We start from the raw sequence: 57,671 nt of genomic DNA, 5'->3' as shown, positions 1-57,671 counted from the left end.
CACCACCGGGCGGACCTATCATAATACAATGATGATGTCCTGCAGCGCTAATGAGCATGGCCCGTTTACCAAGCTCTTGACCTTGTACATCGCCAAAATCTACATCATACGTAGTATTATGATCTTTATTATCCATCGTATCTGTTAATATCTCATCTTGATTTTTCCCTATTTTTACCTTTTTGGCAGTTGAAATAGATTTAGATTTAACCTGGTCTTCTAAGACGGTAATAATATTTTGTAATGAAGACTCGCCATATATAGTAAGATTAGGAATAGCTTTTAGATTATATCCATTTTCTACGCTTGTATATATAGTGGAGTAATCAGCTTCTAACCCTGCTAACGACATCGCCAAGGTTCCAAAGGTCGGTAGCAGTGAACCATCTAAGGCTAGCTCACCCATAAATAGACATCTATTCAATAAAGCTGAAATTTTCGCTTTACGCCCCTTTATCTGCCCTGATGCAATGAGAACCCCTAAAGCAATCGCTAAATCGAGTCCTGCGCTACTTTTACGAATTGTAGCAGGTGCTAGATTGACTACGATACGCCTCATAGGGAAGTCATAGCCACTATTTTTGATAGCTGCCCGTACACGTTCGCGAGCTTCCTTAACGGATTGATTAGGTAGACCTACGATATCAAAGACAGGCAAGCCTTGAGATATGTCTACCTCTACTGTAATAATGCAACCATCTATGCCATGTAAGGTGGCTCCATAAAGTTTTGCATACATAGGTAACCTCTCTAAAAGCACTGCGGCAAATAATGAATGGAACTTTGAAAGTCTTCATGCAAGTACACTTCGATTACATCAAAGGATAACTCTTTCCAACGCCGTCTTTTCTGATGTAGATCATACAAAAATAACATGGCTGCCCGTTTAATATGCTTTTGTTTCTTCTTTGTTACTGCCTCTCGAGCCAATCCATGCTGCATTCCACGACGAGCTTTAATTTCAATAAAGTGATACACTAAATCACGTTTAGCAATAATATCGATTTCACCTAATCTAGTTCGATAATTTGTATCTACTACAGTAAGACCTATTTTTTCAATATATTTAATGGCTACCCGTTCACCCCATTTCCCAAGTTCCTTGGAATCGAGTTCATTGAATGCTTTACCCGTACTAATCGTTTTCATATATACCTCCTATTTACGTGTAGTAACTACAATAACTTATAGAATAGTTATCACTCAATCTAGATCTAAACTTTCAACAGGTAACACTTACTTGTAGCGTAGAGTATGGAGACTATAAAAGTAAATACAAAAGAGGTTCCTAATAGTCACATCGGTGACCAATAGGAACCTCTTTACGGTTATGAACTATATGCAATTTATAATGATACAACTACTACAATTAATACAAATATTAAACTTAACTTAATAGTCGAATCATAGAATAAATTTATTACGAATTACTCTGGCTTAACCCAGCGAACGATAGATTTAATAGGTTCAAAGCTCTTGCGATGTAGTGGTGTTACCCCTTGTTGTTCAACAGCTTCTTTATGTAACTCCGTATAATAGCCTTTATGAATACCAAATCCGTAACCAGGGTATTCATCATCAAGGCTCTTCATATATCGATCTCGCGTAACCTTTGCAATGATAGATGCAGCCGCAATATTAGCGCTTTTACTATCGCCCTTAATTATGGACTCTACAGGAATCGTCAAATCAGGCAATTTCATAGCATCAGCCACTACGGCTTCAGCGGGTACGCTGAGAGTTCGAATCGCCTCATACATAGCTTGGCGTGTTGCTTCGTAGATATTGAGCTCATCAATCTTTTCTGGACCGTAGGAAATACAGCTTACTGCTACAGCCTCTTTCATAATGATATCGTAGAGGGCCTCACGCTTTTCTTCTGTTAGCTTTTTAGAGTCATTAAGACCTGGAATTAAAGTCATAGGCGGCAAGATAACGGCCGCTACCGTTACAGGTCCTGCAATAGGGCCACGACCTACCTCATCGACACCAGCTACATGATACATACCCTGATCGTAGAACATGCCTTCATAGTCATACATGCTCATGAGACGTTGCTGCTCTTTTAACTCTTTTTCTTGACGTTTAATGTAAGAAATCGCTAATTTTTGAACGGAACTTCGAGTATCCTCTTGAGCCAATGGCAAAATCTCTAAGGCTTGTTCAGTTTCAAAGATCGCCTTAATGTCTGCAACCTTTAATTTAGAAAAAACATCCTTATCCATTTTGTGTGTCCTCACCGTTTTCAGGATAGTATGGTTCTTCATCAACTTTATCGAGAGTAATTGTACCTAATTTAGTATTGCGGTAGTCTTGCAAGATAATACGACGTGCTTTATCAAAGTCTACTACGCCACCACTAACGAGACAACCACGACGACGACCGATGCTTTCAAGAATCGTATCCACATCTGTCATCTCTTCTTCTTTTAATTTATAACGTTCTACCAAAATATTTGGTGTATTCGTCAATAAATGATTTAATAGCTGTTTCATTACATGCTCTAAGTCGTACACATCATCAGAAACAGCACCAGTCATAGCAAGGCGAGCCGCTGCGCGTTGATCCTCTAATTTAGGCCATAATACGCCTGGTGTATCAAGTAGTTCAAGGTTTTTACCGATCTTAACCCATTGTTGACCACGTGTATGACCAGCTTTGTTAGCTGTACGCGTAGCTGCAGAGCCAGCTAAGGAGTTAATCAATGTAGATTTACCCACATTAGGAATACCTAAAATGATAGTACGTACAGAACGACTACGAATGCCTTTAGCTACCCAGCGATCGATGATAGGCTTGCTTAAACGCTCTACCGTAGATATTAACTTCTTATTACCCTTACCAGACTTAGAATCGATAGCCAATACTGTGATACCTTGTTTAGTAAAGAATTCGGTCCATTCCTTTGTGGCTTTAGGATCTGCTAAATCTACTTTATTTAACAATACGATATGAGGTTTTTGACCAACGAGTTCAGTGATTACAGGGTTCGCACTAGAGCGAGGAATACGCGCATCTAGTAACTCAATAACTACATCTACCTTTTTTATATACTCCGTAATCATACGTGTGGCTTTCGCCATATGCCCAGGGAACCAATGTACGATAGGTGAATCTGCCATAGTATCTCCTTTCATATCTAAATTTTAGCAAAAATAAAAGGCTGCCAACGGCAGCCTTTTATGAACATTAGCGTTTTTCGCGAATACGAGCAGCTTTACCAGTAAGGTTACGTAAGTAGTACAATTTAGCACGACGAACAACACCACGGCGCATAACTTCGATTTTAGCTAAGCGTGGGCTGTGAAGTGGGAATGTACGTTCTACACCTACACCGGATGCAATACGACGAACTGTGAAAGTTTCACGTACGCCACCGTTTTGACGTTTAATTACCAAACCTTCGAATACTTGGATACGTTCACGAGAACCTTCCACTACTTTTACGTGTACGCGAACTGTGTCACCAGCGCGGAAAGTAGGGATGTCTGTACGAAGTTGTTCTTGTTCAAGTACGTTAATAATGTTCATTGTTTCCTCCTGTTTGCAGACATTCAATACCTACACCTTATAGGCAGCGGACTGTCTCAAATTAACAGCAATATAGTATCATAAATCACGTACTGTTCGCAAGTATTTTCTATATAATTTTAAGAAACTAATTATTTACTTAAGATTGGGCGCTTTAACTTACCCAACAAGCGGTATAAATCATCTTTTTCATCATCAGAAAAATCAGAAAATAGTACATTAAGAAATTGGTCATATGAATGTAATAATGACTTACCTAATCGTTTCCCCTCTTCAGTGAGCCCTACTACGGAAATTCGTTTATCCATATAATCTATGTGCTTTGTGACATACCCTAATTCAATAAGAATATCGGTCTGCTCTGATACTGTAGCAGGACGAATATTAAGAGCATCTACTAATTGTTTTTGAGATGCCCCTTCAGATCGCATATATAATTCTATAATTATTTTATCACGAGACTTTTCTTTACCGTTTGGCACCTTACATAAGGCTTTATATAATTCATCATGATTCATGACAGTTATCTCCTCATACAACTTTGTATATTATAAGATATTCGCCATAGTCTCAAAAAATCCTGCATAAAATTTGTATATTCTTCGTAAAAGCAAAAAGAGGTACCAAATGGTACCTCTTCTTTCATATATTTCTGTAAAAATTTAATGTATCTAATACAAAATATATTATTTTAATGCACTAATATCGCCGATAATAGCCATTACACTATAAGCTAAACGAACAAGTTGTAACCGGTTCGATTTAATAGCTTCATCTTTGTCCATAACCATTACATCTTCAAAGAATTTGTTGATGGATGGAACTAAAGTAGCAGGAACAGCTACAACAGCAGTGTAATCATTTGCTTCCCCTGCAGCAAGGCTAGCTTCGGAAGCTTTAGAAGCAGCTTCGAACAATGCTTTTTCAGCATCTTCTTTCAACAGGTCGCTATTAACACCTGTATATTCCACATCTTTTACGAGATTGTACATACGAGTATAAGCTTGAACAAGCTCAACGTTTTCATCAATGCGGTTTGCTAACAATGCATTTACAAGACCTTCAGCATCAGCAACGGACAATTCATTGTTGGACAACAACAAGTCGATTACATGATGAGGAACTTCGCGATCAAGGAAGATATTTTTCAAACGAAGTGTGAAGAACTCTTCTACTTGGCCAAGTAATTCGTCTTGTTTTTCAGCTGGTACATTAAGCAATTCCATTGATGCTTTGAAAATTGGACGCAAGCTGATGTTCCACTCACTACCAAGTAAGATGTTCAAAATACCAATAGTTTGACGACGCAATGCATATGGATCTTGAGAACCTGTAGGGATTAAACCACGGCTGAAAGTAGCAACGATGTTATCTACTTTATCGATGATGGACAATACTTTACCTGCTTCAGTTTGAGGCAATACATCGCCTGCAAAACGTGGTAAATATTGTTCGAAAATAGCTTCTGCTACTTCTTCAGATTCACCATCAAGTAAAGCGTATTCTTTACCCATTACGCCTTGTAATTCAGTGAACTCTGTAACCATACCAGTCGTAAGGTCAGTTTTAGCAAGCTCTGTAGCGCGTTCCAATACAACAGCTGCATCTTCGTGCAGGCCACATTCTTCACCAAATACACGACCCAATTTAAGCAAGCGTTCAGTTTTATCTGCTAAGTTACCAAGACCTTCTTGGAATACGATTTTAGTCAAACCATCTTGACGGTCGATAAGAGGTTTCTTGCGGTCTTCATTGAAGAAGAATTTAGCATCATCAAGGCGAGCGCGCAATACGCGTTCATTACCAGCTTGAACTACTTCGATGGAATGATCGGAGCCGTTACGAACTGTTAAGAACATTGGCAATAATTTACTGTCTTGGTCAACCAATGGGAAGTAACGTTGATGGTCTTTCATAGGTGTAATGATAGCTGCATCTGGAAGTGCTAAGTAAGACTCTTCAAAACCGCCACATAATGCTGTAGGCCATTCAACAAGATAGTTGATTTCTTCTAATAAATCATCATCCCAAACGATAGATGCATTTTTAGAAGCTGCAATATCATGTAATTGTTTGGAGATCAATTCACGACGTGCGTCTTGATCAACCATAACGAAGTTTTCTTTTAATGTGTCTACATAGGATGCTGCATTTTTGATAGTAATTTCGTCAGCACCTAAGAAGCGATGACCACGTGTTACATTACCAGATTTTACAGTAGCAAATTCTACAGGAATTACTTCTTCATCAAGTAATGCTACAAGCCAACGTACAGGACGTACGAATTTAGCATCTAAATTGCCCCAATGCATGGATTTAGGGAAGTTAAGGCCTGTAATCAATTGTGGCAACATGTCTGTGACAATATCTTTTGCAGGTACGCCTGCCGTTTTAGTTTCAGCATAAATATAGCCGTCTTCTACAATGAGATCAGCTACATCAAGACCTTTACCACGAGCAAAGCCGATAGCTGCTTTTGTTGCATTGCCGTCAGCATCGTATGCGATAGATGCAGATGGACCTTTGTGACGTTCGCTGATTTCAGCAGATGTGTCAGCAAGACCTTTCACGATAAGAGCCAGACGACGTGGTGTACCGTATGTTGCGATGCTTTCAAAAGGAAGATGGGCATCATTTAATTTTGTTTCAGCCAATTGTTTCAATTGACCTAAGATATTTGGCATAAAGCCGGCAGGAATTTCTTCTGCACCGATTTCAAATAATAAATCCTTTGCCATCTTATTTATCTCCTTTCAAAAGTGGGAAACCTAATTCTTCGCGTTTAGCAAGGTATTGTTGTGCACAAATACGAGCTAATGCACGTACGCGGCCGATGAAAGCAGTACGTTCGCTGATAGAAATAGCGCCACGGGAATCAAGCAAGTTGAATGTGTGGGAACATTTCAATACATAGTCGTAAGCTGGTAATACATAACCGGCTTCGCAAACGCGTTTTGCTTCTGCTTCGTACATATCAAATAATTTGAAAAGCATATCTGTATCTGCTAATTCAAAGTTATATACGGATTGTTCAACTTCGTTGGCATGCCAAACGTCACCATATGTAACGTTTTCATTCCATTTAAGATCATATACGTTTTCTACGCCTTGAATGTACATAGCCAAACGTTCTAAACCGTATGTAATTTCTACGGAAACTGGTTTACAGTCGATGGAACCAACTTGTTGGAAATATGTGAACTGAGTTACTTCCATGCCGTCGAGCCATACTTCCCAACCAAGGCCCCAAGCGCCCAATGTTGGAGATTCCCAGTTATCCTCTACGAAACGGATATCGTGATCTTCAGCGTGAATACCAAGTGTTGCCAAGGATTGTAAGTACAATTCTTGGATGTTATCTGGAGATGGTTTCACGATAACTTGGAATTGATGATGTTGGAACAAACGGTTAGGGTTATCACCATAACGACCGTCTGCTGGACGACGAGAAGGCTCTACATAACATACCGCCCATGGTTCAGGACCAATAGCATGCAAGAATGTAGCAGGATTCATTGTACCTGCGCCTTTTTCGATGTCATATGGATTTTGAACGATACAACCTTGATCGCTCCAGAATTTTTGTAGATTTAAAATAATCTCTTGAAATGTCATTGCTGCCTCCACTTTACACAACCGACATAAAATCAACCATTTCGTTACAAACAAAAAAGTCCCTGTAACGAAAAACGTTACAGGGACGAGTATACCCGCGGTTCCACCCTATTTGGCTTGCGCCCTCTTTTTTCTATGTTGGCCTTTACTAACAGATACCTGCGTTCCTGCCAATGCTCTACAGCGCCTTCAACCAAATGTGAGCTTACACCATCCTCACTCGCTAGAGAGGTTTACTACTCTGCTTCATCGCATATATTATACACAATATTGTAGCAATACAGAGGGATTAATGTCAAATCCACTAAACAAAATAATTATTATAAAATTTCTAATTTATTTTCTTTGAGCATTTTTATTTAAATAGATTTATAAAGCCAATCATTTTTATCAAATCTCTTAGGTTGTTTATTTGTTATTTCATCTATAATTAATTGTTCATCTTCTGTAAAATCATCAATAGAGGAATAAATATATAGTTTATCACCATATACTTTTTGGAGGCTATATATACTGCTATCATCAATACTGTAAGCACCATCTATATGGGTAAAACCTTTATAATTCGGTAAAATCTTAATACTACCGTTAGGTAGAGTATTAATAATTAAAATTCCATAATCTCCATATGTATAAATATAAGGGTATTCAGCGGCAAAACCTTTAATATCTCGATTTAATCCTATTTTATATTTTTGATCAACAATAGAGTTTATAAACCACTGATACCTAAAAGAATAACTAATAATACCTAAAATTGATATTAATACTATAAAAGTAAGTACATAAAATAAATATTTTTTGCTCATTTTATAATCTTTCTCTAACAGATTTTCCACTAACTGAAAATGGAATATCATGAAACGTTTAAGACAATGAAAGCAAGTCTAAATATATATCCCATAAATATACTCCATAAATATAAATATTAAAGCGAATACTAATACAGCTAAGACAAATAATGCTAAGAAAGTACGAGTCAGAATCCATCCTCTTTTTTCATACTCCGTTAGTGTTCCAGCTTTATTTTTACGCCATAAGATATAAGTACCTACCATACCTATTCCAAGCATAAATAGTGCATTAAAGTCCTCAATGAATTTAGGTAACCCAAAATACGATTCTATTAAAATACTGATTAAGAAATAGTTGCCAATTAGTGTTAAAATTGTAACCTTCCGTGTACCACAAGATTTAATCATATAATAATTAAAACCTAAAAGTAAAAATATATTTACTATTTGTTTTTCCATTCGTCTGCTTTCTAAGAAGATATTACAACCATAAAATAAAAGTTTAATTTAATAACATTATTAAATTAATGAAATATAATCCATAAGATAAACATGATTCCAACTATGTATATATAATTTTCATTACGACCATCTTTATATGTACTAGATTCCTTTTTCTGGATATTTCTAATGAAATCTTTAAAAAAATGAATTACTAGGACTGCACCTAATGGATAAAAATAAGCATATCCAAAATTAAAGAACATATAGAATATTAAAAAAACAATTCCAGCCACTATACTTACTAAATTTGTAAATTTATATAAATGTGGGTATCGCATATTATTTACCCATTCTTGCTGCTTACGAGTTAAATTCCGTTGTAATACATTTTTATAATACGCACGAAGATCCCAAACCAAAATAAATAATACTACTCCAAAAGTATAATCAAACTTATTTATCATTTAGCAGACTTATCTCCTAACTAGCTTTAAATAACTCTTTTATAAAATAACAGTCATGTTAAATCATATTAAAATATAGAATATTCTATTCAAATAAATGGACAACGCCCTAACTATATAATGACTTTAGTATTTTATAAATAGATATGATCATAGAAATGCATAATATCCATATGGGAACATTATTTGAATACATCCATATAAAAGTGATAATAGAACCTATAACCCAAAATCCCAAAAATAACCAACCATAAATACTCTTTTTCGCAATAGGTATACCAACTAATTTATTGTGAAATCCTAAAATAAATAATATACATACAGTTAATCTCGAATTATACTGATTTATCCCTCTTCTATATATACGCTTAACAATACGACGACCACGAATTAATGGTGTTAATAGCACTCCACCCATAAGTAATATAGGGATAATAAACCTATAGTCTACATTCGGTGCAGTCGCCTCAATGGCATTACCTGTTATAGTAATTGCTAAAAAAATTGTTCCAATTATTCTAAACCTTATTAAATTTAATAACTTAACAATTTTTACATTCATATATGATTATCCAATTTCTTTAATTATAAAAGTCATACTAATGTCCTCATCATACAATCAATCTTATTATATTTTTAATATACACAATATATAAATACACTAATAACCCATGTTTGATTAATATAAAGTTAGATTGAGAATAAAATAGCCATTAAAAATAACAATATAGTAAATAGAGAAAATAAATAATAAGTCCATTTATTATCACTATTTTTAAAAATTAGTGAAAACAGGTATGTACTAAATGATAACAATAAAAACTCAATTAAGTACTTAAATTCTTTATTTATGGTATCTAAGAACTTTAAATCTGTAAAAAGCACAAATAAAAATATACCAAAACTAATCAGTCTATATTTTTCATTTATGTCCTTATTAGATCTTCGGATATATTGAATTACACTATAGGCAAATGCTAAAAACAAGGATATAGTAGCAAAATAATATATTAATTTCATTGATTCTATTACACCTCATTTTTACTTCTTCATCTGTTGTAATATTTTTTTAAAGGCTTACAGCTCAAAAACTAGTTTTAATAAAGCAAAAATAATAAGCCAGCATACAATAGTAAGGCCATAAGATCTATATTTTAACTTACGACCTTTAATACAGTCATATATTATTTTTTCCATAATAGAGAATAATAGAATCAAAAAGATCAAATAAAATGCTAGCTGTATCATTTAACCAAATCTCAAATTTTGAATTAATACTATTTATATATTTAAAATTGCCTTCAATATACCAAAGAATATTAACCAACAAACAAAAAATGCTCCATAGAAATCATAATGGATTTCGGCACCGGTCATATAATCATACCCCATACTGTATATAAGAGAAATTAAGTTAAATAATGCAAATGCATAGAAAAATAATTTTTTCATAATATTCACTTCAATAGTTCCCAGAGTAGAAAAACTATTCCAATAATACTAAAAGAAACAACTATAATAATAAACAAAGAATTATTTATATCAAAATATATTTTAGATATCCCTTCCAATGTTCCTTTTTTATAACGATAATAAAATATATATTCACCAGCTAAAATAAGAAGTAATGTGCATAATATATTGATTTTTTCAATACCATTAATATGCTCATACATAGAATAAAGATTTAATCCTCCCCATATATTACTAAATAAAAAAACAATGATAAATTTTTTGAGATTATTACGTTGATTTTTAATTAACATATAGTTAGATAGTAGTAAACCAATAACTATATACAGTGTCGCATCTGAATGGAATAAATTGCTATACATAAAGGTATACTTTCTATTAGTTAACAATTAGTAACTTTTTCAAAAACTGTTTAATAAAATTTTAAACCACCTACCAAAGATAATCAATGTATCTTCGATAGGTGGTTTATTTTATTCACCCTTAGCAATACGATCTAAGAGTTCAATATAGCTTTCTTTGTTTAATGCTGGTGTAAAGTTGTCTAATACATCCTCAGCACCTGCAGCATCATCGTATAGTAAGTCTACGATGGTCATAGCCAAGGCTTGTGCTGTTTTAATATACGCTACATCAGGTACAGAGACTTCATATTCTGCACTGTGTAGTACCCCACTAATGCAACCAACCCATGGATGGATGACTGGCATCAAGTGAGATACGTCCCCCATGTCTGTACTAGCTGTAATATGTGGACCTTGGTATACATTGGCTTCACCAAAGATAGGATTTGAATTTTCACGTAATAGAGCATTCATACGTTCATCATTACGCATCGGTAAATAGCCTGGTAGGTCATTGATAACGCATGTGGCGCCTACTGCATCGCCACCGGCTTTTAATGCTCTGTTAACACGATGATTGCCATCTACAATAGCTTGAATATTAGAAGCACGCACATAGCTTTCAACTTGAACATAATCAGGCACACAGTTTACCAATGTACCGCCTTGATTAATGATTGGATGGAATCTAAAATAGTCGCTTTCTTTGAAAGTTTCACGAATGGAGTTAACCCCCATAACACCCATTAAAGCAGCATTAAGAGCATTGATCCCTTCATGAGGTGCTTGAGCGGCATGAGCTACCTTGCCGTGATACTCAATTAACTTAGATACAAAACCATTAGAGGTACTGCCTAGCCCCATTTCACCAGCTGGAGTTTTGGCAGTCTCCACATGCATTTGCATAGCCATATCGATATCGTCAAAAGCACCTTCATAGATGAGTTGTTGCTTGCCGCGCATATATTTCAGTTTTCCTTGTTCACGCAATTTATTGCGGTAATCAATTTCAATCATTTCCTCTGCAGGGACAGCAAATAGTACAACATCGCCTGCCAATTCGTCCATCACTGCTTGTAGGCCTATAGCTACGGCAAACATATTAGTAATTTGTACATTATGACCACAGCAATGAGCAGCCCCTGTTAAATCATCGGCACGAGGATGGCGAGGGCAAAGAATGGCGTCTAATTCCCCAAACATGGCAACTGTATATTTACTATCTCGGCCTTTCATTCTACCTTTTACACCTGTTAATGCATGCCCTGTAGTATAAGAAATGCCAATTTCATCAAACATAGCTTGAACCTTTTTAGAGGTTTTTACCTCTTTAAAACCCAACTCAGGTTCAGCCATAATAGATTCAGCCAATTCTCGTAAACGCGGTTGTGCATCAACAATAGCTTTACAAACACGTTGTTTTACTTCTTCCTTTGTCATACGGCTCATACTATCTCCTTTATAAAATCGACCGTATAAAATACGGTCGATCATGTCATCATGATGAATAGATATCTTCTAAAATATAAATCTATAATTATATCTTAACATAATTTAGACATCTAACATTATGATTTAGTATTAAATTAAACCTTCTAAATGAAGTACTAATTGGGCTAATGCTGTTGCACAGATGAAAGTACCTGCTGTTACAGCTAGTGCAACAGGAATAATGCGCCAAGATAAGCGACGAAATGCACCAAGGTCTTTCCCTAAGGATAAACCTGCATAAGCAAGTACTGGTGTTGTAGTGGCAAGGAACGTAACTTGGCTAGTTTTAGCTATAATCCATTCTTGTCCAGGCATTCCTGGTAAGGATGCAACAACGCCAACTAAAGACACCCAGAATACCATAGGTAATTTATTAGCATATGGCAAGTAAGAAATTATAGCACCAATAGTAGCAAGGCCTGCTAAAATAGCAACGCCGATTAAGCTGTCCCCAAATAGATGTTTACCATCCATTACGTTACCTACTGCAGTAATGATAGCAGCAATACAGATAACGATAACAAATTGTGTAATTTTTTCGCTTTTACTCATGACGTGCTGCCTCCTCTGCTAAATCTTGTTCACGTGTACGACCAGTAAAGAAGTTGTAAGCTTTTTCCATAACTGGTAAGGAAATAAATAGACCAAAGTATACGCCTAATACTGTAGTCAACAAGTTTGCAGCCCCAGCAAGAGCCATAATTTGTTGTTCGTAATCTGGATATACTGCAATGATTGGAGCCGTAGCGGCAGCCATCATACTAGCACTACCTACACCAGCGCCCATAGCTAATGCCAATGGATGGAACCATCCAGATTGTGCCAACATACCAGCCAATACGGAGGACCACATAGCACCGATAAGAACGCCACAGATGTACATGCCCATAACACCACGGCCCTCAGGAGAGCTAAAGCCAAATTTGTCGATAATAATCGCTACGTTCGGCTCACGGTCTACAGAGTAACAAGCACCAACTGCTTCTCGACGCATACCAACTAATAATGCCACAGGTAAACCGAATACAATAGTACCAAAGAAATGACCAAGCTCTTGTAATAACAATGCCCAGCCAGCACTTGTAAGAATCCCAAGATTTGGACCGATACCTAAACCTACTTTTACCATCAAGATCATAACGGCAATACCGATATAATCTGCAGATTTTTCCATCTGTTTAATCGTAAGAATTTTAAACTTAGGAATAGAAATTAATAAACCTAGAACCAATGTATACAATAATGGCAATAATACAACAGGACCTAGTTTTTTTATACCTATAAATTCAGCGACTACGGTTAGCACGAGCGCTAGAAAATGTATTTTGAGATTTCCCAAAAGCTGCATAATGACCTCCTATAAAAACATATTATATAACATTGTTATATTATAAATAATTGTTATTAAAAGTGTCAAATACAGATGCACATATGTCTATCAGTATTATATTTTTTCATATGTGTCTTGAGATACAGAAAATATATACTAGTTATGCTTACTGGAAAATGATATCACCATTCAACATCTCATAACATATAAAAAAGCAGTTTGATTTCTCAAACTGCCTTTTACTATCATTAAATTATGGAATTTAAAAACTTAACGCTTTGTAATGGTTTACCAATTTCTTGCTCGCAGTATGCAAATAGTAATTTTTCAAGTTCCTTCCATATTGTTTTGGGAAGTTCTATAGGCGTGTCTTCGCCCCACTGATATCCGAGAATTTGTGGTAATCCAGCTTTTACAGAACGAGAAATACTAAGATTTGTTGTTTCTTTCAACTGTATCCAGAATGGCTCAATACCATCATGATGTGAAAAAGCATTAGCACTAGGCACAACCCCTGCAAGGGATAGTAATTGCCATCCTAGCATTATCGTTCCTAGCTGTACATTGCGGCGTCGTATTTGCTTGGAATAGTTTACAACGGTATCAAACACCTTGCGATCTACATCATACATAGCAAATAGCTCTTGAATAAGCTCGCTTGCAACGGCAGCATAAGCGATGTTATCTAGATTTACGTCTAACGATTCTACCACATAGGAACCATCGATTTGTGTAACATTTACGTATTCTCCATCAGGTACGACTGTAATATACATAGCGCTAAAAGGACGTAGATATGAACTGTTGCGCATAGTCATCATTCGCTTATGTGGTATTGATGCTCTAATAATCCCCAAACTAGGGGTAATAAACGTAAACACTGAGTATAACTTATACTTTTTTCGACTGATTACGATGGCCGGTGTATTGAAGCCACCATTAAGCTTCTTCATTTTCTTCTTCCGTTGGTTCCTCTTCAGGTAAAGGTGTTACTTTAATACGGGATACGCGATAGCCTTGCATTTGTGTTACTTCAAAGGTATATCCCAATGCATCCACAGTATCACCAACGATTGGTGTCCGTTCTAAGAGACCAAATACATAGCCCCCAATTGTATCAGAATCGGAATCGTCGATTTCAACGTCCATCATTTCTTCTACTTCGTCTACGAGGACCTTACCATCAAATTCGAAGGATCCATCTGCATAAGCAATCTTAGCTGGTAAGTGTGGTTCATGTTCGTCTTGAATATCCCCAACGAGCTCTTCGATAATATCTTCAAGACCTACAAGACCAACCATACCACCGTATTCATCTACAACAATAGCTTGATAGATACGACGAGTTCTCATGTATTGTAGCAGTGTAGATAACTTCATTACCTCTGGCACAGTTAAGATATCTCGTTTTACATTACGCAAATCCTTACGCGCTTGGTTAGGACGTTCCATGAGGTCCTTAATATGAACTAGACCAATGATATGATCCTTATCCTCCACACATAGAGGGTAACGTGTATGAGCTTTAGAGCGAATAAATTTCATCGCTTCATCGTAACCGTCTTCAACGAAAATACAGTCCACATCTTGACGCGGTACCATAACCTCTTTAGCTCTACGATCTACAAAGTTAAATACATTGTCAATCAACTCTGATTCCACTTGGTCTAGTTGACCTTCTTCATGGCTTCGAGAGATCATCATACGGATTTCTTCTTCAGAGTACACAAGGTCTAGCTCTGTTAAATATTTTGTTTTGTAAAAGTCCAAAATAACAGTGGAGATTTTGCTAGCAATCCAAATGAACGGATATACCAAACGACCAGCAGCTACTACGATACGGCTATAGGTATTTACATACTTTGTTGGAAACGATAAGCCCAATGCTTTAGGTACGATTTCACCAAAGATTAAAACAATTAAGCTAATTAATAACAATAAAAGTATATCTAGTACGAAGTGCATCCATGTACTATGCACATTAAATACTGCTACAAGTTGATCTACGATGTTATCAAATACATAGGTACCTGTACCAGCAAGAGCCAAAATAAAGAATAAAATCAAAAACTGCGTCGTATTTAAAAAATACTCAGGGTTTTGATAGAGTTTTAATAAAAACTCTCTATCCTTCTCTAAAAGGATATCCATATCCTCAACATGCTCTTTACGAAGACGAGCAAAGGAGAACTTTGCGACCACAAAAAAGTTAATTAAAAATATACATACAAGACCAAACCCTATGGGTAACAGGCCATCTACACTATCCATCTTAATTCCTTTCATACAATAGGGAAAACAAGTTAGTTTTTATTATAGCAAAAATTATTTTCTATAACCAAGTTCAGATAACATGCCGGATTTATTGCGCCAATCCTTTTTAACCTTAACCCAAAGGTCTAAGTACACCTTTGTAGCCAATAGTTTTTGAATATCTACACGGGCTTCAGCACCGAGTTGTTTCAACAAGGCACCTTTCTTACCGATAATAATGCCCTTTTGGGAATCTCGTTCACAGTAAATAGTAGCACGGATATAGGTTGTACCATCATCACGTGTTTTCATTTCATCTACGTCTACAGCGATAGCATGAGGGATTTCATCACGTGTAGCCAATAGGATTTTTTCACGAACAATATCAGAAATGATAAGACGTTCTGGTTGGTCTGTAATCATATCCTCTGGGAAGTATTGTGGACCTTCCGGTAATGTTTCTTCTAATACATTTAGAACTTCATTTAGGTTCTCTTTATCCTTTGCAGAAATAGGAATAACCCCTGCAAATGGATATGCATCTTGATAAGACACGATAGCTTCTAAAAGCTCCTCTTTTTTGAGGGTATCAATCTTGTTAACAACTAAGAAAACAGGCACTTTTACACGTTTTAATTGCTCTATAATAAAGTTATCACCAGGGCCGCGTTTTTCATTGCCTGCTACTACAAATAAAACAGCTTCCGTTTCTTTCAAGGACTCAATGGCAGCATCTACCATGAATTCACCTAATTTATGTTTTGGCTTATGTACACCTGGTGTATCCATGAAAACGATTTGTTTTGCTTCATCTGTATATACACAGATAATACGGTTACGCGTTGTTTGAGCCTTATCGGATACGATAGCGATTTTGTCGCCAATAAGGGCATTAATTAATGTAGATTTACCAACATTAGGGCGTCCTACAACGGCAACAAAGCCAGATTTAAAATGTTCGTTCTTATTCATTATATGGTGCATCCTCCCGCACATAACCGAGATTACCTAAGATAAATTCTTCTTCAGTACGCATCTCTTTTTTATCTTCATCGTTCATATGGTCATAGCCTAAGATATGTAAGCAACTGTGAGTCGTTAAATATGCTAATTCTCGTTCAAAGCTATGTCCATATTCGATAGCTTGTTCACGAGTGCGCTCTAAAGAAATAATCATATCACCAAGTAAATGATGTTCCTCTTCACTGCCTTCGTAGTCATCCCCTTCATTAAGGGCAAAGGACAATACATCAGTAGGTCTATCGATGCCGCGATATTCCTTATTGAGCTCGTGAATCTTAGCATTATCGCAGAGTAAAATACTCATTTCATCTTCTTCAAGACCATATACGCGACTCACTTCATCACAGACCTTGCGTATAACAACCTCAATATTGGAATCCTCTTGAATTCCTTCATCATAGCTAATATGTATATACATGCTTATCCTTTCGCTACATATTCTTTAGATGCTGCGTTAGTTTCCGCAGTCTCACCAGCTAATTTACGTTCATGATACTGATCGTAAGCTTTTACAATACGTCCTACTAAATCGTGACGAACAACGTCTTGATCGCTAAAGTAAACCATATTAATACCAGGTACATGACGCAATACCTTTTCAGCCTCGCCGAGACCAGACACAACACGTGGTGGCAAGTCAATTTGTGTCTTATCACCGTTGACTACCATTTTAGAGTTGTTACCTAAACGTGTTAAGAACATCTTCATCTGCTCAGCCGTCGTATTTTGAGCTTCGTCTAGAATAACGAAGGCATTTTCTAAGGTACGACCACGCATATATGCTAATGGTGCTACCTCGATAGTACCACGTTCCATAAAGCGTTGTACTTGCTCGATGCCAAACATTTCATGTAATGCATCATAAAGAGGTCGCAAATAAGGATCTACCTTGTCTTGTAATTCACCAGGTAGGAAGCCTAATCGTTCACCAGCCTCTACAGCAGGACGAGTCAAAATGATTTTATCTACATTGCGGTTTTTTAAATAGAATGCGGCTAACGCTACGGCTAGGAATGTTTTACCTGTACCGGCAGGGCCTATACCAAAGGTAATGGTATTTTTACGAATGCTATCTACATAGTATTTCTGACCTTCCGTTTTAGGCGTAATATTTTTACCGCGCATATTAACGGATAAAGTATCTTCAAACATAGTATGTACAGCATCAGCTTTACCGTTCGCTACGAGTTTTGCCGCAATACGAACTTGGGACTCAGTGATGGTACTGCCTTCACGATATAAAAATACCAGTTCCTCCAACGTACGATATAGGGCCTCTACTTGCTTTTCATCGCCCTTGATAACCACAGTATCCCCGCGTGCCACTACATCGACAGAGATGACTTCAAGCATCATATGCAAATATCGATTATGTTGACCTAGTATGGATTGTGCTAGGTCATATGTAGGAAATGTAAATACTTGTTCGCTCATACAACCTCCTAATCTATAAACTTACGAACGGCTTTGCCGTTTAAATAATCACAAAGATCACCTTGATGAGCATCTAGTTCGTCTAATTTATCATCAATTAAATCTTGAACTCGCCACCACCCCATGGACCAGTTCGTAAATAACGTATTATCTTCAGGTGCTCGTCCTACAAGACGTTGTAGGACAATGTCAGGATGCAAGTGACGAACAAAATTCACAACCCGATCAGCATATTCTTCAGCACTAATTAAGGTAAATTGCCCCTCTTGGTACCACTTAGCCATCAGTGTATTTTTCACAATGTATAAAGCATGTAGTTTAACTTGATCTACGCCAAGGGCTGACAAAATACGGGCCCCTTCGATGGTATCCTGCATTGTATCCCAAGGTAAATTGACAATCATATGAGTTGTGACATTAAATCCGTATCTCTTAATGCGCAATACAGCATCAATAAACTGTGCTAAATCATGGCCACGATTAATCTTCTCAAGGGTATCATAATTGACCGTTTGCAATCCTAATTCAATATAAATATCCTTATGAAAGCGATCTCTAATGTCAGCTAATATGTCTAAGTATTCATCGGCAATGCAATCTGGTCTTGTAGCAATAGCAATGCCTACCGCTTCGTTGATACAGCCTTGTTCCATATAGCTTTTAAAGTCAGCAAGTCCCAAATAGGTATTACTAAAGTTTTGATAATAGGGTATAAATTTTTTCGCCTTGTACTTAGGACCAATGTGAGCAATGTTTTCCTCTAATTGCATACGCACTGTCATCCAAGCAGGACGATTTTCATAGCCCGCACCAATTTCTCCGCAGAAGGTGCAGCCCCCTACGCCAGCTGAACCGTCTCTATTAGGACAAGTCAGAGGCAACGCCACAGGCAATTTATAAACCTTTTCCCCATAGGCTTCTTTATAATATTTAGATACCATGCGGTATCGTTTTGGTCTCGTTGTATCGGTCATAACACTCCTATTTAACTAACCAATCATCGCTTGTTATGTAATATCTCAACTATCAAAAATTAGATAAATTATTTTTATGTTACTAACAAGCCTCTATTTCAGGACGTATAAATGGTTTTACCTCTTTATTAACGTCGATAATTACTGTAAATGGTGTATTAGGTACATTCTCTATGCCTAATACATGTGCCGTATCTTCAGACATTGGCATTTCTACATATTGTTGGCGAATTTTACGCCATTCTTTAAATGTATAGTTTGGAATATACTGAGATGCAATCTCTTCGTTGCGCCAGAATGATTCCCCTTCTTGTAAAAGTTCCTTTGTCTGTTTCGGCAAGCCAACGGCTTCGCTCCGTACCTTACCTCGATAGCTAACAAGTGTATCGTACTGTAATAGTTCGGCTGCAACCTTATCGCCTTTAGACAAGAAGAAATTATACAAGAACTCAATTTGGTCGATATCTTTCAAATTAACCTTATTATTTCCAGCATCGAGCCAAGCCTGTGTCATTTCACAGAAATAGGTGAAAGCATCTTTTTTAGGCTCCACTTTAGAAGGATCATACTTTTTCATAGGTGGTACATGATTTGTTACTGTATCCTCACCAGTTATTGATGTATCAGTATGTTCCTTTATGAGCTTGCTACCAATATAGCCAAAGACAGTTCTAAAGCGCTCACTATTATAGAAGCGTTCAAATACATCTTCAAAATGCTTTAAGAAGCGTACATCTTTATAAGGTAATACATGGGTACTCAAAACCTCGTAAGGTGCTAAAGGATCACTAATATATTGGTATTCCTCCATGCGGCGTACACCAGAGCCTTTTAGTAATTTTAAGAAACCTATTTGTAGCGCATGAGGTTGTAAGCTGAAAAGATCATTAAAGGATAAACCAAATCGCGCTTTATTTTCATGAGGTAAACCTACAATTAGATCCATATGCACATGGGTACGACCGGCCTCAATAATAGGACGGATAGCTTTTTGAATGTACGGCCAATCGTTATATCGGTTAATAGCATCTAAAGTTTTCTTATGTGTACTTTGTACGCCCACTTCGATTTGAATACGGCCTGGTGGTGTTTCACAAAGAATATTGGTTTCCCACTCCGTCATGAGCTCAGGTTCCATTTCTAAATGGAAGTTCGTCTCTGTATTGGCATCTCGCATAAATTCCATCAACGGACGATGGTGATGTGGTGCACAGTTAAATGTTCTATCTACAAACTTAACTTGCTTTACCTTATGGTCGATAAACCATTGTAATTCTTTAAAAGTTCGCTCTTGTGGGAAGAATCGCACTGTATTCTTATTGCCAGATAAGCAATACTGACAAGAGAACGGACAACCACGAGAGGACTCATAGTAGATAATTTTATGTTCTAAATCAATCATATCCTCTTCTACATATGGGAATGGAATAGTGCTAAGATCTTTAACCTCTACGGCCTCAGTGGATCCCATAAGTAGACCTGTAATATGGCGGCCCCGTACACCAGGGATTTCTTCTTCTAATCCATCCTTACCATTTTGTAATGCACTAATGAGTTGGTAGAAAGCTTCTTCCCCTTCACCTTGTACAACATAGTCTACAGCATGGCAACGATTTAGAATTTCATCGGCAGTGAAAGATACCTCCGGACCGCCTAAGATAATTTTAATATCTGGTCGAACGGCTTTCACCATGTCCACCACATGTAAGGTCATTTCAATGTTCCAGATATAGCAAGCAAAGCCCAATACATCTATATTGCACTCTGTAATATCGCTAAGAATATGTAAAACAGGCATATTAATAGTATATTCTACTATATCGTATGCCTGTCCGTGAGCCTGCCCGTAGGCTTTGAGATACCGCAAAGCCAGGGAGGAATGTATAAATTTTGAGTTTAATGTGGATAAAACTACGTTCATAGGTCCCCTTTAAATCATCGAATGGCTCAGCCACCGTCTAGTCATAATATATATATTATACCATTAAAAGAGCCCAAAGATAAAGGAAACAATAGCACCCACTAAAATGACAACCCCTATTACAGAGAGGATAATGCCACCGAAGAATACAACAGCTGCTAAAACAACAGCTAATATGATAATCAAAATGATGCGACTAAGCCAGCTTGTACTATTAAAGCTATACACCTTAACATGTGGCCCATATTGATTGTACTCTTCACCGCGTTGATACTCTTCGTTCACATTACTAGGTGCAGAGTCTACATGAACAGAATCGCCTACCTCTTCAATGGTTACACCGTCAAACTCACGGCGTTCGTCATCAGATAATACCCGTGTATTAGGTTCTGCAGCACGTGTATTACTACTGTAGCTATCACTACGCTCACTACTTCTATATGTATTTTGATTGTTATTTATATTGTGTTGATCATTCATTGTTAAGTCCTTTATATGACCAAAATAATAATTAATTTTATACAACTTATTATACCATACTTTAATATAAAAAATGCAAATAAATATCCCCTACAGATATAAGTTCATATATCTATAGGGGATATTTTTATTTGTATTGCTTATACGACTTTAGGCTAACGCACAAATTAGTCTTTCAAGTATTTTTGAAGTAATTCATTTACCATACCAGGATTAGCACGGCCTTTAGATTCTTTCATAACTTGACCTACTAAGAAGCCAATAGCCTTACCATTGCCACCTTTGAAATCTGCCACTGGTTGTGGATTATTAGCAATAACTTGTTTAACGATTTCTTCGATAGCACCAGTATCTGTGATTTGAACAAGACCTTCTTCTTTTACGATAGTATCAGCATCCTTGCCGGATTCCCACATAGATACGATAACTTTTTTCGCAATTTTACCGGAAATTGTACCTTTATCGATAAGGGCAATCATACCAGCCAAGTTTTCTGGGCTTACTTTAGATTCAGCGAATGTTAAACCACTTTCATTAATCATCTTGGACAAGTCACCAAGCATCCAATTAGCCACAGTCTTAGCATCTGCACCTGCTTTTACAGTAGCATCTAAGAAATCTGCAGTTTTACGAGATACAGTAAGGATTGTCGCATCTTCACGAGACAAACCATATTCAGATACAAAGCGTTCAATCTTAGCATCTTGCAATTCAGGTAACACACGGCGTACTTCTTCAATTTTTTCGTCCGTAATTACAATTGGTACCAAGTCTGGTTCAGGGAAGTAACGGTAATCGTTTTCTTCATCTTTCTTACGCATACCAATAGTAATGCCTTGAGCATCATCCCAAGTACGTGTTTCTTGATCTACTTTACCGCCAGCTTCGATCAACTTAGCTTGACGCAAGGCTTCATATTCAACAACCTTTTGAATAGCTGTTAAGGAGTTAACGTTCTTTGTTTCTGTACGTGTACCAAACTCTTTAGTACCGCGCAAACGTACGGATACGTTACAGTCACCACGCAAGGAGCCTTCTTCCATACGACCGTCAGATACTTCTAAGTATTGCAAGATGGAACGTAGTTTTTCAACATATGCTCTTGCTTCTGCACCGGAGCGAATATCTGGTTCAGATACGATTTCAAGAAGAGGAACACCTGTACGGTTGTAGTCAACGTTAGAAGATTTAGAATCGGAAATAGTGTTACCACTGTGAACAAGTTTACCTGCATCTTCTTCCATGTGAATACGCGTAATACCAATGCGTTTAGTTTCACCATTTACTTCAATATCCAAATGACCATTTAAGCAAATTGGCAAATCATATTGAGATGTTTGATAGTTTTTAGGCAAATCAGGATAGTAGTAATTTTTGCGGTCAAATTTATTAAAGTTTAGAATTTCACAGTTCAATGCTAAACCAACTTTGATAGCAAATTCTACTACTTGTTTATTTAACACAGGCATAGCACCAGGCAAGCCAAGGCATACTGGGCATACATGTGTATTTTGATCGCCGCCGAATTCAGTGGTACAACCACAGAAGATTTTAGACTTAGTCTTAAGCTCTGTATGAACCTCTAAACCAACGACTGTTTCGTATTTACTACTCATAGAGAAACCTCCCCAGTTGGTGCTACTAATTGACAGTCCGGACGTGCTTGTTCAAATGTGAAAGCAGCACGTAATAATGTTTCTTCACCCATAGCAGGGCCAAGTAATTGTAAGCCAATTGGTAAATTACTGCTACTCATACCTGCTGGGATGCTAATACCTGGAATACCTGCAAGATTTGCTGGTACTGTACAGATATCTTCTAAGTACATTGCCAATGGATCATTTGCTTTTTCACCAAATTTGTAGGATGTATTAGGTGCAGTTGGTGTTAAAATCAAATCCACCTTGGAGAATGCTTCGTCAAATTCGTTTTTAATGAGGCGACGTACTTTCAATGCTTTCAAATAATAAGCATCATAGTAACCAGCACTCAATACATAGGTACCTAACAAGATACGGCGTTGCACTTCAGGACCAAAGCCTTCTGTACGAGTTTTAGTAGACATATCTACTAAGTTATCTGCAGGTACCCGCATACCATAGCTTACACCGTCATAACGAGCTAAGTTAGAGCTAGCTTCTGCCAATGCGATGATGTAATATGCAGACAACGCATATTTAGAATTAGGCAAGGAAACCTCAACGATTTCAGCACCTAATTTTTTATATGTTTCGATAGCCTCTTCCATAGCTTTTCGAACTTCGCTATTAAGACCATCACCAAAGAATTCTTTTGGTACACCAATTTTTAGATTTTTTACATCATTTACAAGGGCAGTAGTGTAATCTACACGAGCACCTGGAATGGATGTGGAATCTTTAGCATCGTGGCCAGAAATAGCATTTAATACTAAAGCAGCATCAGTTACATCTCGAGTAACAGGGCCAATTTGATCCAAAGAAGATGCGAAAGCAATTAAACCATAACGAGATACATTACCGTAAGTTGGCTTAAAACCTACAACACCACAGAAGGATGCTGGTTGACGAATAGACCCACCTGTATCAGAGCCAAGAGCCCAGATTGCAGAGCCACTAGATACAGCAGCTGCACTACCACCAGAAGAACCGCCTGGTACACAGTCAATATTCCAAGGATTAGTTGTTTTTGCTAATGCAGAGTTCTCTGTAGAACCACCCATAGCAAATTCGTCCATGTTAAGTTTACCAAGACTAATATAATGATTGTCTTGTAAACGTTCAATAACAGATGCATTGTATGGAGGCACAAAGTTTTCCAACATTTTAGATGCACATGTTGCAGGTTCATCTTTAATACAAATATTATCTTTAATGGCACCAGGAATACCTGCCAATGGGGAAATAGCTTCACCTTTAGCAATTGCTTCATCTACAAGCTTAGCTGTAGCCAAAGCACGATCATGAGAATCGGATAAGTACGCATGTACAGTCGGTTCCACTTTCGCTTTATGAGCAATAACAGCATTCGTCAATTCAACAGCGCTGATTTCTTTATTCACTAGTTTCTTGTGTAATTCATGAATTGTTGCCACAGCGAAACCTCCTATTCTTGTACAACGCGAGGTACTTTAAAGTACCCATCCTCTGCTTCTGGAGCATTGGACAAAGCTAAATCATGATCTAAGGATGGTTTAGTTTCATCCTCTCTAAATACATTGTTCAATGGTACTGCATGAGCCATTGGTTCTACATCATTAAGTTCTAATGCATCTAGTTCAGCAACATAAGTCAAGATGTCGGACAACTCTTTTTCTACATGTGCCATATGTTCTTCCTTAACTTCCAAGCGTGAAAGTAAGGCGATTTTTTTAATTTCCTCTTGGCTGATTTTCATCGAGACACATCCTTTCATAATTATTTATTATAAAGCAAATAATATATATTTTCAAAATATTGTAGAATGTATGTCTATTGGATTTCTCCAAGGTCCTTAAGTAGTTCTACGAATTCTTCTTCATTCATAACGCGAATACCCAATTCATTTGCTTTAGTAAGCTTACTACCACTGTCTTCGCCAGCAATAACAAGGGTTGTTTTCTTAGATACGGAACCTGTCACCTTAGCCCCATGAGCTTCAAGAATCTTACCCGCTTCACTGCGGCCCATAATTTCAAGCTTACCTGTGAGAACGACGATTTCGCCTTCCATTTGGTTGCCTGCTGCTTCAACAACATCTACAGTCATCTTAAGTCCTGCCGCTGTTAAACCTTCAATGATTTCTACATGAGCAGGATCTTGACGATATTCAACAATACTATCCGCCATTGTAGGACCAATCTCTTCTACTGCAACGAGTTCTTCCTTAGTAATAGTCATGAATCGTTCCATAGATTTCACAACACTTGCAATTGTTCCGGCTGCTTTAGATCCAATTAGTCGAATACCAAGACCATATAGTACACGGTCTAATCCGCGAGCTTTAGAATCTCCGATAGCTTTTACCAAATTCTCAGCAGATTTCTTACCCATTCGGTCCATTGTAACTAGTTGGTCCACCGTTAAATGATATAAATCAACAACATTGGTGATTAATTTGTTATTAATTAGGTTTTCTACAATGCTAGGTCCGAGACCATCGATATTCATAGCATCGCGAGAGGCAAAGTGAATGATTTGCTCTTTCTCAATAGCAGGACAATGTTTATTCGTACAACGTACAGCGGCTTCCCCTTCACGTCGGACTGCAGGAGATTCGCATACAGGACATGTATTAGGAATGGTGAAAGGCACTTCAGAACCAGTACGTTTTTCTGGAACTACGCGAATAACTTCTGGAATGATTTCTGCGGCCTTGTGAATGATGACATGGTCACCAATACGGATGTCCTTTTCATTGATAAAGTCTTGATTGTGTAATGTTACACGACTCACATTTGTACCAGATACGAATACAGATTCCAATTCACCAGTTGGAGTAAGAACCCCCGTACGCCCCACATTGATAGTAATATCCTTAAGAATAGTCTCTACCTCTTCTGGCGGATATTTGTAAGCTGTGGCCCACTTAGGATCCTTCGCAGTACTGCCAAGTACCTCTTGGTCATCGAAACTATTAACCTTAATTACCATACCGTCCGTATCGTATGGCAAGTCATGACGTTTTTCATCCCAATAATTTATAGTTTCAATAACTTCATCAATGGTTTGACACACGCGATAGTGAGGATTTACAGAGAACTTAAAGTTTTCTAAGCTTTTAAGTAATTCCTCTTGGCTATGAATATTAGCCCCCACTTCAGAACCGATTGCATAGGCAAAGAACGCTAAATTACGACTTGCTGTAATAGCAGGATCTTGTTGACGCAAGGAGCCAGCTGCTGCATTACGAGGATTTACAAAGGTAGGCAAGCCCTCTTCATCACGTTCTTCATTTATACGTTTAAATTCACTATGAGGCATATACGCTTCACCGCGAACCTCGATAAATTCTGGCGCATTCTCTAGGTATAAAGGAATGGATTTAATAGTACGTACATTGGCAGTTACATCCTCACCAACACGACCATCACCTCGCGTTACGGCACGTACAAACATGCCATTTTCATAATGCAAATTGACCGCCAATCCATCAATTTTTAACTCTACTACATACGCAGATGGCTTATGTCCTAATTCCTTTTCTACGCGACTAGCAAATGCTCGAACTTCATCAGCATTGAATACATTGGAAAGACTCAACATAGGGCGTCCATGAACGACCTTTTCAAAGGAGCCTTCCACCTTCATGCCTACACGTTGTGTTGGAGAAGATGGCACAATATATTCAGGATGAGCTGTTTCTAAATCCACAAGCTCACGATATTTTTTATCATATTCAAAGTCACTCATCGTAGGAGCATCTTTTACGTAGTATAAATACTGTGCATGAGTAAGCTCTTGTTGCAACTCTTTAATTCTATCTTTCGGATTCATATTATATCCCTTTTACTGTGCAGTAACACTCTATACTATTCCATACAAACAAGGTAAAGAGGTTAACTGCGATACACAAGTTTTATCCCTTTTTAACAGGTGCAAATTTAGCCATAACCACACGTACACCTTGGGTTGGGAATTCAATAGTTAATTTCATACCAGCCCCTTCACCAGCAACATTGATAACCTTACCATTGCCCCACTTACTATGAATAGCAGTATCGCCAACCTTCCAATCGGCAATTACTTCATTGCGAACGATAGGCTTCGTAACTGGTCGACTTGTAACACTCATATGTTGCGGCACATGACGCTTAATATCATCAGGTACTTTACGCTTAGCACGCAAACCATCTACCAACTCTTCTGGAATTTCATCGATAAAACGAGATGGTAAATAGCTGCTAGTGCGTCCAAATACGGTACGCGTAGTGGCATTAGAAATATATAATTCCTTTTCAGCACGAGTAATACCTACATAAGCAAGGCGGCGTTCCTCTTCAATTTCCTCAGGGTTCATCAAGGTGCGACTATGAGGGAATAAACCTTCCTCCAAGCCACCTAAGAATACAATAGGGAATTCCAAACCTTTCGCAGCATGTAATGTCATCAATGTAACTTTAGACTCTTCTTGCTCGAAAGAATCAACATCATTTACGAGTGCTACTTGTTCCAAGAAGTCTTCCACTGTACCAGTTGGATTTGTATCTTGGAAGTCTTTAGCTACAGATAAAAGTTCACCGATATTCTCAGCGCGAGCCTGATCTTGTGGATCTGTACTTTCTTCTAATTGTGCTAAGTAACCGGTTCTATCGAGAATAGATTCTAAGATATCAAGCACAGTTTTATCTTCCATTTCAGCTACAAGAGTAAAGATAAGGATACCAAATTCTTCTAACTTTTCCTTTGTCTTACCTTTAATCGTATCTACTAGATGCAACTGTGTTAATGTCATAAACAAGGACGTGCCATTTGCACGAGCATAATCTTGTAGTTTTGCCACTGTAGTAGCACCAATACTACGCTTAGGTACATTGATGATGCGCAATAAACTTAAATCATCGAAAGGATTATATAACACACGTAGATATGCCAAAACGTCCTTAATTTCTTTGCGATCGTAGAACTTTGTGCCCCCTACCATTGTATAAGGCAATGCTCTCTTAATCAGTGCTTCTTCAAGTACACGAGATTGAGCATTTGTACGGTACAAAATAGCCATATCACCATAAGGTACACCATGAATATCGTGCTTTTTAGCGATGGTATCGCCGATGAAAGCAGCTTCTTCATGTTCAGACTGAGCCGTAAAATGTTGAATTTTAGCCCCTTCTGTCTTATCTGTCCATAAATTTTTCTTAGGCCGACCTTCGTTATTTTCAATTACTGCATTGGCTGCATCAAGAATAATCTTTGTAGAACGGTAATTTTGTTCCAACTTGATAGATGTGCAGTTTGGATAATCCTTTTCAAAGTCCAAGATATTTTGAATATCTGCGCCACGCCATGCGTAAATACTTTGGTCAGCATCACCTACTACGGCGATATTCTTCCAATATGAAGCCAATAGTTTAGCCAATAAATATTGCGCATGGTTCGTATCTTGATATTCGTCGATCATAACATAACGAAAACGCTTGCTATATTTATCTAATACAGCCTCATTAGACTGCAATAATTTAACGGCTACCAATAAAAGATCATCAAAATCTAGAGCATTATTCTTACGCAATTCCCGTTCATAATACTCGTATACATCAGCAACCTTTTGTTGGTAAAAGTCTCTTGCCTGCTTTCTAAAATCAGAAGCGAAGAGCAATTTATTCTTTGCATCTGAAATAGCTGCTATCATAGCACCAACAGGATAGTATTTATCATCCAAGTTTAGTGCTTTCAATGCTGCCTTAATAACAGCTTGCGAGTCAGATGTATCGTAGATTGTAAAATTACTGTTATAACCTAAGAAGTTATCTAATTCAAAACGCAAGAATTTCGCACAGAAGCTATGAAAAGTGCTGAGCCAAATACGATTGGCTACATCACCTACTAAACCTTCTACACGGCTTTTCATCTCCTTAGCCGCTTTATTGGTAAAAGTAATGGCTAAAATTTCATAAGGATTAACACCTTGAGCCAATAAATGTGCAATACGAACGGTTAACACCTTTGTTTTACCAGATCCAGCACCAGCTAAAATCAATAAAGGGCCTTCCGTATGTTGAACGGCTTGTTGTTGCTCTTTATTTAAACCTGTTAGTAATGAATTCATCGGAACACCCCTATCGCCCTTACATATACTATAATTTGATAATCATATAAATAGAGAAGAAGAACGTTGCAAGCAACGTTCTTTTCCCTTTGTATACTACTATACTATTTCATAGCACCAAGAATTGGTGGTACGATTTGTTTTTTACGAGACATAGTATTTGGCAAGAATACGCCATTGTCTTTAACTTCTTTTTCAAATGCTTTTGTTACTACTGCTTCCACATCACCACTGAATAACAACGTAGTGCTTTCATCAAGAATATTTGTAACCATGATGTAAGATGCATCATAGTTATTAGCGCTCCGAAGAGCTTCTAATGCAGCTACAAGTTCAGCTTGTTTAGCCAATACATCTGTTGTATCCATAACAGAAATTTGACCGATAGAAATTGTTTTACCTGCTTCGGAGAATTCTTTCATATCTGTACGAACGATATCATCATTAGTCAAATCAGAAATATCTGCGCCAGCTTTTAACATATCAAGGCCATAGGACTCGATATCTACACCAGCGATTTCAGCCAATTTGTGAGCCATATCTTTATCTGTTTCAGTACATGTTGGAGAACGGAATAAAACAGTATCAGAAATGATAGCAGATAACATCAATCCTGCAATACCTTTAGGGATTTCTTGATTATTTTCCATATACAATTTAGTGATGATTGTATTGGAGCAACCTACTGGTTCTAAGCGCATGAATACAGGACCATCAGTTTCAAAATCACCAATGCGGTGATGATCCACAACACCACACATATTCATGGATTTATAACCATCAATGATTTGCTTAGATTCATTGTGGTCAGTTAGGTATAAGTTGCCACCTTCTGGAGCAAACTCTTCCCAGTTTTTAACGATTTGTGGATGTTCAAAACCAAAATGGTTCAAAATGTATGTTGTTTCTTTGTTTGCTTCACCTGCACATACTGGAGTAGCTGGTGTGCCCATTTGTGTTAAGAAATTAGCAAAGGAAATAGCAGAACAAATAGAATCTGTATCAGGGCTTTTATGACCTGCTACATATGTTTTTACATCACTCATAATATACCTCTTTTATATAAATTTCACACTTAATATCGACTTACGTCAATCCGATTTTTAACTATATTATTATATCATAAATTATATAAAAAAACACGCCACTACTAAGTAGTGACGTGTTTTTGTCATTCTACAAAATTATCTAATGTAAATGATTAGTCGTGATTTTTTTTGCGGTTTGTAAACAAACCAGGTCCAAGTTTTTCAATGATGATGAACAGCATTGGAATGATAAAGATACCAAACAATGTTGCTGTTGTCATCCCTGCTACTACAGTAATACCCATGGATGTACGAGCACCAGAACCAGCACCAGTAGATACTGCCAATGGCAATACACCAAGGATAAACGCAAAGGATGTCATCAAGATTGGACGCAAACGAATTTTTGCAGCCTCGATAGCGGCATCAACGACGTTCATACCACGTTCGTCAACACGAATCTTAGCATACTCGATGATCAAAATCGCATTTTTTGCGGCCAAACCAACAAGTGTTAAGAGACCAATCTGCATGTAAATATCATTAGCTAAGGAATATCTACCAGTAAAGTTCAACAAGAATGGCACTAAAGAAGCACCAATCATACCAGATGGTACGGAGAACAATACAGCAAATGGAACCTTCCAAGATTCATATAAGGCAGCCAAGATTAAGAATACAAAGACTAGGCCTAAACCAAGAATCATCATAGTTTGAGAACCAGCTTTCAACTCTTCACGAGATTGACCAGCCCAGTCATAGGTATAACCAGCAGGCAATGTTTTAGCTGCTGCCTCTTTTAATGCGTTAATAGCATCACCGGAGGAGTAACCACGTGCTTGGGAACCGCCGATTTGTACAGCCATCGCATTATCAAAACGAGTAATACTAGATGGTGTACCTGTTTGTTCCTTCGTAATATAGTTAGAAACTGGAACCATAAGGCCCTTGCTATTACGAACAGCTAACATATTAAGCTGATCCGCATTTTGACGATAAGCGTCTTCAGCTTGAACTACTACTTTGTAGTTTTTACCGTATGTAGTAAAGTCATTGACTTGAATACTACCGTAGAAACCTTGTAATGTAGTGAAAATATCAGCTAATGCCACACCATCTTGAGCCGCTTTTTCACGGTTCACATCAAATTGTAAGGATGGTGTAGATGTATCAAATGTAGTGTAAATGGATTGAATAGCTGGACTCTTACGAGCTTCTGCAATAAACTCATTGGCACGTTCAGCCATAACTTGTGGGCTGTCACCAGCTTTGTTAATGAGGTACATACTAAAGCCACCAGTAGTACCAAGGCCTGGGATAGATGGTGGATTCAAAGCAACTACAGTTGCTTCTGGTACACCTTGAGCTGCAAAGCCAAAGGTTTGACCAATCATTGCATTAATAGATGTAGCTTGTGTTGTACGATACTTCCAATCGGACATTGTGGCAAAGATTACACCAGCACTTGATTTTTGACCGCCACCTAAGAGGTCAAAGCCAGCTACAGTAAATACTTCTTGGAACAATTGTTCATCCTTAGGTTTTTCAGGATCATTTTTACCTTCTAAGAAGGAAGCAATTTTCTCAAGTGTTGCCATCGTACGCTCAGATGTAGCCCCTGGCGGCTCATTAACAGCAATCATATAATAACCGCTATCCTCTGCAGGTACAAAGGATGTTGGTAAGAAGTGAAATACTAAACCAGTACCACCTGCAAAGATTAACAATGCAATAACAGTTAAGCTCAAACGATGGCTTAAACGAGCCAATTGGATACCATACCAATTGCTAAAACGTTCTAAAGCCGCATTGAATTTGTTTAACTGACGATGTACCCAATCTTCACGCTCTTTAGGCGTATGCGGTTTTAACATCGTAGCACATAACGCTGGTGTTAACACAAGAGCGATAATTGCAGAGATAACAACAGACACAGCAATTGTTAATGCAAATTGTTTATATAAGATACCTGTCATACCACCCATGAATGCAACTGGTACGAATACTGCAACCAATACGAAAGCGATACCAATTACAGGACCTTGTACATTTTCCATCGCTTTAATAGCCGCCTCTTTCGGAGGTAAGCCATTATATTTTAATTCATATTCTACAGCCTCTACTACAACGATAGCATCGTCAACAACGAGGCCGATGGCCAATACCATGGCAAATAATGTCAACGTATTGATGGAGAAATCAAGTAATACGAAAGCACCAAATGTACCTAATAAGGATACAGGAACTGCAATCATAGGAATAATCGTAGATCTCCACGATTGTAGGAACACATATACTACGATAAGAACGAGTAACAATGCTTCTACAAAGGTATGCTCTACCTCATTGATAGATGCACTTACGAATTTAGTATTATCTACAACCACGTTATATTGCATATCTGGTGGGAAGGATTTAGATTGTTCATCTAGTACCTTCTTAACATTTGCAATAGTTTCTAATGCATTGGCATCATTTTGTAAGGAAATAGCAAAGCCTGCTACCTCTTTATGAGCGGACTTAGCAATAAAGTCATATCCTTTAGCACCAATTTGAATGCGAGCAACATCTTTAAGATGCAATACTTTACCATTAGAACTTTTAATAACAATATTACCAAATTGTTCAGGTGTCACAAGACGACCATCAACTTTAATAGGATATTGGAATGCTTGTTCCCCATTAGTAGGATTTTGGCCTACCGTACCTGCCGCAGCCTGTAAGTTTTGCCCCTTAATAGCTGCAGTCACTTCAGAAATAGTAACACCGAGGTTTTGCATTTTTGCAGGATCTAACCAAATGCGCATAGCATAGTCGGAACCGAACTCTTGTACAGAACCAACACCCTTAATGGCTTTAATAGCATCCATCATATAGTTGGTAGCATAGTTCTTTAAGAATGTAGAATCATAAGTACCATCAGGTGAGCTCAAGGAGAATACCATTGCCATATCACCAGATGATTTAGTAGTTGTAACACCAACTGCTTGTACCTCTGCAGGCAATTGTGCAAGTGCTGCTTGAACACGGTTTTGAGTATTAACCGTATCCATATCGGCATCTGTGCCTTGATTGAACTGAACAGTCAAAGAGTAGCTACCATTACTTGAGCTACTAGATGTCATATAGTCCATATCTTGTACGCCTACGATTTGTGTTTCAATAACACTGGCTACCGTATCATTAACAACTTGAGCCGTTGCACCAGTATAGGCAGTGTTTACACGAACTGTAGGTGGAGAAATTTGTGGATATCGAGCTACCGGGAGGTTCATCATGGAAATGAGACCTACCAAGGTAATAACAATGGCTATTACAATGGCAAAGATAGGTCGATTAATAAAGAATTTCGACACGATCTAGCCCCCTTCTATTTTGTAGCTTTCAACTGATCTTTTGAAAGTAATTTAGCATTTACTTTCACACCATTCTTAACCTTAGTTAAGCCATCTACGATAATTGTATCGCCTGCTGCTAAACCAGATTTAATGATAGTTTCACCACCAGTAGTGCCACCAATTTCAACAGTTTTTTGCTCTACAACACCATCAGCATTCACAACATAGACGAAGTTTTTATCCATAATTTGAAGAATCGCACGACTTGGTACAAGGATAGCATTTTTAAGTTTTTCGCCTGGAGAAATAACTGTTGCATACATATTTGGCAACAATAAATGATCAGGATTTGGGAAAGATGCTTTCAACACAAGCTTACCTGTTGATTGATCAAGACTTTTTGCTGCTTGAACAATAGAACCAGGTTGATTATACGTTTCGCCATCAGCAAGTTTTAATTGAATATTTGGACTATTGGAATCATCGCCAGTTGGATTTTTCATGAAGTCAAGATATTCTTGCTCTGTCATACTAAATTCAACAAAGATAGGATCGATAGAATCAATGGTTACTAATGTTGTAGAACCTGCTTGTACAAATGTACCCATATCGATATCATCCATACGTAATGTACCAGAATATGGTGCATATACCATTGTATCGCCATAGTTATCTTGAGCAATTTTTACGGATGCTTGGTATGCTTCATAAGCTGCCTTAGCTTGTTCTACAGTGCTGCGTTGTGTATCTACACGTTGTTGCGCAATAGCATCTTGTTGAGCCAATGTTTCATAACGATTGAGGTCTACTTCAGCATTTTTATAGTTTGCATTAGCTTGAGCAGCTTGTGCTTCAGCATTGGCAAGAGCAGCTTCGTATTGACGAGAGTCGATGCGATATAATGGCTGTCCAGCTACAACTTGCTCCCCGCCTTTAACAAATTTTTCCACCACATAACCAGTCACACGAGCATGTACAGCTACAGAGTTTTCTGCAACTACAGTACCAGCATAGGTTTGATTTACCTGTGCATCACTTGCAGTAATTTTGTATGCATTGACACTCACGTCGCCTGCTTGCTGTTGATTACTGCCACAACCAGCAACAATTACAGCGGATACAACGAGAGCCGCTAACATACGGGAATAACGGAACTTCATTATCTGTACTCCTTTACACGAAACTAATCATCTATGTGTCATAATTACATAAATATCTATATATATTTTACAGGATTCTATAGACAAAGTCAATTTTTTCGATACCCCTCTACCTTTATAAAACATAGATAAAATCTATATAAATTCATATTCATTGTGCAATCAAAGCGATAAAAATTATTGACATTTATTATTTAATGTGAACACAGATAGTTTTTAGAATTGTAAAAATATAAATCACAAGTTTGATTTAACAACTTTCATTATATATATTATAACCACTATCATTCACTAAAATTGCTTCATTATTGTTTATCGGCACTAATGCTATCTTATCTTGATAAGTATCTAATGTTTTCTGAGCAGTTTCTTCAAATGGATACTCTCCTATATGCGGCAGAACATAATGATCAAATACATTTAACCCTGCATAATCATCTAATTCAGAGGCTATACTTTTATCATCCATTATCTGATTATATTCAATATTTTCAGACATAATAATCGCTCCAGCAGACTCTCCAATATACAATAAGCCTTCTTTGATTCTCTTGAAAAGTACGTCTACTAGATTTTTCTTTTTTAACTCTTGTAGTAAATAAAAAGTATTCCCACCAGATATACAAATGCATTCTGTCTTTAAAAACCTATCCTTTAAATAATCTTCATCAAATTTAGAAATATCAATAATTTCTAATTCATACCCTAAAGATTTTAACATCTCAATTCCTTCATCAATAAATCCTGTATAGGGCTCGACATTTCCAGCCGTAGGAATAAAAATTATTTTATTAGAAACCATTTTTGAAAGATACTTTTTGGTTATACTTTTTGTTCCTGCCAAATAGGACGCGAGTAAAATCTCCATGACTTATCACCTTTGCAATTCGCTATATAAATTAATATTATATTTAATCTTATATATAAAAAAACTACCTAAGAATCCACCTAGGTAGTTTTTAAAACCACTAAATCGACTACTCTATATCTATTATAGCCGAAAAGTTACATATTTATTTGTAAGCATAGACTATTTTGATAAAAGTATGCTTATTATTTGGTGGAGATGAGGGGAGTCGAACCCCTGTCCAGAAGTGTTGCCATATAGACTTCTCCGAGCACAGTCTATGATTTAGATCTCAGGTTGCTACCGCTCACAGACAAGCTACACAACCCCAGTTCATATTGTCTCGCCTAATTCATATGAACAACTGAATTAAGCCAGCCTACGGTTTGACGTCCATTCACACTTGGTAGGCACAAGTATGAGGGACGTAGCTTATGCAGCTAATGCAAAATTTTCTTCTGCGTTTAAATATTTTCCCACCGTTTAACGGCCTCATGGAACGCCGACTCGCTATCTATACCACACGCACCCCTGTCGAAACCTTTACATCCCCGTGCGTCGGTCTCATAATTATAAGCCTATTTAATATTACTGTCAATTATATGAACCCTTTACAACTCAGATATATCCACTATTGTTAGACTACTCCACTTATCTAATATAGTCTACGTAACCAGTCAAATTTCGGATTCTTTTAATTCTCTCTTTATTAGATATATTATGTACCATCATAAGTCCAATTGTTTCATAGCATTTTGCAGTGATTGGCACACATAATCTATTTGTTCTTTATTATGCGCAGCCGTAACAGTGAGTCGAATTCTACTTTCACCAATAGGAACTGTAGGTGGTCGAATAGCAGTCCCAATAATTCCAGACTCATAAAGATATTGAGACACTGCTAATGTATCTTCATTACTACCTATAAGAATCGGAAAAATCGGTGTTTCATTGGTAGCATTAATTCCCATGGAAATCAATTGGTCTGCCATATAATTTACATTTTCATGTAAACGCTGTAAAACGGATACATCTGATTCAAGAACATGTAGTGCAGCTAAGGCAGCCCCTATATCAGCAGGAGATAATGCGGTAGAGAATATAAAACTGCGGCTCGTATTAACGAGATAATCTATGATAGTGCTATTGGCAGCGACATAGCCACCAACAGAGCCTAAAGATTTACTCAATGTACCAAGTTGTATGTCTACTTCTTTTTCAAGTCCAAAATAGGCCGCTGTACCATGACCATTACCAATAGTTCCAGTTGCATGGGCATCATCTACCATGAGCAGTGCATTATATTCACGGCTCAGTTCATATAGCTTATCTAATGGTGCAATATCCCCATCCATACTAAATACGCCATCTGTAACTATAAGCTTTCGAGTATTTCGATCCACCTGTTTTAACAGATACTTTAATTCGTCTATATCACAGTGGCTATATGTTTTTACAGTACCTCGACTTAATCTACAGCCATCAATAATACTAGCATGATTAAGAGCATCACTAAAAATAATAGTATTCTTATCTGCTACGGCAGAAATAGTTCCTACATTGGCCATATAACCAGTATTAAATACAAGGGCTTTTTCAGTATTCTTAAATTTAGCTAATGACCTTTCAAGCTCTGTAAATAATGGAAACGTACCAGATACAAGGCGCGATCCACCAGATCCTGTTCCATATTGTTGAGCCCCTTTTAGAGCCCCTTCTATTACACGAGGTTCAAAAGTTAAGCCCAAATAATTATTTGAAGCCATCATTAAATATTCTTTATCATCTCGTTTTACTCGCACTGCATCAATAGGACAGTATTCTCTTAAGGTTCGTAAATTATGGTTCTCTATCTTAGAGTCCAATTGTTCTTTAAAAAATTTATACATTCTATCTCCGTTGAACAAGTACTGGAGCACGCTCCAAATACTCAATTACACTTTTACTATCTATATCAGACCGTACAAAGAAAACACGGCCCCCTATATTTGAGCCCAATTCTTTCATATTAGGAATTCGATGGTATACACCATTACAAGCAACATAACCTACTGTATAGTCTGGATCATCAGACCAACATAATTCGCCAACAATACCATCTGCTGATTGAACCTTTGAAGCTAATACTAAAGCCTCTCTCATATGTTCATTATCACCTAATGCATGAGAGTCAAAGGAGTCCATATGACTAACACGTACTCCGCGGTCACCTGTATCTAAGCGCTCGCCAGTAATGGCATCCACTAACATAGCGCCGCGCATAGATTTATCTAAACTTTTTAACAAAAATATAGCTTTAAGAACAGCTGCCTTACTAATATTAGGACCTTGTAAAAGCTCAGTCGCCAATTGATGGGATTCAGAAATGCTACTAGTTTTATGTTCCTCTACCTTTAGACAATCAATATATGTAATCTTCTCCGGTGGGATTAAATCTACAGTAATATTGATAAAATCAGCTGTTCCTTTACTGTGATGCAGTGCGCGATCAGCTAACGATTGAGCTATAGCCCCTACTTCTTCTAATTTTACGATACGCTCTGCCCCAGAAATATGGTGGCCCCCTTTTTCATGGGGACCACCTTGAGCAGCACGCATGCGTACACTATATAATTCATTCATTATGATACCTTACCTTTTATAATATTGTTTTGATGTGCATGGCTGTGAATTTTACGGAATACTTTTACAAATACTGGAGCCATAATGACTGTAAAAATCATGCCAGGCACTGCCAAGGCAACCATAGGTAATGCAGCCTTACCGATATATACAGACAAGGTCAATCGCGCTAATGCAGATGCAATCGGTCCGGAAATCATAATACCTATCATATGATTATGGCACATCCAAAGAATTAGCCCTACGATAAGTCTAAATTGCATAGCAATCATAACATTCAAAATAGTTTGTGTACCTAGTGCTAAACCGATTAAACTAGATAGACATCCGCTAATAATATATTTCTTAAATCCGAATACGGCACATATGGCTACCGCCAATGGAGCTGACAGTTGAAACTCTATACCTGGAATGACATTAGGTATTTTAATAGCACCTAATACAGTAATCATAGCCGTTAAAATAGCAACCTCTGTAATGTACCGAATGTTCTGATTCATGATGTTTCTCCTCTACTTAGAAAATGTCAACCACAAACACAACTCTTTGTTTACATTATAATTTCAATATACATATTTATCAACTAAAAATACAAGATTAGTTGACAAATATCACAAAAAAAGACCGAGCCAAATGACTCGATCTTTTTATCTTAATATTTTTGTTGCTCTTTGAGACGCTTTGCAATATCTCGCTTAGCATCGCGTTCTGCCATATCTTGACGCTTATCATATAACTTTTTACCAGTTACAAGGCCAACGGTAACCTTTACATAACCATGGCTAAAATGGAAATTAAGCGGCACTAAAGAGAATCCTTTCTCCTTAACTTGAGCATGCAATTTATTGATTTCAGATTTATGCATCAACAATTTACGGGTCCGTTCAGGTTCATGATTAAAACGATTGCCCTGTTCGTATGGGCTGATATGAACACCATACAACAAAAGCTCGCCTTTATCAATGCGACAAAAGCTATCCTTTAAGTTCAGTTTACCTTGACGTATCGATTTAATTTCAGTACCTGTCAAAGCAATGCCTGCTTCATAGGTTTCATGAATATTAAAATCATGACGGGCCTTACGATTATCAGCAATAAGAGATGGACTAGATTGTTTTGCCATATGTACCTCTATCGTTTACGTTTACTTTTAGATTTCTTAGATTGACTGCGCTTAGTCATTTTATTAGACTTCTTACGACTTGATTTGCCTTTACTAGATTTTTTACTGAAAGCATCGTACCTAGAATGACTAGATTTATTACTATCACGTCGTGAAGATTTTTTACTGGATTTTCCTGAAGATTTACGACCTTTACGACTACCATAGCCATCGCGACTACTTGCATAGTCAGAACCATTTTGCAATTGTTCTTGTATAGCCATTAGGTTATTGACTTCACCAAGTACAAAGTCGATCTGTTTCTTTTCTACATCGGCTTTTACTAAAGTAACAGTTACCTTTTCACCTAAGTGATAGGTTTTACCTGTTCTTTTGCCTACAAGCACAAAATGTTCTTCATCAAAGAAATAGTAATCATCATTCATCATGCTCATATGCACAAGGCCATCGATACCGTTTTCTAATTCTACAAACATACCAAAGGATGTAATGCTAGAAATAGTTCCTTCAAAGACTTCCCCTACAAATGGAACCATGTATTGAGTCTTTTTAAGATCTACTGTATCTCGTTCAGCCTCAGTAGCTACTTGCTCCTGTATAGAAGAATGTTCAACAGCTCCAGCTAAGAATGCTTCCTCTACATCCCGTTTAGAATAACCATTTTTCCAATGCATATCAGCTTTTAAAAGGCGATGAACCATTAAGTCTGGATATCGTCTAATAGGAGATGTAAAATGCGTATAACATGCAGATGCTAAGCCAAAGTGTCCCACATTATTAATACTATATTTAGCTTGTTGCATAGAACGCAAGGTCATAATTTGAGCTACTTGCTCAATATCTTGACCCTTTACTACATCTAAGATTTTTTGGAAATCTCTTGGTGTTACACCATCAGCACTAAGAACGAGATTTTGCCCCAAGTAATTTAATACCTTTTGGAATAAATCTAACTTTTCTTCACTTGGGTTCTCGTGAATACGATATACCGATGTACGATGCGTATTCTTTAAGTGTGTAGCCACTGTTTCATTGGCAATGAGCATACATTCTTCGATAAGTCGTTCTGCCATGGTACGATCTCGTTTTACAATACGTAACGGTGTACCATCATGATCGAGTAATACTTTATATTCAGGAAAATCAAAATCTAAAGCACCTCTACGACGACGCATTCGATTCAAAATCTTAGAAATTTCTGCCAAATCATGCAGCATAGGCATAAAGTCTTGTAAGTCATGAGGAATAATATTTTCCTCTAATGCTTTATAGACCTCTTTATAGCTACAACGACGTCCTACATGGATAATAGATGGACGAATGCGATAATTTACAACCTTACCATCTTTATCTATTTCCATCATACACGTCATAGCATAACGGTCTTCATGAGCATTTAAACTACAAATGCCATTAGATAGGACCTCAGGTAACATCGGTACTACACGATCTACTAAATACACAGATGTACCGCGTTTATAGGCCTCATTATCAATAGCCTGTCCGGATACTACATAATGACTCACATCTGCAATATGTACACCTAACTCATAATTACCATTTGGTAATTTTCGGCCACTCACAGCATCGTCTAAATCTTTTGCATCTTCCCCATCGATAGTGACCATTTGTAAGTCACGAAGATTCCAACGGGCAGGGTCATCATGAATAAAGGTAACAATTTTCTTGCTCGCTTTGATAACATCATCGGGGAAATTAAATGGAATCTTATGATTAGCCATGATGCAGTTAATATCAAGACCTACATCGCCCTTATAACCAAGAATTTCAGTAATAATACCTTCTGGCTTTTTATCGCCTTCAGGCCATTTAGTAATTTTCACTAATACCTTTGCGCCACTACGAGCATCTAATGTATTTTTTAAATCTACAAAGATATCAGTCCCTATTCGCTCATCATCAGGAATAACAAAGCCAAAGTGTTGTTGTCGGTCATAAGTACCCACTATGGTTTCATTAGCTCGTTCAATAACATCAACGATAATGCCTTCTCGTTTATGCTTTGTATAATTAGAAGGTATGACGCGAACGCGAACCTTGTCATTATGCATAGCAGTACCTTTATTTTGTTCTGCTACATATATATCTTCATCTTCAGGCATAATAACAAAGCCAAAAGACTTACGATAGCCCTTATAAATACCTTCATATTCTTCATGTTGTTGCTCTGCATATTGATATACATCAGGTCGCGAAGATGTTAATACCCCTTCTCGAGCAAGCATTTTTGCAGAACGAATAAACATCTCAAGATCTTTACCACCACGGATATGGTTATCCATGGCCGCATCTTCAATATGATATGCATGTGGTTGTATAGATTTATAAAAGTCTAATACTTTCTTCTTCAAATTTTCACCTCCTCATTTGATAAAAAGAAAAAGCCTGCAAAGCAGGCTTTCATCATTAGAATTGATTAATCATTGCCCCTAACACTAAGCTCAACACAGCAAAGATAATCCCCAATATAATCGTACATTTAGATAAGAAAGCGTCTAAACCGCGTTGCTTACCACCAAAAGAAGAGTCTGCCGCACCAGATACAGCACCGCCCATGCCTGCGTTTTTGCTATTCTGTGCAACAACTACTACGATTAATAAAATAGATACGATTACTTCTACAATCATTAAAAAATTTGTCACGACTGTCATCCTTCCTGTGTGGCTCTTGGAGAATCCAAAATCCGATGTTCTAAATACTTCTCTAATTTACGTTTAACCCTTTGCAACGCATTGTCTATAGATTTGACACTGCGATCAGTGACCTCAGCCATTTCTTGGTAAGAACGTCCGTCTAGATATCCTTCCAAGACCTCCCACTCGAGTTCACTTAAAATATGACCAATATTGCGCTCAATATCATCCAATTCCTCTTGGCTGATAATAAGGTCCTCAGGATTGGTAACCTTTGCTGAAGATAGCATCTCGATCAATGTACGCTCTGATTCCTCTGTATAAACTGGCTTATTTAAAGATACATAGGAATTTAAAGGCGCATGTTTTTGTCTAGTCGCCGACTTAATAGCCGTAATAATCTGTCTAGTTATACAAAGCTCCGCAAAAGCTCTAAAGGACGCTAATTTATCATGTTTAAAATCCCGCGTAGCCTTATAAAGACCAATCATCCCTTCTTGAATGATGTCTTCACGATCTGCGCCTACTAAAAAGTAAGAACGCGCCTTTGCACGAACAAAGTTTTTATATTTATTAACAATATAATCGATTGCAAACTCATTTTGCTCTTCTTGAGCTATGACCACAACTTGCTCATCGGTCATTTCTTTGAAATTGTAATCGGGCTTGCGTGTATGAATTGTGTTCATATGCTCCTCCTTACAATTGAGCAGAAAAACCAATATATTCATTATACTGGAACTATATGTGATTTTCAACTATCAATGGCCACGCCGTAATTTCTCTAGCTTTTCAGCTACTTCAGGAGATAATAACCCTCCTACTTCATTACGTCGCAAGCTAAATTGATCTCGTCTATGTTCATGAGCGTATTGTAGTCGTTCCTCTTCCTTAGCTATGCGAATCATATTTTGTAATTCTCGAGCTGGAATGCGCAAGCCTCCAGATCCAAGAATTTGATTTTGTTCAGCTCCATCAGAGGTTACAACATATACATTGGTGTATTTACCTTTTCGCAAAAACACCTCTCGCTCAATAAAGGAATCCGCCGTTTCCCCATCTTCAGTATACACTTCGAGGAATCCACTCGTAATAGCCTCTACAGAGCCGCCAGATTTTGTATATTTACCATCAAATACAAGGATAACTTCATAACCCTTGAATTTTCCGTAATTCAACAATCTATCTCGAAGCTCCATACGGGCATGTTCTAATGATTCATGAGCGAGTTTCTTTAGATGAGTCCAGGCGAATATCACATTATATCCATCTACAATTAAAATATCTTTTAGCATAATTATTTCGCTTGGCGCTGACGCACAGCTTCATACATAAGAACAGCAGCAGCCACAGATGCATTCAAAGAATTTAAATTTCCATACATAGGAATGGTAACGAGGAAATCACATGCGTCTTTCACAACGCGGCTAATGCCCTTTCCTTCGTTACCAATGACGATAACAGTAGGAATTGTCATATCCGCCTCATATAAAGTGCGATCCCCTTCCATATGAGCGCCCATAACCCAAAAGCCTTGTTTTTGGAGTTGTTTAATGGTTTGAGCTACATTTCCAACCTGTACTAGTGGAATTTGTTCAATAGCACCGGCTGATGTTTTAGCCACTGTCGCATTAATAGGAGCATTATGACGCTTAGGAATGAGTACGGCCGTAGCCCCTACACATTCCGCAGTACGGATGATAGCGCCCATGTTATGTGGATCTTCAACACCATCTGTTAGGATAAGCAAAGGTACCTTATGATTCGTCTCTTGTAGCACTTCACCTAGTTCTTTAAATTGAACAGCAGAAACAAGGGCAATAACACCTTGGTGGGGTACCTCTAAATCATATTTATTCATTTGTTTAATAGGTGTTGGACGCACTTCAATGCCTTGAGATTTAGCAAGGCCAACAATATCAGCTAGACCAGTTTTAACCTTATCTTCACTGACCATAATGCGTTGAATAGAACGGCCACTTTTAAGGGCCTCTTTTACCGCATTGCGACCAACAATATAATTATCCATACTACATACCTCGTAGAGTTATTGAAAAGGCTTGCTTCATAACATCTTGTAATCGCTCATCTTGACGCGTTTCATAAAGAAATCCAAGTACGGCTTCAAAAGCTGTACTACTACGATACTCTTGAACAGAACTACTTTTAGGCACATTTACATTACTATTTCTAGCACGTCGTGCAATAGCTTGTTCTTGTTCTGTGAAAGTATCCTCTATTTCAAGCAATACCTTCGCTTGTGACTTAGCACAAATAAACTCAGTAACAATGGTGTGCAACACTTGTACCTTAGATATATTCATTTGTACTACTCGCTCACGAACATACATGGAATATACTGCATCGCCAATATAGGCAAGCATAACTGCATCTGCACTGAGGCACTCCTCTATAGTTCGTTTACGCAAACGAAGCGGCTCTTGTTCAAGAGCCGTCAACTTTTTTATTGCTTCATTCTTTAAGAATTGAAATTGTTTAAACTTCACGTTTTTTCCACCGTGCACCTTGAGGGGAATCCTCAATGGTAATACCGATTTCAGCCAAACGATCGCGGATACAATCAGCTAATGCCCATTGTTTTTGATCGCGACATGCTTGACGTACAGACAAGATAACTTGCATTAATTCTTCATATTCAGCAGCGTTAGCACCTGTGTTGCCTTCCCATGCTTTTTCAAGAATACCAATTACTTCTGTCATGAACTTAAAGATACGTTTTACTTCAGCAATAGCTTCTTGGCAAACAACACCTTCACGACCTGTTACAGCTTGATAGTAAATATTGATCTCTTTAGCAAGACCGAACATGCTAGATGTAGCTAACGCAGTATTGAAGTCATCGCTCATTGCTGCTTCGAATTCTTCTTCATACTCTTTAGCTTTTTCTAATAAGTGTTGCGCTTCATCACATGGACCTGGTTCACATTTTTCAAGATACAATAGATTTTCAATAGCAGTGCTTAAACGTTCTAAGGATTTATTTGCTTCCTCTAAACGTTCATCAGAGAAATCTAATGGACTACGATAATGTGTGCTCAACAAGAAGTAGCGCAATGCGTCTGGGCTATATTGTTCCAAAATATCTTTTACCAAGAAGAAGTTATTCAAGGATTTAGACATTTTTTCAGAATTAATGGTAATGAAACCATTGTGTAACCAATAGCGTACAGATGGATGTTGACCAGAACAACCTTCAGATTGGGCAATTTCGTTTTCATGATGAGGGAAGATCAAATCACTACCACCACCATGGAAGTCAAATTCTGTACCTAAATATTTTTGGCTCATAGCAGAACATTCAATATGCCAGCCTGGACGACCATTTCCCCAAGGGCTTTCCCAATATGGTTCACCTGGTTTTGCTGCTTTCCATAATGCAAAATCCATAGGGTTTTTCTTACGGCCATCAACTTCGATACGAGCACCTGCTTCCATATCATCTAATGTACGGCCAGATAACTCACCATAATGTTCAAATTTATCAACGCTATAATATACATCGCCATCGAGTTCATAAGCATAGCCTTTTTCAATCAATGTAGAAATCATAGCGATAATGTCTTCGATATGTGTAGAAACACGAGGATAAATATCAGCACGTTGTACACCAAGTGCATCCATTACTTCAAAATAGCTATCGATATAACGGTTTGCAATAGTATCCCAAGATACACCTTCACCATTAGATGTATTGATGATCTTATCATCTACATCAGTAAAGTTTTGTACATATGTTACTTTATAGCCTACATGTTTCATGTAGCGACGAATTACGTCCCATGTTACGAATGGACGTGCATTGCCAATATGAGGATGGTTATATGGTGTAACACCACATACGTACATCTTTGCCTCACCTGGTGTTACAGGATTAAACACCTCTTTTTGGCGCGTCATAGTATTATAAACTGTAATTTCTCTCATCGTTACCGATGCCTCCATGTTCGTAAAATAAAAAAGACCCCTCATCTCATACAGAGACGATGGTCCGCGGTTCCACTCTGTTAGGCACCAATATAGTACCCACTCATCGCATAACGGCGCGTCACCGGACAAACCTACCTATAATCGGAGTGTCAGCTCGTGAATGCATTTCGTCTACCTATCCTTGAACCCTCCCACCATCGGTTCTCGCTAAAAAGTTAGTTGTAGAGTACTTCTTTCAGTCTTAGCTATTAGTAATCATCTATATTCAGATATGTAAATATTGTATCAATTATCCTATAGAATGTCAATGAGAACAAGAAAATCCTCACCTTTCAACATATCCTGCTAGCCTATGATACATGCGTATTTCGACTATATAATTTGAAAGATGAGGACGAAGTATTACCTATTAAGCATTTTCTAATTTTTCTTGATCATCATGTTTACGGCAAATACCTGCAAAGATAGAGCCTGTAAAGTTATGGATGATAGAGAACACTGCACCCGCTACTGCTGCTTGAGGTGTAAAGTGTTTAAGCGCTAAAGATACGGATAACGCAGAGTTTTGCATTGCCACTTCAATTTGCATGGCACGACGGGAAGAAATATCGATACTAAGGGCCTTACAAATGAAGTAGGTTACTACGTAACCACTCACATTTTGTACCAAGCAAGCTACGAAGATAATGAAACCAGTTTCAGCAATTTGTTTTTGGTTTACTGCAGTTACAGCTGCTAAAATAAGCAATACTGCAATAGCCGCAATTGTAGGACAAACATCTTTAATAGGTTCAATCTTAGAACCGATGAAGTAATTCAATACGATACCTAAGATGATTGGTACCAATACGATTTTTACGATGGAAATAAACATCGGCATAAATTGAATTTCAATGGAAGATGTAGCACCTGCATAGAGTACAACGAATAAAGGTGTTAATACTGGAGCCAATAATGTAGAAACAGTCGTTGCAGATACAGATAAAGGAACATTACCATTAGCAAGGAATGTCATAACATTAGAAGCTGTACCACCAGGACATGCACCTAACAGGATGAAGCCGATACCAATTTCCGGAGGGAAATTGAAAATAATGGCTACCAAGAAACCTGCCAATGGCATCCATAAGAATTGAATAACAGATACAAGAATAACCTTCATTGGTTGCTTAAATACATCAAGGAAAACTTGAGCCGTTAATGTTAACCCCATGGCAAACATAACAAATTGAAGCATGTACGCAATGTACGGCGTCATCCAAGAAAATACAGTTGGTAATAAATACGCTAACACTGCCATCAATAGCACGATCCATGAAAGATAGCTATTGAATAAGTGATTAAGAGAACGAATAATACTCATAAAAGCACTCACTTTCATAATAAATAAAAATAAAAGACGCCGACTATTATAGCATTTCTATAGAATAATCTCAATATACATAAAAAAGCTCTCATAACCTCAGCTATGAGAGCTTTTAAATTAGCCTCTATTACTATTTTGTTAAAGCGCTAACATTGTCTAAGCGATGTAAGCATTTTTCTTTACCAAGCAATGTAACAATATTATTCAAATCTGGACCATGCATTTGACCTGTTAAAGCCACGCGGATTGGCATGAATACGAATTTACCTTTCAAAGCAGTTTCTTTCATAACAGCTTTAATCGTTGCTTTTACAACGTCAGGTGTAATTTCATCAAGTTCTGCCAATGCATTACGGAATGCACCAAGAACTGTTGGTGCTGTTTCTTCATTCAATACAGCACGCAATTCCTCTTCATGACCTTCTTCAAGGAATACTGTTTCGCCCATGAACATGCCTACATGATCCTTAATTTGCGCTCCATAGCTAATATGATCGCGGAATGTAGAGCATAACAATGTCAACCAATCAATATCCGCTTGATTTAAACTATCTGGAGCCAAACCAACCTCTTTTAAATGAGGCAAGCAAAGATGGAATAACTCTTCATCGCTCAAGTTTTTCATGTAGTGGAAGTTAATATGATTCAATTTATCAATGTCGAATACGGCAGGGTTCTTAGCTACACGGTCCATGGAGAAGGCTTGAATCAATTCATCTTGTGTAAAGAACTCTTCTTCCCCTTCTGGAGCCCAACCTAGAAGCGCTAAGAAGTTTACAAGTGCTTCTGGCAAGTAGCCTAATTGTTTGTATTGTTCAACAGAAGTAGCACCATGACGTTTGGACATTTTCTTGTAATCTTTACCAAGAATCAAGGAAATGTGGCCAAACTTAGGTACTTCCCAACCTAAAGCTTCATAAATAGCCATTTGACGTGGTGTATTGGATAAATGTTCCTCTGCACGAATAACGTGAGTAATGCCCATCATATGATCGTCCATTACTACCGCAAAGTTATATACAGGAATACCGTCGGATTTAACGATAACGAAGTCACCTACACCGTTGGATTCAAAGGATACATGGCCACGTACCATATCGTCGAAAGCATATGTTTTATTCAAAGGAACGCGTAAACGAATTGTTGGTTTACGACCTTCTGCAATATATTTAGCCTTAGTTTCTTCGTCTAAGTGTTGGCAATGACCGTTATATTTAGGTGTTTCGCCACGATCCATTTGTTCTTGACGAACAGCATCTAACTCTTCTGGTGTACAATAGCACTCATATGCTTTGCCTTCGTCCAACAAACGTTGTGTTACTTCTTTATATAAATCAAGACGTTCTGTTTGACGGTAAGGGCCATTATCGCCACCTACGTCAATACCTTCATCCCAGTTCATGCCAAGCCATTGTAAGGAAGCTTTGATATTCTCTTCACTTTCACGGGTGGAACGAGCCAGATCTGTATCTTCAATGCGCAATACAAATGTGCCTTTTTCCTTACGTGCTAATAGCCAGTTAAACAAAGCAGAACGAGCACCACCAATGTGGAATGGACCCGTAGGGCTTGGAGCAAAACGAACTTTCATGGAACTCATGATTATACCTCTCCTTCATATACAGAAACGACAGCTTGTGCAGCAATGCCTTCACGGCGCCCAATAGCACCTAGCATTTCATTCGTTGTCGCTTTAATACTAATACGTTCTAATGGTATTTCCAAAACAGATTGTAAATTCGCCTTCATCGCATCGATGTGCGGCTTCAATTTAGGTGTCTCTGAAATAACCATAATATCTATATTATAGGCTTGTAACCCACGTTCTTTCAATAAGGAATTAACCTTTTCTAGTAAAAGCATACTAGAAATCCCTTTATATTGGTCATCTTCAGGCGGGAAATAATATCCAATATCTCGTAAACCTGCAGCACCTAGCATGGCATCCATCAATGCATGAATGAGAACATCCGCATCGGAATGACCATCAGGACCGAGTTCAGATTCGATATGAACACCGCCAAGAATACAAGGGCGACCTGCTTTTAATTGATGAATATCATAACCAAATCCAACGCGCATACGTGTATCCTCAATTCCTAAATATCGTTTAGCTACTGCAATATCATTCGGTGTTGTTACCTTTATATTACAATAGTCTCCTTCAACTATATGTACAGGCTTTCCTACATACTCAACTAGTGATACATCATCAGTACCAAGATATTTTGTTTCATATGCCGCTTGATGAGCTTCTACAAATAATTCTTTTTGAAAGCCTTGAGGTGTTTGAATTTGGTATAGCTCACTGCGCTGTAATGTTTCTAGAACATTATGGTCCATATCAACTCGTTTAATGGTATCTGTAGCTGGAACACCTACCGTAGCAGCACCATAGGTATTAGCCGCGTCAGCAACATTATTAAACATTTCTGTAGAAGCTAATGGTCGCGCCCCATCATGAACAAGAACTATATTGGTATCTTCTGATACAGCCTTGAGACCGCATGCTACAGAATCTTGCCGTTCTTTTCCACCAAGTACGATGTGAACCGGAACAGTTAAATCCAACTCTTGAATATGTTTTGTCATATATTCTTGTTCACCATCGGCTACAACAAGAATAATCTCATTCAAACCTTCAACCTTTGCTACATTTTGTAGTGTACGTTGAATGATTGAAAATCGGCCTAAAGGGATAAATATCTTATTTTCTTTATATCCCATGCGGCGCCCAGCACCAGCGGCGAGAACAATACAACTAATTACCTTGTCCATTTTGTCCTCCATCTACACGAGCAAAGATCATGCGACCTGCACTCGTTTGTAATATGGATGTAACCATAACCTCTACAGTTTGGCCCACATAAGGTTTACCATCTTCCACAACAATCATTGTACCATCGTCAAGATACGCAACACCTTGATGTACTTCCTTACCTTCTTTCATAATTTGCACGCGAATCCATTCACCTGCAATGAGGGCTGGTTTAAGTACATTAGCGAGCTCATTAAGATTGAGTACTTCAATACCTTGTACACGAGCAACCTTATTTAAGTTGAAATCATTAGTCATCAACTTCCATTGCTTGTCTAAAGCGAGGCGCATCAATTTAGAATCAACTTCTGTAAGATCATCGTAATCATCTTCCACTACTTCAATAGCTACCTTATTGGCATCTTGCATCTCTTTCAAAATATCGAGACCACGACGACCACGATTGCGTTTTGTAGCATCAGCAGAATCAGAAATAATTTGTAACTCATTCAATACAAAGAGCGGTACCATTAGAGGTCCTTCAATGAAGCCTGTATTACATAGCTCCTTAATACGTCCATCAATAATAACGGATGTATCTAATAGTTTTGGAGTACTCGTCGTTTTATCAGATTTATGAGTGGAGAACATTTTAAAACGACTAGTCTTTTTATTACTATCTCCGCCCCATTGTTGTACATAATTATTGTACATTTCAGGGCCCTTGCGAGCCATGATTTTAAGGCCACTATATCCAAAGATAGCACTTAAAATAATAGGAATGTAAGGTCCTATAATAGGTACTTGATTGAATGCAACACCAATTAAATTTGCAATAATAAGACCGAATAATAAACCGATGGTGCCTGCAATCAATTCTTGATTTGGAATATGAGTGAGAATACGTTCTAATCGTTTAGCAATCACTAAACCTTGTTTTAAAATGAATGAAGAAATTAAATAACCAATAATAACGCCAATTAAAGTACCAAGAATTAATACTGAAATACGTGCAATGGTCAATGACATATCCCCAAAGGACTCGAATTGAGAGACCAAATATGGGTCGATAATAGGTGCTAAGCTATCCATTCCAACATAGGCTGCTGTACCCACAAGAATGGCTATTACATAGCGCAATATCCGATAAATCATCAAATCACCTCCTAATTAAGAAAATACCAGTTGCATTGCTTCTTGAATAGATTTAACGCCTCTAATCTTGATAGAACTATCATTATCCTTAATCTGCTTATAATTGCCTTCAGGAATAATAAACTTTTTAAAGCCTAATTTTTTAGCTTCATTAATACGCTGTTCAATACGTGGAATGCTACGAACATTACCAGTTAAGCCAACCTCGCCTAAGATGACCATATCCGTAGGAACGATGCGATTTTTTAAATTAGATACAATGGCAACAGCCATGGACAAGTCACAAGCTGGTTCGTTCACCTTGAGACCACCAATAACGTTAACGTACACGTCCTTATTACCTAATGTGAAACCACAACGTTTTTCTAGTACTGCTAATAGTACAATTAAACGATTTAAATCATACCCTATGGCAGTGCGTCGTGGCATGCCAAAAGCAGTTGTAACAACAAGGCTTTGTACCTCTACAAGAATAGGACGAACCCCTTCAAGGTAAATCATAACGGCACTACCACTTTCCTCATCCGACCGTTCTGCCAACAACGAAGCGGACGGGTTAGAAAGCTCTTGTAGACCTTCCTCAACCATGGCAAAGATACCGGTTTCAGATGTGGATCCAAAACGATTCTTAATAGAGCGCAAAATACGGAATTGGTAAGACCGTTCACCTTCAAAATAAAGTACCACATCCACCATATGTTCTAACATACGTGGGCCAGCAATATTGCCTTCCTTAGTTACGTGTCCAATGATTACTGTTGGAATATTGCGTTCTTTACAGAATCGAAGAAGTCGAGATGTACATTCTCGCACTTGGCTTACACTGCCTGGAGCAGCATCAATATCACCGGTATACATGGTTTGTATAGAGTCAATAACAAGTAAAGATGGCGTCATTGCATCAGCTTGCTCTAAAATATGATCTAAATCTGTATCGGCAATCACTTGTAAACGTTCACTATTAATATGAAGTCGTTCTGCTCGAAGTTTAAGTTGTAACTGAGACTCTTCACCAGATGCATAAAGAACTGTACCAACAGTATCGGCTACCTTTTGGGAAACCTGTAGTAATAATGTAGATTTACCGATGCCTGGATCGCCACCTAATAGCATTAATGCACCAGGTACTATACCTCCACCTAATACACGATCAATTTCACCAAAGGTTGTAGATACACGCGCAATGGAGGAAATTTCAATATCCGGTAAAGCAGTTGGTTTTGTTGTTTGGTTTCCCACACCTCGTGAAGGTGTGCGGCTATGTTTAGTTTCTTTAATAATCTCTTCAACTAATGTATTCCATTCGCCACACTGTGGACAACGGCCCATCCACTTAGATGACTCAGCCCCACAATTTTGACAGAAGAATACTGATTTTGCTTTTGCCATAATACCTCAAAATTTTTATATAAGATAAAAAAGGTCATGAATGATAACCATTCATGACCTTTTATGCATAATTTTACTACATGGTTAACTATCACTATTCTATAGTATACCATTTAAGCCATATAATTTATATGAAAGGTAGTCATTAACTATATATTTTTGTATTTATATTAAACCGTTACAACAATATCGTTATCCTTTGCATCTGCTTTAATTGTTTTACCTGCTATCGCCTCTCCTTTCAAAATAAGATCGGATACAGAGTCTTCAATTAAACGTTGAATAGCACGTTTTAAAGGACGAGCACCCATAGTAAAATCTGAACCTTCTTTAACAAGTAATTTCATAGCCTCAGGTGTAATTTCTAAGTGCAAATCACGTTCTCCAAGACGTTTTGTTACATCACTCATCAAAATAGTCACAATTTTTGTTAAGTCCTCTTCAGTTAACGGATGGAATACAATCATCTCATCAATACGATTCAAAAACTCTGGTCTGAAATGACGTTTTACAGCATCCATAACAGACTTTTTAGCCTCTTTAAAATCAATATTTTTAGCATTAGGTTCAGCTTTTTTCGGTGCTAAGAAGCCTAGTTCTGTAGAGTTCTTATGTAATGCTTTAGCTCCTAAATTACTAGTCATAATGATAACCGTATTTCTAAAGTCTACAGTTCTACCTTGACTATCTGTAAGTCGGCCATCATCAAGTACTTGTAATAGGATGTTAAAGAAATCTGCATGAGCCTTTTCTACTTCATCCAGCAAAATAACGCTATATGGTTTACGACGAACTGCATCAGTGAGTTGACCGCCCTCTTCATATCCTACATATCCAGGAGGGGCCCCAACTAGACGAGAAACAGTATGCTTTTCCATATATTCAGACATATCAAGTCGAATCATTGCAGATTCATCGCCGAACAAGGAGGATGCAAGTGCTCTTGCTAATTCAGTTTTACCAACCCCTGTTGGTCCAAGGAATAGGAATGAACCAATAGGACGTTTTGGATCCTTTAACCCAGCTCTTGCACGGCGCACAGCTTTCGCTACAGCTGTAACAGCATCATCTTGACCGATAACGCGTTTATGTAGCTCATCTTCTAAATGAAGCAAGGTTTCAGATTCTTCTTCTGCAATTTTAGCCACCGGAATCCCAGTCCACTGAGCTACTACTGCAGCAATATCTTCCTCTGTAACAATGAGTTTTTGATCACTTTCCTCTTTAGCTACAGCTTTTTTATCATCAATCTCTTTAACGAGAGCTTGCTCTTCATCACGAAGCTTAGCTGCCTTTTCAAAATCTTGAGATGTAACAGCAGCTTCCTTTTCCTTCTTTACCACATTGAGTCGGTCTTCTAAAGCTTTAACATCTGGCGCTGCAGAAAAGACTTTCATACGTACCTTAGAGGCAGCTTCATCAACCACATCAATAGCCTTATCAGGCAAAAATCGATCTGTAATATATCGACTAGATAAGGTAACAGCAGCTTTTAATGCTTCATCTGTAATTTTAGCCTTATGGAAAGCCTCATAGCGATCTCGCAAGCCCATCAAGATTTCAAGAGCATCCTCTTCATTAGGTTCCCCTACTTGAACAGGTTGGAAACGACGCTCTAAGGCAGCATCTTTTTCAATATGCTTTTTATATTCATCTAGAGTTGTCGCACCAATCACTTGGAATTCACCGCGTGCTAAAGCTGGTTTTAAAATGTTCGCTGCATCCATTGCACCTTCAGTAGCGCCTGCGCCGACCAATGTATGAATTTCATCAATGAAGATAATCATATCATCATGTTGTTGTACTTCATCGATTGCTTTTTTCAAGCGTTCTTCAAATTCACCACGGTATTTTGCACCAGCTAGCATGGAGCTAATGCTAAGAGAAATAATGCGTTTGTTGCGCAAAATTTCTGGCACATTACCGTTGACGATACGTTGCGCCAAGCCTTCAGCAATAGCCGTCTTACCTACACCAGGTTCACCAATGAGAACGGGATTATTTTTAGTTCTACGACTAAGTATTTGAATAACTCGTTGAATTTCAGTATCGCGACCAATAACAGGATCAATTTTACCTTGTTTTGCAGACTCATTTAAGTCTGTAGCGAAATCAGTTAATTCACCTAAGTCGCCATTGTTATTCGCTCCTTCTTGACCACTATGATTACCATTAGTACTAGAGCCAAGAATATGACGAATCGCTTCAACTATATCGTCGGTACGAATATTCATAGCCCGTAAAATCCCAACTGCAACACCACCGCCGTCGCTGAGTAAACCAAGTAGAATATGCTCAGTACCAACGTAATTATGATTCATGCGATTAGCTACTTGAACAGCTAACTCAAGTACATGCTTAACGCGAGGTGTCATATATATGGAGGTTGCTTTTTTATTGCCGCGACCAACTTGTTCTTCTACAGCTTCAAAAATATCTTCTGTAACAATACCAAGCTCTTCTAAGGCCTTAGCGGCAACACCATTTTTAACCTTTGTAAGTCCGATGAGTACATGTTCAGTGCCTACATAGTCATGCCCTAGTTCTAGCGCTGCTTCTTGAGCAAAGGAAAGGACACGCTGTGCATCGTCTGTAAATCGTTGCATCATACTATCACCTCATCTATCTATGTAAATTGTAATTATTTCTCTTCAAATATATGTAAACAATAGTAGACTATACCGTTGGAATAGCTATTAATGTGAAAGCTTTTGACGGATTACTTTTGCCCGATAGCTATCACGCTCGATATCTGTTAGATTATCATTTCCTGCATACTTTGAAAGAAAATTAGGTCTAGTTATAGCAATCAGCTCATTAAAGGAATCCTTGCCCCATTGAGGTAAAATATTTAAGTCAACGCCTAACTGGATATCACTAAGCTTTGTTAAAGCCTCTTTACCATTTACACGGCGTGCATTCTGTAGAACTCCATAGGAGCGCCATAACACATCTTCTAAACCTTCTTTATCATTATGTAATAATAACTGACGAGATTTTCGCTCTTCTGCAATAATCCCTTCTACAATCTTTGTTAATTGTTCTATTGTATCTTCTTCACTAGTACCCATGGTACGTTGGTTAGAAATTTGATATATATTTCCTAATGCTTCTGAACCTTCACCATATAATCCACGCACAGAGTAGCCCAACTGAATGATACTACGAATGAGGCGTGTAATTTTTCCAGATATAGTCAAGGCTGGTAAATGTAACATTACAGATGCTCGTAAACCTGTACCGACATTAGTTGGACAAGCCGTTAAATAACCAAATCGTTCATCAAAGGCATATGGATATTTTGCTTCAATAGCCTTGTCGATTTTTAATACACGTTCATAAGCTACTTCTAATCTCAATCCAGAAACCATAGATTGAATTCGCAAATGATCTTCTTCATTTACCATAATCACAATTGATGCATCGTCAGAAACCACTAAGTTGCGGTACGGTAGTTTTTCCTCTAAAGCAGGGCTCATTAAATGTTTTTCCACTAATATAGCCCGATCACGTTCACTTAATTGCTCTAGGTTAATATTGGAATATTGATGTCCATCTACGTCTTTTAGGGGTTTAAGCAAACTTCTAGAAAAAGAATTTACTTTTTCTAATGACGACATATCATTTCGATTTGTAAAAAGCACACCATCAAAGTTTCTTGCTAATCGAATCCGACTAGATATGACAATATGATCCGTTGCGTCCGTATCGAGTTGTAGCCATGAACTTAAAGGAGAGTCTAATATAGTATCTAACATAATAAGAACCTCCTATTCTTTATTGCCACCAATGATGGCTTCCAATTCTTTTATTTTATCTCTTAAGATAGCTGCATCTTCAAATTTCTCTGCTTGAATTGCCATCTCTAATTGATTGCGCAATTGTTTAACTTCATACTTAGCTTTAAACACATTATTACCATGACTAGGAACTGACCCTTCATATTCAGAACTACCTTGTAAACGTTGTAATAACGGTTTTATTTCACTAGCAAAGGTTTCATAGCATGTATCACAACCAAACTTGCCTACCCGATTAAACTCATCATAAGTAATACCACATTGAGGACACCGTTTAGATTGATGAGATTTTAATAAATTATCAGGATAGACCATATTTTTAAAGAAATCATTGGTAAAAAAGCTATCATCCCACATATCATTCATAAAGGAACTATAGGGAGATAATTTTCCCTCTTGTTGTAGTGCTGTAGCACAAGTATTGCACAAATGTTGTTCCGTTTTCTGATTATTTACAATATTTGTCATATGGATAGTAGCTTCATTTTTATGGCAATGATCACATATCACTGATCATCACTCCTTCCGTAGTGTATCCACCATTGTTGCGTATAGCTCACGAATTGCATTATTTCGATGTTCAATATCCGTATTTTCAATCAATGTAGCAAAAGAATTATGCATCAATTGAGCCTCACGACGAGTAATTTTTTCTGCTTGTAGTAATTGAAATAATGATTGGTCTACATCTTTTATATCAATTAAACGATCTACTGTATTTTGACCTTCATAAATACGATAGGTTGTTACAGCTGGTAGAGAATCAGAACTTTCTGGATTTAATTTTGTGATTCGAATATATCCACCTAATCCACGTCTTGATTCCACATCAAACCCACGCTCATTGGAAAATCGCGTACTTAAAACATAACTAATTTGCGAAGGTGCACAATCTAACTCATCAGCTAATTCGTTACGCTTTAAAATTAATTTCTCTTGTTCTTCACGCATACGATCCAATATAAACTTTTCTATTTTATCAGCTATCATACTCATAAAAAACACCTCTTTAACATTTTATTTAATATATATTTTGACTATTTGCTTTTTACATATATCTATTATATTTGACTTTTTGACTTTAGTCAATCAGAACCACCCGTAAAACGGGTGGTTTGCTCACGGGCTATAAGCCCGTAGTACTAGGCCAGCGTCTAAAGGCGCTGGCTTTCACTACGTTCAAGC

General features: G+C 37.6%; 52 protein-coding genes, 1 other RNA gene and 1 other annotated feature (1 of these 54 running past the window's edge). All 53 genes read right to left on the bottom strand.

Features of this window, described 5'->3' with window-relative positions:
* Positions 1 to 739: the 5' portion of a YifB family Mg chelatase-like AAA ATPase gene (locus tag KH109_RS06285; protein ID WP_295216885.1), read on the bottom strand. Its footprint begins 842 nt before the window's first position; only the first 739 of its 1,581 coding nucleotides appear in the window; its start codon is at positions 737 to 739; its stop codon lies beyond the left edge, outside the window.
* An 11-nt stretch (positions 740 to 750) separates the two neighbouring features.
* A complete protein-coding gene (locus KH109_RS06280) occupies positions 751 to 1,149 on the bottom strand; it encodes a YraN family protein (RefSeq protein WP_060924313.1) in 399 nt (132 codons plus the stop codon).
* A gap of 278 nt (positions 1,150 to 1,427) precedes the next feature.
* A complete protein-coding gene (locus tag KH109_RS06275; RefSeq protein WP_295216882.1) occupies positions 1,428 to 2,225 on the bottom strand; it encodes a ribonuclease HII in 798 nt (265 codons plus the stop codon).
* A complete protein-coding gene (ylqF, locus tag KH109_RS06270; protein WP_009372039.1) occupies positions 2,218 to 3,123 on the bottom strand; it encodes a ribosome biogenesis GTPase YlqF in 906 nt (301 codons plus the stop codon). Before ylqF ends, KH109_RS06275 begins: the two co-directional genes overlap by 8 nt.
* A gap of 67 nt (positions 3,124 to 3,190) precedes the next feature.
* Positions 3,191 to 3,532, bottom strand: coding sequence for a 50S ribosomal protein L19 (gene rplS / locus KH109_RS06265; protein ID WP_005377523.1), 342 nt, complete (start codon positions 3,530 to 3,532; stop codon positions 3,191 to 3,193).
* Between the two features lie 131 nt (positions 3,533 to 3,663).
* On the bottom strand, positions 3,664 to 4,050 hold the full coding sequence (locus KH109_RS06260; RefSeq protein WP_295216879.1) for a MarR family transcriptional regulator: 387 nt from the start codon (positions 4,048 to 4,050) through the stop codon (positions 3,664 to 3,666).
* A gap of 168 nt (positions 4,051 to 4,218) precedes the next feature.
* Positions 4,219 to 6,270, bottom strand: coding sequence for a glycine--tRNA ligase subunit beta (glyS, locus tag KH109_RS06255; RefSeq protein WP_295216876.1), 2,052 nt, complete (start codon positions 6,268 to 6,270; stop codon positions 4,219 to 4,221).
* A gap of 1 nt (position 6,271) precedes the next feature.
* Positions 6,272 to 7,147, bottom strand: coding sequence for a glycine--tRNA ligase subunit alpha (glyQ, locus tag KH109_RS06250; protein ID WP_039969172.1), 876 nt, complete (start codon positions 7,145 to 7,147; stop codon positions 6,272 to 6,274).
* Positions 7,148 to 7,506: 359 nt separating this feature from the next.
* Entirely contained in the window at positions 7,507 to 7,956 is a 450-nt protein-coding gene (locus KH109_RS06245) for a hypothetical protein (protein ID WP_295216873.1), read from the bottom strand.
* Between the two features lie 78 nt (positions 7,957 to 8,034).
* On the bottom strand, positions 8,035 to 8,400 hold the full coding sequence (locus tag KH109_RS06240) for a hypothetical protein (RefSeq protein WP_295216870.1): 366 nt from the start codon (positions 8,398 to 8,400) through the stop codon (positions 8,035 to 8,037).
* Between the two features lie 65 nt (positions 8,401 to 8,465).
* A complete protein-coding gene (locus KH109_RS06235) occupies positions 8,466 to 8,849 on the bottom strand; it encodes a hypothetical protein (protein ID WP_295216867.1) in 384 nt (127 codons plus the stop codon).
* Positions 8,850 to 8,958: 109 nt separating this feature from the next.
* Positions 8,959 to 9,411 carry a hypothetical protein gene (locus tag KH109_RS06230; RefSeq protein WP_295216864.1) on the bottom strand — a complete coding sequence of 151 codons (453 nt, stop codon included), beginning with the start codon at positions 9,409 to 9,411 and terminating at the stop codon, positions 8,959 to 8,961.
* 1,384 nt (positions 9,412 to 10,795) lie between these two features.
* Positions 10,796 to 12,115: an amidohydrolase gene (locus KH109_RS06225; RefSeq protein ID WP_295216861.1), complete on the bottom strand. Its 1,320-nt coding sequence runs from the start codon at positions 12,113 to 12,115 to the stop codon at positions 10,796 to 10,798.
* 132 nt (positions 12,116 to 12,247) lie between these two features.
* On the bottom strand, positions 12,248 to 12,709 hold the full coding sequence (locus tag KH109_RS06220) for a hypothetical protein (protein ID WP_295216858.1): 462 nt from the start codon (positions 12,707 to 12,709) through the stop codon (positions 12,248 to 12,250).
* Entirely contained in the window at positions 12,702 to 13,505 is an 804-nt protein-coding gene (locus KH109_RS06215) for a DUF3100 domain-containing protein (protein ID WP_295216855.1), read from the bottom strand. The genes KH109_RS06220 and KH109_RS06215 overlap by 8 nt, the downstream gene beginning before the upstream one ends.
* A gap of 230 nt (positions 13,506 to 13,735) precedes the next feature.
* Complete coding sequence (locus KH109_RS06210) at positions 13,736 to 14,440, bottom strand: DNA repair protein RecO C-terminal domain-containing protein (protein WP_295216851.1); 705 nt, start codon at positions 14,438 to 14,440, stop codon at positions 13,736 to 13,738.
* Positions 14,427 to 15,758, bottom strand: coding sequence for a hemolysin family protein (locus KH109_RS06205; RefSeq protein ID WP_295216848.1), 1,332 nt, complete (start codon positions 15,756 to 15,758; stop codon positions 14,427 to 14,429). The genes KH109_RS06210 and KH109_RS06205 overlap by 14 nt, the downstream gene beginning before the upstream one ends.
* 54 nt (positions 15,759 to 15,812) lie before the next feature.
* Positions 15,813 to 16,712, bottom strand: coding sequence for a GTPase Era (gene era / locus KH109_RS06200; protein ID WP_005386518.1), 900 nt, complete (start codon positions 16,710 to 16,712; stop codon positions 15,813 to 15,815).
* Positions 16,705 to 17,181 carry an rRNA maturation RNase YbeY gene (gene ybeY, locus KH109_RS06195; protein WP_295216846.1) on the bottom strand — a complete coding sequence of 159 codons (477 nt, stop codon included), beginning with the start codon at positions 17,179 to 17,181 and terminating at the stop codon, positions 16,705 to 16,707. Before ybeY ends, era begins: the two co-directional genes overlap by 8 nt.
* 2 nt (positions 17,182 to 17,183) lie before the next feature.
* Positions 17,184 to 18,197 carry a PhoH family protein gene (locus tag KH109_RS06190; protein ID WP_119208058.1) on the bottom strand — a complete coding sequence of 338 codons (1,014 nt, stop codon included), beginning with the start codon at positions 18,195 to 18,197 and terminating at the stop codon, positions 17,184 to 17,186.
* An 8-nt stretch (positions 18,198 to 18,205) separates the two neighbouring features.
* The gene (locus KH109_RS06185) at positions 18,206 to 19,171 is read right to left on the bottom strand and encodes a TIGR01212 family radical SAM protein (protein WP_295216841.1); all 966 of its coding nucleotides are present in this window, start codon (positions 19,169 to 19,171) and stop codon (positions 18,206 to 18,208) included.
* A gap of 82 nt (positions 19,172 to 19,253) precedes the next feature.
* Positions 19,254 to 21,092, bottom strand: a complete 1,839-nt coding sequence (locus tag KH109_RS06180) for a B12-binding domain-containing radical SAM protein (protein ID WP_295216839.1) — start codon at positions 21,090 to 21,092, stop codon at positions 19,254 to 19,256.
* Positions 21,093 to 21,155: 63 nt separating this feature from the next.
* Positions 21,156 to 21,572 carry a DUF4229 domain-containing protein gene (locus KH109_RS06175; protein ID WP_295216837.1) on the bottom strand — a complete coding sequence of 139 codons (417 nt, stop codon included), beginning with the start codon at positions 21,570 to 21,572 and terminating at the stop codon, positions 21,156 to 21,158.
* Positions 21,573 to 21,739: 167 nt separating this feature from the next.
* The gene (gene gatB / locus KH109_RS06170; RefSeq protein ID WP_295216835.1) at positions 21,740 to 23,188 is read right to left on the bottom strand and encodes an Asp-tRNA(Asn)/Glu-tRNA(Gln) amidotransferase subunit GatB; all 1,449 of its coding nucleotides are present in this window, start codon (positions 23,186 to 23,188) and stop codon (positions 21,740 to 21,742) included.
* Positions 23,185 to 24,645 carry an Asp-tRNA(Asn)/Glu-tRNA(Gln) amidotransferase subunit GatA gene (gene gatA / locus KH109_RS06165; RefSeq protein ID WP_295216832.1) on the bottom strand — a complete coding sequence of 487 codons (1,461 nt, stop codon included), beginning with the start codon at positions 24,643 to 24,645 and terminating at the stop codon, positions 23,185 to 23,187. Before gatA ends, gatB begins: the two co-directional genes overlap by 4 nt.
* Positions 24,646 to 24,656: 11 nt before the next feature.
* Complete coding sequence (gatC, locus tag KH109_RS06160; RefSeq protein WP_295216830.1) at positions 24,657 to 24,947, bottom strand: Asp-tRNA(Asn)/Glu-tRNA(Gln) amidotransferase subunit GatC; 291 nt, start codon at positions 24,945 to 24,947, stop codon at positions 24,657 to 24,659.
* Between the two features lie 74 nt (positions 24,948 to 25,021).
* A complete protein-coding gene (gene ligA / locus KH109_RS06155; RefSeq protein ID WP_295216827.1) occupies positions 25,022 to 27,025 on the bottom strand; it encodes an NAD-dependent DNA ligase LigA in 2,004 nt (667 codons plus the stop codon).
* Between the two features lie 82 nt (positions 27,026 to 27,107).
* On the bottom strand, positions 27,108 to 29,297 hold the full coding sequence (gene pcrA, locus KH109_RS06150; protein WP_295216824.1) for a DNA helicase PcrA: 2,190 nt from the start codon (positions 29,295 to 29,297) through the stop codon (positions 27,108 to 27,110).
* A gap of 104 nt (positions 29,298 to 29,401) precedes the next feature.
* Positions 29,402 to 30,343: a manganese-dependent inorganic pyrophosphatase gene (locus KH109_RS06145; protein ID WP_295216822.1), complete on the bottom strand. Its 942-nt coding sequence runs from the start codon at positions 30,341 to 30,343 to the stop codon at positions 29,402 to 29,404.
* Between the two features lie 155 nt (positions 30,344 to 30,498).
* Complete coding sequence (locus tag KH109_RS06140) at positions 30,499 to 33,681, bottom strand: multidrug efflux RND transporter permease subunit (RefSeq protein WP_295216820.1); 3,183 nt, start codon at positions 33,679 to 33,681, stop codon at positions 30,499 to 30,501.
* Positions 33,682 to 33,695: 14 nt separating this feature from the next.
* Positions 33,696 to 34,823, bottom strand: coding sequence for an efflux RND transporter periplasmic adaptor subunit (locus tag KH109_RS06135; protein ID WP_295216817.1), 1,128 nt, complete (start codon positions 34,821 to 34,823; stop codon positions 33,696 to 33,698).
* A gap of 250 nt (positions 34,824 to 35,073) precedes the next feature.
* Positions 35,074 to 35,691, bottom strand: a complete 618-nt coding sequence (locus KH109_RS06130; protein WP_295216814.1) for a Type 1 glutamine amidotransferase-like domain-containing protein — start codon at positions 35,689 to 35,691, stop codon at positions 35,074 to 35,076.
* 190 nt (positions 35,692 to 35,881) lie between these two features.
* Positions 35,882 to 36,223: a transfer-messenger RNA gene (ssrA, locus tag KH109_RS06125) on the bottom strand.
* Between the two features lie 175 nt (positions 36,224 to 36,398).
* Positions 36,399 to 37,559 carry an 8-amino-7-oxononanoate synthase gene (gene bioF / locus KH109_RS06120; protein WP_295216811.1) on the bottom strand — a complete coding sequence of 387 codons (1,161 nt, stop codon included), beginning with the start codon at positions 37,557 to 37,559 and terminating at the stop codon, positions 36,399 to 36,401.
* 1 nt (position 37,560) lies between these two features.
* On the bottom strand, positions 37,561 to 38,292 hold the full coding sequence (locus tag KH109_RS06115) for a 6-carboxyhexanoate--CoA ligase (RefSeq protein ID WP_295216808.1): 732 nt from the start codon (positions 38,290 to 38,292) through the stop codon (positions 37,561 to 37,563).
* Positions 38,292 to 38,792: a hypothetical protein gene (locus KH109_RS06110; protein WP_295216805.1), complete on the bottom strand. Its 501-nt coding sequence runs from the start codon at positions 38,790 to 38,792 to the stop codon at positions 38,292 to 38,294. Before KH109_RS06110 ends, KH109_RS06115 begins: the two co-directional genes overlap by 1 nt.
* Positions 38,793 to 38,944: 152 nt before the next feature.
* Complete coding sequence (smpB, locus tag KH109_RS06105; protein ID WP_004697155.1) at positions 38,945 to 39,415, bottom strand: SsrA-binding protein SmpB; 471 nt, start codon at positions 39,413 to 39,415, stop codon at positions 38,945 to 38,947.
* A gap of 8 nt (positions 39,416 to 39,423) precedes the next feature.
* Positions 39,424 to 41,787 carry a ribonuclease R gene (gene rnr, locus KH109_RS06100; RefSeq protein ID WP_295216802.1) on the bottom strand — a complete coding sequence of 788 codons (2,364 nt, stop codon included), beginning with the start codon at positions 41,785 to 41,787 and terminating at the stop codon, positions 39,424 to 39,426.
* A gap of 55 nt (positions 41,788 to 41,842) precedes the next feature.
* The gene (gene secG, locus KH109_RS06095) at positions 41,843 to 42,079 is read right to left on the bottom strand and encodes a preprotein translocase subunit SecG (RefSeq protein WP_004695991.1); all 237 of its coding nucleotides are present in this window, start codon (positions 42,077 to 42,079) and stop codon (positions 41,843 to 41,845) included.
* Between the two features lie 5 nt (positions 42,080 to 42,084).
* The gene (gene sigH / locus KH109_RS06090) at positions 42,085 to 42,759 is read right to left on the bottom strand and encodes an RNA polymerase sporulation sigma factor SigH (RefSeq protein WP_156718950.1); all 675 of its coding nucleotides are present in this window, start codon (positions 42,757 to 42,759) and stop codon (positions 42,085 to 42,087) included.
* Positions 42,760 to 42,831: 72 nt separating this feature from the next.
* A complete protein-coding gene (locus KH109_RS06085) occupies positions 42,832 to 43,365 on the bottom strand; it encodes an NYN domain-containing protein (RefSeq protein ID WP_004697429.1) in 534 nt (177 codons plus the stop codon).
* Positions 43,366 to 43,367: 2 nt separating this feature from the next.
* Complete coding sequence (gene rlmB / locus KH109_RS06080) at positions 43,368 to 44,099, bottom strand: 23S rRNA (guanosine(2251)-2'-O)-methyltransferase RlmB (protein ID WP_295216798.1); 732 nt, start codon at positions 44,097 to 44,099, stop codon at positions 43,368 to 43,370.
* A 1-nt stretch (position 44,100) separates the two neighbouring features.
* Complete coding sequence (locus tag KH109_RS06075) at positions 44,101 to 44,577, bottom strand: ribonuclease III domain-containing protein (protein WP_105089262.1); 477 nt, start codon at positions 44,575 to 44,577, stop codon at positions 44,101 to 44,103.
* Positions 44,567 to 46,015 carry a cysteine--tRNA ligase gene (cysS, locus tag KH109_RS06070; protein WP_060924285.1) on the bottom strand — a complete coding sequence of 483 codons (1,449 nt, stop codon included), beginning with the start codon at positions 46,013 to 46,015 and terminating at the stop codon, positions 44,567 to 44,569. Before cysS ends, KH109_RS06075 begins: the two co-directional genes overlap by 11 nt.
* Positions 46,016 to 46,064: 49 nt before the next feature.
* Positions 46,065 to 46,270 (bottom strand) — a binding site (T-box leader).
* 157 nt (positions 46,271 to 46,427) lie between these two features.
* Positions 46,428 to 47,381 (bottom strand): bile acid:sodium symporter family protein, encoded by a 954-nt coding sequence (locus tag KH109_RS06065; protein ID WP_287540067.1) that lies wholly within the window; start codon positions 47,379 to 47,381, stop codon positions 46,428 to 46,430.
* Between the two features lie 133 nt (positions 47,382 to 47,514).
* Positions 47,515 to 48,984: a glutamate--tRNA ligase gene (gltX, locus tag KH109_RS06060; RefSeq protein WP_295216793.1), complete on the bottom strand. Its 1,470-nt coding sequence runs from the start codon at positions 48,982 to 48,984 to the stop codon at positions 47,515 to 47,517.
* A 2-nt stretch (positions 48,985 to 48,986) separates the two neighbouring features.
* Positions 48,987 to 50,162, bottom strand: a complete 1,176-nt coding sequence (gene ispD / locus KH109_RS06055; protein ID WP_295216790.1) for a 2-C-methyl-D-erythritol 4-phosphate cytidylyltransferase — start codon at positions 50,160 to 50,162, stop codon at positions 48,987 to 48,989.
* Positions 50,146 to 51,297, bottom strand: coding sequence for a TRAM domain-containing protein (locus tag KH109_RS06050; protein ID WP_227720361.1), 1,152 nt, complete (start codon positions 51,295 to 51,297; stop codon positions 50,146 to 50,148). Before KH109_RS06050 ends, ispD begins: the two co-directional genes overlap by 17 nt.
* Positions 51,298 to 51,312: 15 nt before the next feature.
* Positions 51,313 to 52,686 carry a DNA repair protein RadA gene (radA, locus tag KH109_RS06045; protein ID WP_024065771.1) on the bottom strand — a complete coding sequence of 458 codons (1,374 nt, stop codon included), beginning with the start codon at positions 52,684 to 52,686 and terminating at the stop codon, positions 51,313 to 51,315.
* A gap of 170 nt (positions 52,687 to 52,856) precedes the next feature.
* Positions 52,857 to 55,295 (bottom strand): ATP-dependent Clp protease ATP-binding subunit, encoded by a 2,439-nt coding sequence (locus tag KH109_RS06040; protein ID WP_295216787.1) that lies wholly within the window; start codon positions 55,293 to 55,295, stop codon positions 52,857 to 52,859.
* Positions 55,296 to 55,382: 87 nt separating this feature from the next.
* A complete protein-coding gene (locus KH109_RS06035; protein WP_295216784.1) occupies positions 55,383 to 56,444 on the bottom strand; it encodes a protein arginine kinase in 1,062 nt (353 codons plus the stop codon).
* A 12-nt stretch (positions 56,445 to 56,456) separates the two neighbouring features.
* Positions 56,457 to 56,954 (bottom strand): UvrB/UvrC motif-containing protein, encoded by a 498-nt coding sequence (locus KH109_RS06030; protein ID WP_241567122.1) that lies wholly within the window; start codon positions 56,952 to 56,954, stop codon positions 56,457 to 56,459.
* A gap of 48 nt (positions 56,955 to 57,002) precedes the next feature.
* The gene (locus tag KH109_RS06025; protein WP_024065767.1) at positions 57,003 to 57,482 is read right to left on the bottom strand and encodes a CtsR family transcriptional regulator; all 480 of its coding nucleotides are present in this window, start codon (positions 57,480 to 57,482) and stop codon (positions 57,003 to 57,005) included.
* Positions 57,483 to 57,671: the final 189 nt, after the last annotated feature.

It is taken from the genome of Veillonella sp., assembly GCF_018381775.1.
GTDB lineage: Bacteria > Bacillota > Negativicutes > Veillonellales > Veillonellaceae > Veillonella.
The sequence above is the reverse complement of the archived record's forward strand: the minus strand, read 5'-3'. Positions and strand labels throughout refer to the sequence as shown.

Excerpts from the sequence above, each read along its gene's own strand:
- KH109_RS06175 (WP_295216837.1), bottom strand. The coding sequence starts at position 21,572 with ATGAATGATCAACACAATATAAATAACAATCAAAATACATATAGAAGT.
- rlmB (WP_295216798.1), bottom strand. The coding sequence starts at position 44,099 with ATGGATAATTATATTGTTGGTCGCAATGCGGTAAAAGAGGCCCTTAAA.
- KH109_RS06050 (WP_227720361.1), bottom strand. The coding sequence starts at position 51,297 with ATGATTTATCGGATATTGCGCTATGTAATAGCCATTCTTGTGGGTACA.
- KH109_RS06280 (WP_060924313.1), bottom strand. The coding sequence starts at position 1,149 with ATGAAAACGATTAGTACGGGTAAAGCATTCAATGAACTCGATTCCAAG.
- KH109_RS06035 (WP_295216784.1), bottom strand. The coding sequence starts at position 56,444 with ATGTTAGATACTATATTAGACTCTCCTTTAAGTTCATGGCTACAACTC.
- rplS (WP_005377523.1), bottom strand. The coding sequence starts at position 3,532 with ATGAACATTATTAACGTACTTGAACAAGAACAACTTCGTACAGACATC.
- era (WP_005386518.1), bottom strand. The coding sequence starts at position 16,712 with ATGAATAAGAACGAACATTTTAAATCTGGCTTTGTTGCCGTTGTAGGA.
- KH109_RS06185 (WP_295216841.1), bottom strand. The coding sequence starts at position 19,171 with ATGACCGATACAACGAGACCAAAACGATACCGCATGGTATCTAAATAT.
- sigH (WP_156718950.1), bottom strand. The coding sequence starts at position 42,759 with ATGAACACAATTCATACACGCAAGCCCGATTACAATTTCAAAGAAATG.
- KH109_RS06040 (WP_295216787.1), bottom strand. The coding sequence starts at position 55,295 with ATGATGCAACGATTTACAGACGATGCACAGCGTGTCCTTTCCTTTGCT.
- KH109_RS06025 (WP_024065767.1), bottom strand. The coding sequence starts at position 57,482 with ATGAGTATGATAGCTGATAAAATAGAAAAGTTTATATTGGATCGTATG.
- KH109_RS06110 (WP_295216805.1), bottom strand. The coding sequence starts at position 38,792 with ATGAATCAGAACATTCGGTACATTACAGAGGTTGCTATTTTAACGGCT.
- glyQ (WP_039969172.1), bottom strand. The coding sequence starts at position 7,147 with ATGACATTTCAAGAGATTATTTTAAATCTACAAAAATTCTGGAGCGAT.
- KH109_RS06145 (WP_295216822.1), bottom strand. The coding sequence starts at position 30,343 with ATGAGTGATGTAAAAACATATGTAGCAGGTCATAAAAGCCCTGATACA.
- ligA (WP_295216827.1), bottom strand. The coding sequence starts at position 27,025 with ATGAATCCGAAAGATAGAATTAAAGAGTTGCAACAAGAGCTTACTCAT.
- KH109_RS06240 (WP_295216870.1), bottom strand. The coding sequence starts at position 8,400 with ATGGAAAAACAAATAGTAAATATATTTTTACTTTTAGGTTTTAATTAT.
- KH109_RS06190 (WP_119208058.1), bottom strand. The coding sequence starts at position 18,197 with ATGAGCGAACAAGTATTTACATTTCCTACATATGACCTAGCACAATCC.
- KH109_RS06085 (WP_004697429.1), bottom strand. The coding sequence starts at position 43,365 with ATGCTAAAAGATATTTTAATTGTAGATGGATATAATGTGATATTCGCC.
- ylqF (WP_009372039.1), bottom strand. The coding sequence starts at position 3,123 with ATGGCAGATTCACCTATCGTACATTGGTTCCCTGGGCATATGGCGAAA.
- smpB (WP_004697155.1), bottom strand. The coding sequence starts at position 39,415 with ATGGCAAAACAATCTAGTCCATCTCTTATTGCTGATAATCGTAAGGCC.
- gatB (WP_295216835.1), bottom strand. The coding sequence starts at position 23,188 with ATGAGTAGTAAATACGAAACAGTCGTTGGTTTAGAGGTTCATACAGAG.
- KH109_RS06180 (WP_295216839.1), bottom strand. The coding sequence starts at position 21,092 with ATGAACGTAGTTTTATCCACATTAAACTCAAAATTTATACATTCCTCC.
- KH109_RS06210 (WP_295216851.1), bottom strand. The coding sequence starts at position 14,440 with ATGAAGAAGCTTAATGGTGGCTTCAATACACCGGCCATCGTAATCAGT.
- KH109_RS06215 (WP_295216855.1), bottom strand. The coding sequence starts at position 13,505 with ATGCAGCTTTTGGGAAATCTCAAAATACATTTTCTAGCGCTCGTGCTA.
- KH109_RS06130 (WP_295216814.1), bottom strand. The coding sequence starts at position 35,691 with ATGGAGATTTTACTCGCGTCCTATTTGGCAGGAACAAAAAGTATAACC.
- cysS (WP_060924285.1), bottom strand. The coding sequence starts at position 46,015 with ATGAGAGAAATTACAGTTTATAATACTATGACGCGCCAAAAAGAGGTG.
- KH109_RS06260 (WP_295216879.1), bottom strand. The coding sequence starts at position 4,050 with ATGAATCATGATGAATTATATAAAGCCTTATGTAAGGTGCCAAACGGT.
- radA (WP_024065771.1), bottom strand. The coding sequence starts at position 52,686 with ATGGCAAAAGCAAAATCAGTATTCTTCTGTCAAAATTGTGGGGCTGAG.
- bioF (WP_295216811.1), bottom strand. The coding sequence starts at position 37,559 with ATGTATAAATTTTTTAAAGAACAATTGGACTCTAAGATAGAGAACCAT.
- KH109_RS06245 (WP_295216873.1), bottom strand. The coding sequence starts at position 7,956 with ATGAGCAAAAAATATTTATTTTATGTACTTACTTTTATAGTATTAATA.
- KH109_RS06225 (WP_295216861.1), bottom strand. The coding sequence starts at position 12,115 with ATGAGCCGTATGACAAAGGAAGAAGTAAAACAACGTGTTTGTAAAGCT.
- gltX (WP_295216793.1), bottom strand. The coding sequence starts at position 48,984 with ATGAGTTCCATGAAAGTTCGTTTTGCTCCAAGCCCTACGGGTCCATTC.
- KH109_RS06115 (WP_295216808.1), bottom strand. The coding sequence starts at position 38,292 with ATGAATGAATTATATAGTGTACGCATGCGTGCTGCTCAAGGTGGTCCC.
- KH109_RS06065 (WP_287540067.1), bottom strand. The coding sequence starts at position 47,381 with ATGAGTATTATTCGTTCTCTTAATCACTTATTCAATAGCTATCTTTCA.
- glyS (WP_295216876.1), bottom strand. The coding sequence starts at position 6,270 with ATGGCAAAGGATTTATTATTTGAAATCGGTGCAGAAGAAATTCCTGCC.
- ispD (WP_295216790.1), bottom strand. The coding sequence starts at position 50,162 with ATGGACAAGGTAATTAGTTGTATTGTTCTCGCCGCTGGTGCTGGGCGC.
- KH109_RS06220 (WP_295216858.1), bottom strand. The coding sequence starts at position 12,709 with ATGAGTAAAAGCGAAAAAATTACACAATTTGTTATCGTTATCTGTATT.
- KH109_RS06135 (WP_295216817.1), bottom strand. The coding sequence starts at position 34,823 with ATGAAGTTCCGTTATTCCCGTATGTTAGCGGCTCTCGTTGTATCCGCT.
- KH109_RS06275 (WP_295216882.1), bottom strand. The coding sequence starts at position 2,225 with ATGGATAAGGATGTTTTTTCTAAATTAAAGGTTGCAGACATTAAGGCG.
- KH109_RS06230 (WP_295216864.1), bottom strand. The coding sequence starts at position 9,411 with ATGAATGTAAAAATTGTTAAGTTATTAAATTTAATAAGGTTTAGAATA.
- gatC (WP_295216830.1), bottom strand. The coding sequence starts at position 24,947 with ATGAAAATCAGCCAAGAGGAAATTAAAAAAATCGCCTTACTTTCACGC.
- pcrA (WP_295216824.1), bottom strand. The coding sequence starts at position 29,297 with ATGAATTCATTACTAACAGGTTTAAATAAAGAGCAACAACAAGCCGTT.
- ybeY (WP_295216846.1), bottom strand. The coding sequence starts at position 17,181 with ATGTATATACATATTAGCTATGATGAAGGAATTCAAGAGGATTCCAAT.
- KH109_RS06205 (WP_295216848.1), bottom strand. The coding sequence starts at position 15,758 with ATGGATAGTGTAGATGGCCTGTTACCCATAGGGTTTGGTCTTGTATGT.
- KH109_RS06235 (WP_295216867.1), bottom strand. The coding sequence starts at position 8,849 with ATGATAAATAAGTTTGATTATACTTTTGGAGTAGTATTATTTATTTTG.
- KH109_RS06030 (WP_241567122.1), bottom strand. The coding sequence starts at position 56,954 with ATGACAAATATTGTAAATAATCAGAAAACGGAACAACATTTGTGCAAT.